Source organism: Mannheimia pernigra, from assembly GCF_013377995.1.
Taxonomy (GTDB): domain Bacteria; phylum Pseudomonadota; class Gammaproteobacteria; order Enterobacterales; family Pasteurellaceae; genus Mannheimia; species Mannheimia pernigra.
Genome location: NZ_CP055305.1, coordinates 1 through 57,671 on the forward strand (window position 1 = coordinate 1; position 57,671 = coordinate 57,671).

59 protein-coding genes, 3 tRNA genes and 1 other RNA gene (1 of these 63 running past the window's edge) are annotated in these 57,671 nt (G+C 37.8%); 28 read left to right on the top strand and 35 right to left on the bottom strand.

Going from position 1 to position 57,671, the window contains the following annotated elements; translation table 11 throughout:
• Nucleotides 1–114: 114 nt before the first annotated feature.
• Together dnaA and dnaN are read left to right on the top strand one after the other, a co-directional pair.
• Nucleotides 115–1,464, top strand: a complete 1,350-nt coding sequence (dnaA, locus tag HV560_RS00005) for a chromosomal replication initiator protein DnaA (RefSeq protein ID WP_176810349.1) — start codon at nucleotides 115–117, stop codon at nucleotides 1,462–1,464.
• A gap of 24 nt (nucleotides 1,465–1,488) precedes the next feature.
• Entirely contained in the window at nucleotides 1,489–2,592 is a 1,104-nt protein-coding gene (gene dnaN, locus HV560_RS00010; protein ID WP_176807318.1) for a DNA polymerase III subunit beta, read from the top strand.
• A 282-nt stretch (nucleotides 2,593–2,874) separates the two neighbouring features.
• Here the strand turns inward: dnaN and HV560_RS00015 are convergent, their stop codons facing one another.
• The 15 genes from HV560_RS00015 to HV560_RS00085 all read right to left on the bottom strand — a co-directional run bounded on the left by HV560_RS00015 (nucleotide 2,875) and on the right by HV560_RS00085 (nucleotide 18,786).
• A complete protein-coding gene (locus HV560_RS00015; RefSeq protein ID WP_202880334.1) occupies nucleotides 2,875–3,834 on the bottom strand; it encodes a hypothetical protein in 960 nt (319 codons plus the stop codon).
• Between the two features lie 566 nt (nucleotides 3,835–4,400).
• Entirely contained in the window at nucleotides 4,401–5,021 is a 621-nt protein-coding gene (locus tag HV560_RS00020) for a YfgM family protein (RefSeq protein ID WP_176811873.1), read from the bottom strand.
• A gap of 8 nt (nucleotides 5,022–5,029) precedes the next feature.
• The gene (gene hisS / locus HV560_RS00025; RefSeq protein ID WP_176811874.1) at nucleotides 5,030–6,301 is read right to left on the bottom strand and encodes a histidine--tRNA ligase; all 1,272 of its coding nucleotides are present in this window, start codon (nucleotides 6,299–6,301) and stop codon (nucleotides 5,030–5,032) included.
• Between the two features lie 10 nt (nucleotides 6,302–6,311).
• Nucleotides 6,312–7,421, bottom strand: a complete 1,110-nt coding sequence (gene ispG / locus HV560_RS00030) for a flavodoxin-dependent (E)-4-hydroxy-3-methylbut-2-enyl-diphosphate synthase (RefSeq protein WP_159628463.1) — start codon at nucleotides 7,419–7,421, stop codon at nucleotides 6,312–6,314.
• A gap of 95 nt (nucleotides 7,422–7,516) precedes the next feature.
• The gene (locus HV560_RS00035) at nucleotides 7,517–8,422 is read right to left on the bottom strand and encodes a RodZ domain-containing protein (RefSeq protein ID WP_176809228.1); all 906 of its coding nucleotides are present in this window, start codon (nucleotides 8,420–8,422) and stop codon (nucleotides 7,517–7,519) included.
• 183 nt (nucleotides 8,423–8,605) lie between these two features.
• Complete coding sequence (gene argH / locus HV560_RS00040; protein WP_176811875.1) at nucleotides 8,606–9,982, bottom strand: argininosuccinate lyase; 1,377 nt, start codon at nucleotides 9,980–9,982, stop codon at nucleotides 8,606–8,608.
• A 107-nt stretch (nucleotides 9,983–10,089) separates the two neighbouring features.
• The gene (gene mnmA, locus HV560_RS00045) at nucleotides 10,090–11,253 is read right to left on the bottom strand and encodes a tRNA 2-thiouridine(34) synthase MnmA (RefSeq protein ID WP_176811876.1); all 1,164 of its coding nucleotides are present in this window, start codon (nucleotides 11,251–11,253) and stop codon (nucleotides 10,090–10,092) included.
• Between the two features lie 133 nt (nucleotides 11,254–11,386).
• The gene (gene nqrM / locus HV560_RS00050; RefSeq protein WP_176809231.1) at nucleotides 11,387–11,632 is read right to left on the bottom strand and encodes a (Na+)-NQR maturation NqrM; all 246 of its coding nucleotides are present in this window, start codon (nucleotides 11,630–11,632) and stop codon (nucleotides 11,387–11,389) included.
• A 12-nt stretch (nucleotides 11,633–11,644) separates the two neighbouring features.
• The gene (locus HV560_RS00055; protein ID WP_176809232.1) at nucleotides 11,645–12,679 is read right to left on the bottom strand and encodes an FAD:protein FMN transferase; all 1,035 of its coding nucleotides are present in this window, start codon (nucleotides 12,677–12,679) and stop codon (nucleotides 11,645–11,647) included.
• A 278-nt stretch (nucleotides 12,680–12,957) separates the two neighbouring features.
• Nucleotides 12,958–14,187, bottom strand: coding sequence for an NADH:ubiquinone reductase (Na(+)-transporting) subunit F (nqrF, locus tag HV560_RS00060; RefSeq protein WP_176807328.1), 1,230 nt, complete (start codon nucleotides 14,185–14,187; stop codon nucleotides 12,958–12,960).
• Nucleotides 14,188–14,196: 9 nt separating this feature from the next.
• The gene (gene nqrE, locus HV560_RS00065; protein WP_176807329.1) at nucleotides 14,197–14,793 is read right to left on the bottom strand and encodes an NADH:ubiquinone reductase (Na(+)-transporting) subunit E; all 597 of its coding nucleotides are present in this window, start codon (nucleotides 14,791–14,793) and stop codon (nucleotides 14,197–14,199) included.
• A gap of 1 nt (nucleotide 14,794) precedes the next feature.
• Nucleotides 14,795–15,421 carry an NADH:ubiquinone reductase (Na(+)-transporting) subunit D gene (locus HV560_RS00070; protein ID WP_159628471.1) on the bottom strand — a complete coding sequence of 209 codons (627 nt, stop codon included), beginning with the start codon at nucleotides 15,419–15,421 and terminating at the stop codon, nucleotides 14,795–14,797.
• Nucleotides 15,421–16,197, bottom strand: coding sequence for a Na(+)-translocating NADH-quinone reductase subunit C (locus tag HV560_RS00075; protein WP_176807330.1), 777 nt, complete (start codon nucleotides 16,195–16,197; stop codon nucleotides 15,421–15,423). The genes HV560_RS00070 and HV560_RS00075 overlap by 1 nt, the downstream gene beginning before the upstream one ends.
• Complete coding sequence (locus tag HV560_RS00080) at nucleotides 16,190–17,425, bottom strand: NADH:ubiquinone reductase (Na(+)-transporting) subunit B (RefSeq protein WP_159628473.1); 1,236 nt, start codon at nucleotides 17,423–17,425, stop codon at nucleotides 16,190–16,192. The genes HV560_RS00075 and HV560_RS00080 overlap by 8 nt, the downstream gene beginning before the upstream one ends.
• Before the next feature lie 2 nt (nucleotides 17,426–17,427).
• Nucleotides 17,428–18,786 (bottom strand): Na(+)-translocating NADH-quinone reductase subunit A, encoded by a 1,359-nt coding sequence (locus tag HV560_RS00085; protein WP_159628474.1) that lies wholly within the window; start codon nucleotides 18,784–18,786, stop codon nucleotides 17,428–17,430.
• A gap of 490 nt (nucleotides 18,787–19,276) precedes the next feature.
• On the opposite strand from HV560_RS00085, the gene nfuA reads away from it, so the two are divergent.
• Nucleotides 19,277–19,873 (top strand): Fe-S biogenesis protein NfuA, encoded by a 597-nt coding sequence (gene nfuA / locus HV560_RS00090; protein ID WP_176807332.1) that lies wholly within the window; start codon nucleotides 19,277–19,279, stop codon nucleotides 19,871–19,873.
• A 45-nt stretch (nucleotides 19,874–19,918) separates the two neighbouring features.
• Here nfuA and HV560_RS00095 read toward each other — a convergent pair whose 3' ends face one another.
• The 6 genes from HV560_RS00095 to HV560_RS00120 all read right to left on the bottom strand — a co-directional run bounded on the left by HV560_RS00095 (nucleotide 19,919) and on the right by HV560_RS00120 (nucleotide 26,313).
• The gene (locus tag HV560_RS00095; protein WP_176807333.1) at nucleotides 19,919–21,145 is read right to left on the bottom strand and encodes a uracil-xanthine permease family protein; all 1,227 of its coding nucleotides are present in this window, start codon (nucleotides 21,143–21,145) and stop codon (nucleotides 19,919–19,921) included.
• A 96-nt stretch (nucleotides 21,146–21,241) separates the two neighbouring features.
• On the bottom strand, nucleotides 21,242–22,879 hold the full coding sequence (locus tag HV560_RS00100) for a CTP synthase (protein ID WP_159628476.1): 1,638 nt from the start codon (nucleotides 22,877–22,879) through the stop codon (nucleotides 21,242–21,244).
• A 159-nt stretch (nucleotides 22,880–23,038) separates the two neighbouring features.
• Nucleotides 23,039–23,683 carry a hypothetical protein gene (locus HV560_RS00105; protein WP_176811877.1) on the bottom strand — a complete coding sequence of 215 codons (645 nt, stop codon included), beginning with the start codon at nucleotides 23,681–23,683 and terminating at the stop codon, nucleotides 23,039–23,041.
• Nucleotides 23,684–24,667, bottom strand: a complete 984-nt coding sequence (gene cysB / locus HV560_RS00110) for an HTH-type transcriptional regulator CysB (RefSeq protein WP_176809237.1) — start codon at nucleotides 24,665–24,667, stop codon at nucleotides 23,684–23,686.
• Nucleotides 24,664–25,347 (bottom strand): pyrimidine 5'-nucleotidase, encoded by a 684-nt coding sequence (gene yjjG, locus HV560_RS00115; RefSeq protein WP_176811878.1) that lies wholly within the window; start codon nucleotides 25,345–25,347, stop codon nucleotides 24,664–24,666. The genes cysB and yjjG overlap by 4 nt, the downstream gene beginning before the upstream one ends.
• A gap of 72 nt (nucleotides 25,348–25,419) precedes the next feature.
• Nucleotides 25,420–26,313: a transcriptional regulator GcvA gene (locus tag HV560_RS00120; RefSeq protein ID WP_159628480.1), complete on the bottom strand. Its 894-nt coding sequence runs from the start codon at nucleotides 26,311–26,313 to the stop codon at nucleotides 25,420–25,422.
• 441 nt (nucleotides 26,314–26,754) lie between these two features.
• Here HV560_RS00120 and rsgA point away from each other — a divergent pair, with 441 nt between their 5' ends.
• Genes rsgA through HV560_RS00140 form a run of 4 tightly spaced genes read left to right on the top strand, consistent with a single transcriptional unit; the run spans nucleotide 26,755 to nucleotide 29,169 of the window.
• Nucleotides 26,755–27,792 carry a small ribosomal subunit biogenesis GTPase RsgA gene (gene rsgA / locus HV560_RS00125; RefSeq protein WP_159628481.1) on the top strand — a complete coding sequence of 346 codons (1,038 nt, stop codon included), beginning with the start codon at nucleotides 26,755–26,757 and terminating at the stop codon, nucleotides 27,790–27,792.
• A 2-nt stretch (nucleotides 27,793–27,794) separates the two neighbouring features.
• The gene (rnhB, locus tag HV560_RS00130; protein WP_159628482.1) at nucleotides 27,795–28,391 is read left to right on the top strand and encodes a ribonuclease HII; all 597 of its coding nucleotides are present in this window, start codon (nucleotides 27,795–27,797) and stop codon (nucleotides 28,389–28,391) included.
• 12 nt (nucleotides 28,392–28,403) lie between these two features.
• A complete protein-coding gene (locus tag HV560_RS00135; protein WP_159628483.1) occupies nucleotides 28,404–28,763 on the top strand; it encodes an HIT domain-containing protein in 360 nt (119 codons plus the stop codon).
• Between the two features lies 1 nt (nucleotide 28,764).
• On the top strand, nucleotides 28,765–29,169 hold the full coding sequence (locus tag HV560_RS00140; protein ID WP_176811879.1) for a YcfL family putative periplasmic lipoprotein: 405 nt from the start codon (nucleotides 28,765–28,767) through the stop codon (nucleotides 29,167–29,169).
• A gap of 165 nt (nucleotides 29,170–29,334) precedes the next feature.
• Here the strand turns inward: HV560_RS00140 and HV560_RS00145 are convergent, their stop codons facing one another.
• From HV560_RS00145 to HV560_RS00160, 4 genes are all read right to left on the bottom strand, one after another.
• Entirely contained in the window at nucleotides 29,335–29,625 is a 291-nt protein-coding gene (locus tag HV560_RS00145; RefSeq protein WP_225981410.1) for an HU family DNA-binding protein, read from the bottom strand.
• 116 nt (nucleotides 29,626–29,741) lie between these two features.
• Nucleotides 29,742–30,332, bottom strand: coding sequence for a YjaG family protein (locus tag HV560_RS00150; protein WP_159628486.1), 591 nt, complete (start codon nucleotides 30,330–30,332; stop codon nucleotides 29,742–29,744).
• 113 nt (nucleotides 30,333–30,445) lie between these two features.
• The gene (hemE, locus tag HV560_RS00155) at nucleotides 30,446–31,510 is read right to left on the bottom strand and encodes a uroporphyrinogen decarboxylase (RefSeq protein WP_176811880.1); all 1,065 of its coding nucleotides are present in this window, start codon (nucleotides 31,508–31,510) and stop codon (nucleotides 30,446–30,448) included.
• 70 nt (nucleotides 31,511–31,580) lie between these two features.
• A complete protein-coding gene (locus tag HV560_RS00160; protein ID WP_159628488.1) occupies nucleotides 31,581–32,138 on the bottom strand; it encodes a UPF0149 family protein in 558 nt (185 codons plus the stop codon).
• A gap of 78 nt (nucleotides 32,139–32,216) precedes the next feature.
• Here HV560_RS00160 and HV560_RS00165 point away from each other — a divergent pair, with 78 nt between their 5' ends.
• From HV560_RS00165 to putP, 5 genes are all read left to right on the top strand, one after another.
• Nucleotides 32,217–32,510 carry a cell division protein ZapA gene (locus HV560_RS00165; protein ID WP_159628489.1) on the top strand — a complete coding sequence of 98 codons (294 nt, stop codon included), beginning with the start codon at nucleotides 32,217–32,219 and terminating at the stop codon, nucleotides 32,508–32,510.
• A gap of 99 nt (nucleotides 32,511–32,609) precedes the next feature.
• Nucleotides 32,610–32,797, top strand: a non-coding RNA gene (ssrS, locus tag HV560_RS00170) — 6S RNA.
• A 3-nt stretch (nucleotides 32,798–32,800) separates the two neighbouring features.
• Nucleotides 32,801–33,373: a 5-formyltetrahydrofolate cyclo-ligase gene (locus HV560_RS00175; RefSeq protein ID WP_176811881.1), complete on the top strand. Its 573-nt coding sequence runs from the start codon at nucleotides 32,801–32,803 to the stop codon at nucleotides 33,371–33,373.
• Nucleotides 33,370–34,155 (top strand): IclR family transcriptional regulator, encoded by a 786-nt coding sequence (locus tag HV560_RS00180; protein WP_159628491.1) that lies wholly within the window; start codon nucleotides 33,370–33,372, stop codon nucleotides 34,153–34,155. Before HV560_RS00175 ends, HV560_RS00180 begins: the two co-directional genes overlap by 4 nt.
• Nucleotides 34,156–34,251: 96 nt before the next feature.
• Nucleotides 34,252–35,766: a sodium/proline symporter PutP gene (gene putP / locus HV560_RS00185; protein WP_176807345.1), complete on the top strand. Its 1,515-nt coding sequence runs from the start codon at nucleotides 34,252–34,254 to the stop codon at nucleotides 35,764–35,766.
• Between the two features lie 76 nt (nucleotides 35,767–35,842).
• Here the strand turns inward: putP and rsmI are convergent, their stop codons facing one another.
• Entirely contained in the window at nucleotides 35,843–36,715 is an 873-nt protein-coding gene (gene rsmI / locus HV560_RS00190; protein ID WP_420371378.1) for a 16S rRNA (cytidine(1402)-2'-O)-methyltransferase, read from the bottom strand.
• Nucleotides 36,716–36,788: 73 nt separating this feature from the next.
• Between rsmI and HV560_RS00195 the strand changes: the two genes are divergently transcribed.
• Genes HV560_RS00195 through dolP form a run of 4 tightly spaced genes read left to right on the top strand, consistent with a single transcriptional unit; the run spans nucleotide 36,789 to nucleotide 40,061 of the window.
• Nucleotides 36,789–38,510, top strand: a complete 1,722-nt coding sequence (locus HV560_RS00195) for a penicillin-binding protein activator (RefSeq protein ID WP_176811882.1) — start codon at nucleotides 36,789–36,791, stop codon at nucleotides 38,508–38,510.
• Nucleotides 38,485–38,871 (top strand): YraN family protein, encoded by a 387-nt coding sequence (locus HV560_RS00200; RefSeq protein WP_176809245.1) that lies wholly within the window; start codon nucleotides 38,485–38,487, stop codon nucleotides 38,869–38,871. The genes HV560_RS00195 and HV560_RS00200 overlap by 26 nt, the downstream gene beginning before the upstream one ends.
• Nucleotides 38,872–38,876: 5 nt before the next feature.
• On the top strand, nucleotides 38,877–39,461 hold the full coding sequence (locus HV560_RS00205; protein ID WP_176811883.1) for a D-sedoheptulose-7-phosphate isomerase: 585 nt from the start codon (nucleotides 38,877–38,879) through the stop codon (nucleotides 39,459–39,461).
• Between the two features lie 9 nt (nucleotides 39,462–39,470).
• The gene (gene dolP / locus HV560_RS00210) at nucleotides 39,471–40,061 is read left to right on the top strand and encodes a division/outer membrane stress-associated lipid-binding lipoprotein (protein ID WP_176811884.1); all 591 of its coding nucleotides are present in this window, start codon (nucleotides 39,471–39,473) and stop codon (nucleotides 40,059–40,061) included.
• A 65-nt stretch (nucleotides 40,062–40,126) separates the two neighbouring features.
• On the opposite strand, the gene argE is transcribed toward dolP, so the two are convergent.
• Genes argE through rdgC form a run of 3 tightly spaced genes read right to left on the bottom strand, consistent with a single transcriptional unit; the run spans nucleotide 40,127 to nucleotide 43,017 of the window.
• Nucleotides 40,127–41,272 (bottom strand): acetylornithine deacetylase, encoded by a 1,146-nt coding sequence (argE, locus tag HV560_RS00215; protein ID WP_176811885.1) that lies wholly within the window; start codon nucleotides 41,270–41,272, stop codon nucleotides 40,127–40,129.
• A 15-nt stretch (nucleotides 41,273–41,287) separates the two neighbouring features.
• Nucleotides 41,288–42,082: a DUF998 domain-containing protein gene (locus HV560_RS00220; protein WP_176811886.1), complete on the bottom strand. Its 795-nt coding sequence runs from the start codon at nucleotides 42,080–42,082 to the stop codon at nucleotides 41,288–41,290.
• Between the two features lie 26 nt (nucleotides 42,083–42,108).
• Entirely contained in the window at nucleotides 42,109–43,017 is a 909-nt protein-coding gene (gene rdgC / locus HV560_RS00225; protein WP_176811887.1) for a recombination-associated protein RdgC, read from the bottom strand.
• Between the two features lie 73 nt (nucleotides 43,018–43,090).
• On the opposite strand from rdgC, the gene proC reads away from it, so the two are divergent.
• Nucleotides 43,091–43,909 (top strand): pyrroline-5-carboxylate reductase, encoded by an 819-nt coding sequence (gene proC, locus HV560_RS00230; RefSeq protein WP_176811888.1) that lies wholly within the window; start codon nucleotides 43,091–43,093, stop codon nucleotides 43,907–43,909.
• Nucleotides 43,906–45,063 carry a 3-phenylpropionate MFS transporter gene (locus tag HV560_RS00235; protein WP_176811889.1) on the top strand — a complete coding sequence of 386 codons (1,158 nt, stop codon included), beginning with the start codon at nucleotides 43,906–43,908 and terminating at the stop codon, nucleotides 45,061–45,063. The genes proC and HV560_RS00235 overlap by 4 nt, the downstream gene beginning before the upstream one ends.
• A gap of 53 nt (nucleotides 45,064–45,116) precedes the next feature.
• Here the strand turns inward: HV560_RS00235 and HV560_RS00240 are convergent, their stop codons facing one another.
• A complete protein-coding gene (locus HV560_RS00240) occupies nucleotides 45,117–45,329 on the bottom strand; it encodes a cold-shock protein (RefSeq protein ID WP_159628503.1) in 213 nt (70 codons plus the stop codon).
• 360 nt (nucleotides 45,330–45,689) lie between these two features.
• On the opposite strand from HV560_RS00240, the gene proQ reads away from it, so the two are divergent.
• The 5 genes from proQ (at nucleotide 45,690) to HV560_RS00265 (ending at nucleotide 51,153) form a co-directional block, all read left to right on the top strand.
• Nucleotides 45,690–46,223, top strand: a complete 534-nt coding sequence (gene proQ, locus HV560_RS00245; RefSeq protein WP_176808958.1) for an RNA chaperone ProQ — start codon at nucleotides 45,690–45,692, stop codon at nucleotides 46,221–46,223.
• Nucleotides 46,224–46,308: 85 nt separating this feature from the next.
• Nucleotides 46,309–48,318, top strand: coding sequence for a carboxy terminal-processing peptidase (prc, locus tag HV560_RS00250; protein WP_176811890.1), 2,010 nt, complete (start codon nucleotides 46,309–46,311; stop codon nucleotides 48,316–48,318).
• A 97-nt stretch (nucleotides 48,319–48,415) separates the two neighbouring features.
• Nucleotides 48,416–49,834, top strand: a complete 1,419-nt coding sequence (locus HV560_RS00255; protein WP_475440220.1) for a L,D-transpeptidase family protein — start codon at nucleotides 48,416–48,418, stop codon at nucleotides 49,832–49,834.
• A gap of 115 nt (nucleotides 49,835–49,949) precedes the next feature.
• Complete coding sequence (gene mepK / locus HV560_RS00260; protein WP_176807353.1) at nucleotides 49,950–50,504, top strand: peptidoglycan L,D-endopeptidase MepK; 555 nt, start codon at nucleotides 49,950–49,952, stop codon at nucleotides 50,502–50,504.
• A 16-nt stretch (nucleotides 50,505–50,520) separates the two neighbouring features.
• Entirely contained in the window at nucleotides 50,521–51,153 is a 633-nt protein-coding gene (locus HV560_RS00265; RefSeq protein ID WP_176811891.1) for an MBL fold metallo-hydrolase, read from the top strand.
• Between the two features lie 249 nt (nucleotides 51,154–51,402).
• Here HV560_RS00265 and HV560_RS00270 read toward each other — a convergent pair whose 3' ends face one another.
• Nucleotides 51,403–52,254, bottom strand: coding sequence for a thymidylate synthase (locus HV560_RS00270; RefSeq protein ID WP_176807355.1), 852 nt, complete (start codon nucleotides 52,252–52,254; stop codon nucleotides 51,403–51,405).
• A gap of 86 nt (nucleotides 52,255–52,340) precedes the next feature.
• On the opposite strand from HV560_RS00270, the gene HV560_RS00275 reads away from it, so the two are divergent.
• The 5 genes from HV560_RS00275 to mltF all read left to right on the top strand — a co-directional run bounded on the left by HV560_RS00275 (nucleotide 52,341) and on the right by mltF (nucleotide 54,995).
• Nucleotides 52,341–52,850 (top strand): hypothetical protein, encoded by a 510-nt coding sequence (locus tag HV560_RS00275; protein WP_159628509.1) that lies wholly within the window; start codon nucleotides 52,341–52,343, stop codon nucleotides 52,848–52,850.
• Between the two features lie 242 nt (nucleotides 52,851–53,092).
• Nucleotides 53,093–53,187: transfer RNA gene (locus HV560_RS00280), tRNA-Ser, on the top strand.
• 12 nt (nucleotides 53,188–53,199) lie between these two features.
• Nucleotides 53,200–53,276: transfer RNA gene (locus tag HV560_RS00285), tRNA-Arg, on the top strand.
• 62 nt (nucleotides 53,277–53,338) lie between these two features.
• Nucleotides 53,339–53,415: transfer RNA gene (locus HV560_RS00290), tRNA-Arg, on the top strand.
• Between the two features lie 107 nt (nucleotides 53,416–53,522).
• Nucleotides 53,523–54,995: a membrane-bound lytic murein transglycosylase MltF gene (mltF, locus tag HV560_RS00295; RefSeq protein WP_176811892.1), complete on the top strand. Its 1,473-nt coding sequence runs from the start codon at nucleotides 53,523–53,525 to the stop codon at nucleotides 54,993–54,995.
• A 624-nt stretch (nucleotides 54,996–55,619) separates the two neighbouring features.
• On the opposite strand, the gene HV560_RS10490 is transcribed toward mltF, so the two are convergent.
• The 4 genes from HV560_RS10490 to HV560_RS00310 form a co-directional block, all read right to left on the bottom strand.
• The gene (locus tag HV560_RS10490; RefSeq protein ID WP_420371380.1) at nucleotides 55,620–55,850 is read right to left on the bottom strand and encodes a transposase-like zinc-binding domain-containing protein; all 231 of its coding nucleotides are present in this window, start codon (nucleotides 55,848–55,850) and stop codon (nucleotides 55,620–55,622) included.
• Between the two features lie 217 nt (nucleotides 55,851–56,067).
• The gene (locus tag HV560_RS00300; RefSeq protein ID WP_176807357.1) at nucleotides 56,068–56,586 is read right to left on the bottom strand and encodes a porin family protein; all 519 of its coding nucleotides are present in this window, start codon (nucleotides 56,584–56,586) and stop codon (nucleotides 56,068–56,070) included.
• A gap of 19 nt (nucleotides 56,587–56,605) precedes the next feature.
• The gene (gene arcA, locus HV560_RS00305) at nucleotides 56,606–57,325 is read right to left on the bottom strand and encodes a two-component system response regulator ArcA (protein WP_159628512.1); all 720 of its coding nucleotides are present in this window, start codon (nucleotides 57,323–57,325) and stop codon (nucleotides 56,606–56,608) included.
• A gap of 133 nt (nucleotides 57,326–57,458) precedes the next feature.
• Nucleotides 57,459–57,671: the 3' end of a metallophosphoesterase family protein gene (locus HV560_RS00310; protein WP_176811893.1), read on the bottom strand. The gene runs 480 nt beyond the window's last position; the window shows 213 of its 693 coding nt (coding positions 481–693); its start codon lies off the right edge, out of view — the gene reads right to left on this strand; the stop codon is at nucleotides 57,459–57,461.

The window sequence follows — 57,671 nt, forward strand, 5'->3', positions numbered from 1 at the left end:
ATGACCGCTTGCTTACCAATTAAAATCACCTTAAAACTTACACCGAAACTATCAAAAATTTGCAAGATTTCTCCCCTTTTTTCAGGTATCATTACGCCATTCATAACAATAATTTTGGAGCAAATTGTGTCTTCCCTTTGGTCTGATTGCCTTAATCACTTACAAACGAAAGTATCGCCAACCGACTACAGCACTTGGCTACGTCCTCTACAGGCCAGTTCTGACAATGGAGAACTCACGCTTTATGCTCAAAATCAATTTGTTGAAAATTGGGTTAAAGACAAATTTTTATCCGAAATTACCGATCTTGCTCGCTTTTTAGCTAAAAATGATCATTTAGTTGTTACGCTAAAAGTGGGTATTAAGCCCACCGAGCAACCAAAGCCCCAACTTGGTACTCAAAACGCACCATCAGAATTTGCCAATACGGGCTTTAAAACAGGCTTAAATCCGCATCAAACTTTTGATAATTTTGTACAAGGCCGCTCCAACCAACTAGCGAAATTGGTGGCTCAACAAGTGGTAGATAATTTAGGTGAAAGCCATTGCAATCCACTCTCTTTCTATGCGGGCACAGGCTTAGGCAAAACCCACTTATTACACGCGATTGGTAATGAGTTAATCAAACGCAATCCAACCATTCGTGTGCTATATATCCATCTTGAGCGTTTTTATCGAGATATTATTAAAGCAATTAATAGCTCCAATAGTGATGCGGAAAAAATTAAGAAGTTCTATCGTTCACTAAATGTATTAATGATTGATGATATTCAATTCCTAGCAAATAAGCCAAAAGTTCAAGAAGAGTTTTTACATCTATTAAATGCACTATTTGAACAGAAAAAACAGATTATTCTGACTTCTGATATATTACCTAAAAATATTGATAAAATTGACACGGCGATTAAATCTCGTTTAAGTGGCGGTATTAGTGCCACGATTGAGCCACCTGAATTAGAAACCCGAGTAGCCATTCTTCGCCAAAAAGCCTTAGAACGAGGTGCAGATTTGCAAGAAGAGGCCGCTTATTTGATGGGGCAAAAACTCCGTACGAATGTGCGTGAATTAGAAGGTGCATTAAACCGTGTCATTGCGTGGCAAAAACTCACACTCCGCCCAATTACTGTTGATGCCGTACGTGAAACCTTACAAGATCTATTCGCCTCATTCGATTACTTAATTACGCTTGAAAATATTCAGCGAATTGTAGCGGAATATTATGGCATTAAAGTGGCAGATATTAAATCGAAAAGCCGTGCGAGAAGCGTTGCCCGCCCTCGCCAAATGGCGATGGCATTAGCAAAAGAGCTTACTAATCATAGCTTGCCTGAAATTGGCAGAGAATTTGGCGGACGAGATCACACAACTGTGCTACACGCCTGCAAAACGATTAATGAATTACGTGATACTGAAAGTGGCATCCAAGAAGATTATATTAATTTAACTCGTAAATTATCATCTTAAGCCGTTAAGAATAAAGGAATGATTATGCAAATTACGATTACTAGAGACCAGTTACTTAAACCTTTACAACAAGTATGCAGCGTATTGAGCAGCCGCCCAACTTTGCCAGTCATTAACAATATTTTGTTAAGAATTGAAGGCGATCGTTTATCCTTAACAGGAACAGATTTAGAAGTTGAATTGACCACCCAAGCTCAGCTACTACAAGCGGTCGATTTTGCTGGAAAATTTACCATTCCAGCAAAAAAATTCTTAGATATCAGCAAAAGTTTGCCTGATGACAGCGTGATTTCAGTTGAATTTGAAGAAGATAAAGCCCTCATCAAAGCAGGTCGTAGTAAATTTAGCCTAGCTACTTTGCCTGCCAGCGACTATCCAAATTTAATGGATTGGAGCCCTGAAGTCGATTTTTCTATTGAGCAATCTACTCTTGCACGACTTATTGATGCAACCCAATTTTCAATGGCAAACCAAGACGCCCGATATTTCTTAAACGGTATGAAGTTTGAAACCGAAGGTAACTTGTTACGCACAATAGCAACAGACGGACATCGTTTAGCTGTTTGTACTATGGTGTTAAACCAGGAGCTTTTAACCCATTCCGTTATTGTGCCACGAAAAGCCGTTCTTGAACTTTCACGTTTGGTGTCTGCAAGCAATGACGAAGTACGTTTAGAGATTGGTTCAAGCAATATTCGTATTACGATGAATGGTATCGTATTTACCTCCAAACTCATTGACGGTAGATTTCCAGACTACCGCCGAGTACTTCCTCGCAACGCAGATCGTATTTTAGAAGCTGACACTGAAACCTTAAAACGTGCTTTAATGCGTGCTGCGATTCTTTCAAACGAAAAATTTAGAGGCGTACGCTTAACGCTAAGCAACAACTTACTTAAAATTACCGCTAATAATCCAGAGCAAGAAGAAGCTGAAGAGATGATTGATGTCGCCTACGACAGCCCAGAAATGGAAGTCGGCTTTAATGTAAGCTATGTGTTAGACGTGCTAAACACTTTAAAATGCCAACGAGTACGCTTCAGCCTAGTTGATTCTAGCTCAAGCTGCTTAATTGAAGATTGTGATAACCCCTCTGCAGAATATGTAATTATGCCGATGCGTCTATAATCCTAGATGCTCTAAATAATAAGCCCCTATTTGATCTGCCCCCAAAAGTTAACACTGATTAAGGTGCAGATTTTTTATGCCTAAATACAACTAATCTTTCAAACAGCAAATCAATGTTATCTCCAAAACAGTAAATCGGATCATTAACACTATAACAATCAGCTGCTAGCGAAAACAAAAAGGACTAAGCCCGTGCAATACAGAACTTAGTCCTTAAATTAAAATAGCCTAAATTTTAGATTTAGATCAAAGCGTATAGCTTTTCGATACTACGCGTATTGATTAGTGAGCCAAAGGGCGAGCTAAACGATAGTTCGCAGCAGCTTTTTTCGCACCAAGCACACAAGCTACAAAGGTTAATAGTGTGCTAATTAACCAAAATAGACCCGAATATAGTGCAGCTTTACGAGCAGCTTCTTCAGCAGTAGCTAAAGCTTGTTCTGCTTTAGCTTTAGCATCAGCAACAGCTTGCTCAATTTTAGCTTTATATTCTTGATAAGCAGAAACTGCTTCATTGCGAATTTGCTGAGCTTCAGCTTCGCTTAAACCTTCATTTTTTAACTGAACGATGATTTTATCACCTGTTAACGCATTCTCAATTTCAGCAGCACGTTTTTTAGCATAATCATCTAGATTTTTCCAAGTCTCAATGCTGGTAAAGTCCATATTTTTGATTTCATTTTTAGTGGTATTAACCATTTTTTCTACCACATTAGCAGACGCACTGATTTGCTCTTTAGAGAATGTATCGTTGTTTTTAGCAACCCATTGTTCAATATCTTCACGACTGATGTTGCCAGTAACTTGTTGATAAAGCTCTTGTGCTTTATTGGCAATGATATTAATCACATTACCTGATTCTCCAGCAGATGCCTCTTCTAGTTCTTCAGAAATAATAGAACCGATAGAACTTGAACTGATAACACTCGTAGTTACACTAGCTGTCGAATTGATCGCAGAACCTGCAGTACGAGCAACGTTACCTAGCCCGTTCATAGTTGAAAAAGTAGTGATAACGATGATAGTAGCGGCAGTCAAGATACCCGTTAAGACAGCATCTTTTGGTAAGATGTCAGTGCCATCACCAAATAAAGCTTCAGGTGCTGATGCCTTAACAGCAAAATAGCCTGCAACAAAAGCACTGATTAAAGCTGTGATAACAGCATAAACGCCTGCAGCAATGCCAGCACCGCTTAAATCCAATGACAAGAATGAACCGACAACTAACGCTAAAGCAAACATAACCATGCTAACAACTAAGCCCATAACAAGCCCAGCCAAAATGCCGCGCCACGAAGGTCGTCTAGCTGACGTATATGAATGTTGCATATTTTCTCCTAATAACCAATAAATAAAATAATATGAAATAGGGATTACTTATTTATCCAAAAAGCAACCTTATTAATTTACTTAGGCTAACTAAATGAGCTAGCCATTTGATAAACGTTATCTTAATTCAATACATTTACCAAATAAAAAGCGATTGATTGAATTTAAATTTTAAAATTGATTGAAATAAATTTTCAATTAAAAATACTTCAAGCAAAATAAACCATCAAAATAAATTACTATCAATAGAAAAAAGAGAATACTCTCCTTTTCACTTTACGCTTCTATTATAATCAAATTTATTTTTTGATAGTAGTTTTTTTAATAAGTTTTTACTACTTTTGTAACAATTATTACAATATTCTAGGTTTCTAATCATCCACTATGGCAAGAAATTTGTTTTTCTATGAAAAAATTAACCCTCAACATCAAAAATATAAAAGCCTGATTGACTTTCTATTTTCAATCAGGCTTTATTTTTATAAATTATTCAAACGCACATCAATTAAAGTTTGCTCTTGAGGAGCCGCATTTAATCTAGCTTGTTCGTAAGCCATTTTAGCGGCAGGCTTATCACCTTTTGCAACAAGAATATCGCCAATTAGGATTTGCTTACGTAACTCCCACGCTTTATCTTGAATCTGAGTAAGACCTGCAAGTGCTTCATCGTAAGATTTTAATTGGTAATCCACTTGTGCTAAACGAAAACGAGCCAACGTTTTCAATGTAGAATCAGATTGAGTTAAAGCGGATTGTAACGCTACTTTAGCTGCAAAAAAATCGCCTTTTTCGACCGCTTGTTTTGCTCGCTCAAATTGTGCAAAAGTCGCATAGCTTGAATCTTGATTATCCGCAATAAACTTTTCTACAAGCGGTTGATTTTTATTTGGATTTTGCAAATAGCTCTCCATCACACGCTGATATGATGCGGAAGTCTTTTGTGCCGTTTCAAGCTGATGGTTTTTCCAAAAATTCCACCCCAAACTGGCTGCACAAACTAAAATAATTGCGACTAAAATAGGGGTACCATTTTCCTTAAACCAATTTTTGGCATCTTCAAACTGCTGTTCTTCGGTTTTATTTAAATATTCGTTACTCATTTTTTCTCCTAAAATCGTTTATTAAGTTCAGCAATTAGTTCTGATTGTGCAATCGTGATCTGCTCAGAACCTGAACGTAGGTCTTTGATAACCACTTTTTTTTCTGCCACTTCACTTTCGCCAATTACTAATGCAATCTTTGCTTCCATTTTATCTGCACGTTTAAATTGTTTTTGGAATTTTCCACCTGAACAGTGGCTCATTACACGCAGTTGCGGTATTTCAGTACGAATTTGTTCTGCAATTTCGAAGGCATTTACGGTTGAGCCTTCGCCCGAGAAAACAAGATAAACATCAACTGCTTTGGGTAAATCAATCTCTTTGTTCACTTCTTGCACAAGCAATACTAAACGCTCTAACCCCATTGCAAAACCAACACCTTGTGTTGCGTGTCCGCCAAGCTGCTCAACTAAACCATCATAACGCCCACCACCGCAAACAGTACCTTGTGAACCTAAAGCGGAAGTAACCCATTCAAATACAGTTTTGTTGTAATAATCTAACCCACGTACTAATTTGGGGTTGACTTCGTAACAAATGCCCATTGCATCAAGTAAACCACATAATTGAGCAAAATGCTCACGGCTCTCATCATCTAAATAATCAAGCAATTTTGGTGCCTCATTTAGCACTGCTTGTAATGTTTCATTTTTTGTATCGAGAATACGCAGTGGGTTTTTTACTAAACGCTCTTTCTCTTCCTCACTCATTAAAGCGGTGTGATTTTCCAAAAATTTTACCAATGCCGACCGATAATTTGCTCGAGCCTCTAATGAACCAATGGAATTAAGTTGAAGCGAAACGTGTTGCTCAATGCCCAAAGCTTTCCAAAGGCGAGCAGTTAAAAGAATTAATTCTGCATCAATTTCGGGATTAGGAATACCGAAAACCTCAACACCCGCTTGATGAAATTGGCGATAACGTCCTTTTTGTGGGCGTTCATGGCGGAACATTGGTCCTATATACCACAAGCGTTGTTCGTTATTATAAATCCAGCCACGCTCAATTGCTGCACGCACACAACCTGCTGTGCCTTCGGGGCGAAGGGTTAATTGCTCATCATTATCCCAGAATGTGTACATTTCTTTAGATACCACATCGGTGACTTCGCCAATCGCACGAGCAAATAACGGCGTACTTTCAACAATTGGCATACGCACTTCTGAATAGCCGTAACAGGCTAATACGTGACGTACTTTTTCTTCAACCCATTGCCATAATGGAGACTCAGTAGGTGAACAATCGTTCATTCCACGAATTGCTTGTATTGTTTTTGCCACAGTTTTATTCCTATTTATTTACAATATCTATACGGTTGTTCTGTTGTGCCACTCTAGCACGGATTTTAGCTTCTAGTTGGTCAATTAATTTTGCATTATCAAAACGCTCTTTTTGACGCACGCCATCTAAATAAAAACCACTCATTTTATTACTGCCCGTTACGCCTAAATCAGAGATCAGTGCTTCACCTGGACCATTGACCACACAACCGATAATAGAAACATCCATCGGGGTGATAATATCTTCTAAACGCTGCTCTAGCTCGTTTACTGTTGCAATCACATCAATTTCTTGGCGTGAGCAAGTTGGGCAAGCAATAAAGTTAATGCCACGTGAGCGGATACGCAGAGATTTTAAAATATCAAAACCCACTTTAATTTCTTCTACTGGATCGGCAGCCAGAGAAATACGTAAAGTATCACCAATACCTTCCGCTAATAACAAGCCTAGCCCAACCGCAGATTTTACAGATCCCGCTCTTGCCCCACCTGCTTCCGTGATCCCTAAATGTAGCGGCTGATCTATTTGTTTTGCAAGCAGTCGATAAGATTCAACCGCTAAGAACACATCTGAAGCTTTCACACTTACTTTAAATTGATCAAAATTGAGACGATCAAGATGATCCACGTGACGTAATGCTGACTCCAACAACGCTTGTGGCGTAGGTTCGCCATACTTCTCTTGCAAATCACGCTCAAGTGATCCTGCATTAACGCCAATGCGGATTGGAATATTTTTATCTCTTGCACAATCAACTACCGCACGAATACGCTCTTCATTACCAATATTACCCGGATTAATACGCAGGCAATCTACGCCGTATTCCGCCACTTTTAACGCAATACGATAATCAAAATGAATATCCGCAACCAACGGCACATTCACTTGCTGTTTAATCACTTTAAATGCTTCCGCAGAATCCATTGTTGGTACAGAAACACGCACAATGTCTGCCCCAACACGTTCTAACGCTTTAATTTGAGCTACTGTTGCCTCCACATCTGTGGTGCGTGTATTGGTCATTGATTGTACAGAAATCGGGGCATCTCCCCCTACTGGCACATTACCGACATAGATTTTTTTCGATACCCGACGTTTAATTGGTGATTGATGTATCATATTCTTTCTAGTAGTTAAAAGTTGTAGAACAGAAAACACTCGTAGAAAATAACGACGAAACGGTTATATTTACGTGCGTTTTATTCTTAAGAAGATTATTGCAACGGCAAACGGATACGAGCAACACGTCCATCAATTTTTAACGGTACTTCCTCTCCTTTGTAGTAAATTTTTACGTTTGCTGGCGCGCCGATGGTTAAGCGGTATTGCTCATTTTCATTAAAGGTTAATACTTCGCCATTACTGTAAAGCTTCTCCGCTAAACGTTTATTTTTAGCATTTCTTACCGTAACCCAACTTTGTGAGCCAGTAATTTCAATGCGTAATTCATCATTGCCTACCACTACTGGTGGCTCTGCTACGTCAACATCTATTATCGTTTCTGCTTTTTGCAAAACATTCGCAGGTTCAGTCGTTATTTCTGTTTCAGTTTTTGGTTGCTCCGCAGTTTGTTCTTGTGCAGGTAACAATTCTTCAGACTGAACTGGTTGTTCAATAACTAACGCATTAGATTCCTCTGGTAAATCGTTCGTAATTTGAGCAATAGGTGCTGAATTAACTAGCTGCTCACGATTTTCCTGATCTTTTTGATAACCTTGCCACCACCATAAAAGTGTCATACCTAACGCAGCTAAAAGCACTAATATGGTTAAATATTTTAATGCTTTACCCTGCGAATTAGACGATGATCGTACAGGAGCAACTTTTGTAACCTCTTTCGGAATAGTTACCTCACCATAATTGACAGAAGAAACCAATGATTCGGGCAACCGTAAAAATTTCACATAATTACGTACATAACCACGCACAAAGGTTGGAGCAACATTTTTTAAAATAAAAATATCATTTTCAATAGAATCAATATGTGATTTTTTTAGATTTGTTTTTTGAGCTACTTCTACAATTGAAAGATTTAATGCCTCACGAGCTGCTCTTAATTTCTGCCCTAAAGTGAGAGCTGAATTAGGCTGCTCCTGAATAGGATTCACTGATTCGGTCATATAACACTCTTGAAATAAAATAGTGGAAATAAAATTCAAAAATTACTCGAAAGTTTAAAGAGGTAATGCCCATTTTGCAATCGTAACGAGCAAAAATCTTAAAAATTTAGCAAACAAGCGGCCATATTTAAAAAATTTTTTGCAAATTTCATTAAAAATATGACCGCTTGTATCTCGGAAAATTTAAGAAGCTAAAGAGGCTTTTGCTGCCGCAATTGCTTCTGCAATACGCTGTGGATTTACTCCACCTTTAGCACAACGTTTTTCTAAGCAGGATTCTAATGACAGAATAGGATAAACATCATCGCTAATTGTGTGGTGGAATTGTTGGAATTCTCTAATGCTTAATGCCTCAAGTGGCTCTTTTTTGCTGATGGCATAAACCACGGCTTCCCCCACAATATGATGTGCTTCACGAAATGGCACCCCCTTCACCACAAGGTAATCGGCTAATTCAGTTGCATTTGCATAGCCTTGCTGTGCGGCTTCACGAGTACGTTCCGTATTCACTTGAATATCAACCAACACTAATTCTGCAATTTCCAAACAAGCTTGCCAAGTTTCAAGGGCATCAAAAATACCTTCTTTGTCTTCTTGCATATCTTTGTTATAAGCAAGCGGTAAACCTTTTAAAGTGGTTAAAAGCCCTGTTAATGCCCCAAATACACGCCCTGATTTACCACGAATTAGCTCGCAAGCATCTGGGTTTTTCTTCTGTGGCATAAGTGATGAGCCTGAAGTGACGCGATCAGACATTTCAAGAAAGCCCGATTCGCCGCTATTGAAAATAATCAAATCTTCGGCAAAACGTGATAAATGCACCATACTGATGGCAGCAGTTGAAAGTAATTCCAAAATATGATCGCGGTCTGACACGCTATCTAAACTGTTACGCGTCGCTTCTTCAAAGCCCAAATCACGGGCAAGGAGATCACGATCAATACCATAAGCAGTTCCCGCTAATGCACCCGAACCAAGTGGGCAAGTGCTCATACGTTTATTCGCATCATTTAAACGGCTGAAATCACGCTCAAGCATTTCATAATATGCCATACACCAATGGGCAAAAGTAACAGGCTGTGCACGTTGCAAGTGCGTGTAGCCAGGCATTACCGAATTTTGATTCTCTTCCGCCACGGAAACTAAACGTTCTTGCAACGCACGAATACGCTCTTGCAACGCCGTTGCTTGTACTTTGCACCACATTTTAATGTCTAACGCAACTTGGTCATTACGGCTACGCCCAGTGTGCAATTTTTTACCTAAATCACCTACTTTCTCAATTAACTTAGATTCAACCCAGCTGTGGATATCTTCTGCATCATCTTTTAAGATGATGGTTAAATTAGCCTCCACCTCCGCACGCACTTCTTTCAATGCTGCAATCAGCTGTTCTAACTCTGCTTCCGTTAAAATACCGACTGATGTAATCGCTTTTGCCCAACCTATTGACCCTTCAATATCTTGAATGACTAAGCGATAATCAAAACGTAATGAGTCATTAAAATATTTAAATTTTGCATCTGCTTGTTGTGTAAAACGTCCACCCCAAAGAGCCATAATTCTATTCCTTTTATATTATCAAAATGAAAAGGTGCTTTATCGCCTTCCTTTTTTGCTTGTGCTATTTTGCATAAATATGCAAAATATTTCAATATTTATTAAAATTATTTTAGCTGTGCTTCAATAATTCCACCGCCTAGGCAAACTTCACCTAAATAAAACACGGCTGATTGACCTGGCGTCACTGCAATTTGCGGCTCATCAAATACCACGCGAATAGTTTCATCATCAATTACTTGAATTTCACAGGCAATATCTGCCTGACGATAACGAGTTTTCACAGTACAACGTAAATTTTCACGCAGTGGTTGCATATCTACCCAGGTGAGTTGTTTTGCAATTAAGCCAGTTGAAAGTAGTGCTGAATTATCGTGCCCTTGAGCCACCACCAGAACATTATTGATGAGATCTTTCTCCACCACATAAAACGGATCTTCACTCAAGCCTTTTACACCACCAATCCCTAAACCTTTACGCTGACCGAGCGTGTGGTACATTAAACCATCGTGGCGACCAACCACTTTCCCCTCCACCGTGCGAATTTCGCCAGGTTGAGCTGGCAGGTAGCGTGCTAAGAAATCTTTAAATTTACGCTCACCGATAAAACAAATTCCAGTCGAATCTTTTTTCTTCGCCGTTGCCAAACCCAAATCTTCAGCAATCGCCCGCACAATCGGCTTTTCAATTTCGCCGACAGGGAATAAACTCTGCCCAACTTGCTTTTTATTGATAGCGTATAAAAAATAGCTCTGATCTTTATTTTCATCTAAACCACGCAGTAATTTTGCGTTTTGATCGTCCTCACTACGGCGAACGTAATGCCCTGTAGCGATATAGTTTGCACCAAGATCTTCTGCCGCATATTCCAAAAATGCTTTGAATTTGATCTCTTTGTTACACAAGATATCAGGATTTGGCGTACGTCCTGCTTTATATTCTGCTAAGAAATATTCAAATACGTTGTCCCAATATTCCGCTGCAAAATTGATTTTATGCAATTTTATTCCCAGCTTACCAGCCACAGCTTGAGCATCCGCTAAATCAGCGGCTGCAGTGCAGTAATCTGTGTCATCATCTTCTTCCCAATTTTTCATAAACAAGCCCTCAACGATATAGCCTTGTTGTTGAAGAATAAAAGCAGAAACAGAGGAATCTACCCCACCTGACATACCAATAATCACTTTTTTCTTAGCATTTTCAGCAAGCTGTTCTGGCGTTAGTTTAGGGAAATGGATATCATACGTTTTTGAGGTTAATTGAGTTGTCATAAGTCTCCCGTAACTTCGGTTAAGGCGAAGCACATTGGTTTGTTATAAAAGCAGCAAGCGGTGAAATTTGCAAAAAATTTTGCAAATCGTACCGCTTATACATAGATAATAAAATTTAGAGTGTAAAGATAAATTACTTCACTTCGTAAAATTGTGGTTCTTTATTAAAATGTGCTACTTCTTCAGGATCTGCCGTGCCGTCTGCGATTTTCGATTTTAAGTTATCACAGGGCTCTTCACAGTCGCACATTTTTTTCATACCTAAAGCGGTAATGCCACCACAACTGCCTTTGATGGTTTTACCTTTCACAATAAAGCCAATTGACATTGCAAAAATCACTGCAATAAAAAAACCAAAGGTTAATAATACTGTTTCCATTTTACACTCCAACTATTGTAATTGAATCAATTTTTTAAATTCGCTCGACATTTGCGACTCAAACTTGTCACCATTTTTAATAATTAAAAATATCGCTAACTTTTCACGCTCTGCCAGTGCCAAGGCTTTTTCTGCGCCTAGTACAAATAAGCCCGTTGATAATCCGTCTGCTGTCATCGTTGTTGGGGCAAGGACGGTAATTGAAGCTAAATTGTGGCTCACCGGGCTTAATTTTTGTGGGTCAATAATATGTGAAAGACGGTTGCCGTTTTCATCTTCAAAATAATTACGGTAATTGCCCGATGTTGCCATACCTAAATTATGTAAAGGCACTGTAATTTGTGCAGATTGAGATTGCTCCATTATAGGCTGTTCAATCGCAATTCGCCAATCTAATCCTTTTAAATTTTTACCTTTACCACGCAGCTCACCACCGATTTCTACTAAGTAGTTGCTCACACCTGCATTTTCAAGATATTCCGCTAGCTTATCTACGCCAAAACCTTTCGCAATAGAAGATAAATCTAAATAAAGATTAGGCACCGTTTTAGTCAGCGTTGGCTTATCACCCATTTTTAGGTTGATTTTATCAATGCCAACATAGCTAGACAATTCTTTAATTTTCTCGTCAGAAGGCACTATGTTTAAACGCTTATCGGGTCCAAATCCCCATAAATTTACTAGTGGCCCAACCGTAATATCTAGTGCCCCTTCTGTCATTTTATTTAAACGAATAGCCTCTTCCACTACTTTTGCAAAATCTTGCGAAATTTCAACCGCTTGGTTCGCTTCTTTGAGTTGATTAAATTGGCTAATTTCAGAATCTGGTTGGTAAGTGGACATTTGGTTGTTCACTTCAACTAATAAACCATCTAACTCATTTTTTACTTTTTCAGGATTAGCTAAGTTCTTCACTTCGCCATTATCAATATATTTGACTGTGTAAGTCGTTCCCATTGTTTTGCCTTGCAAGACGATTTGCTCTGGGGCTTTTCCGCAAGCGGTTAAAATAAAAAGAGTAGTACATAGAAGAAATAATTTTTTCATGAGGATTAATAGGCTTAAGAATTTGGCAGAATTATAGCATATTCTATACTTAAATTAGCACGGTATATCTCTGTAAAATCAATTATTTAAATTTTTTACGACAAAAATAAACTGTTTTTCAATACGACTAATGGTTCTCTCAGTGAAATAAAAGGCTTTTTGAAGAGCTGAGATATCGAACTTTTTATTTTTCTACCCTATATTGAAATAGCAAGCGGTTGATTTTACAAAAAACTCTGCAAAATCAACCGCTTGTTGTTTATTGAAACGAAGGGCTATTAGCCGCCGAAATCATCTAACAAGATGTTTTCATCTTCAACACCTAAGCTTTTCAGCATACCGATTACGGCGGCATTCATCACCGGTGGACCACACATATAGTATTCACAGTCTTCAGGTGCTTCGTGATTTTTCAGGTAATTTTCATAAAGCACATTGTGAATGAAGCCACGGAAGTAGTCTTCACGGTCACCTGGTAGTGGATCAGAAAGTGCTACATACCATTTGAAGTTATCGTTTTCTGCTTGAAGCATATCGAAGTCTTCGGTATAGAACATTTCACGCTCTGAACGAGCACCGTACCAGAAGGTCATCTTACGTTTAGATTTTAAGCGTTTTAATTGGTCAAAAATATGCGAACGCATTGGTGCCATACCTGCGCCACCACCAATAAATACCATTTCTGCATCAGTATCTTTGGCGAAGAATTCACCAAATGGACCAGAAATTGTTACTTTGTCGCCCGCTTTTAATGACCAAATGTATGAAGACATTTGTCCTGGAGGAGCATCAGGCTGTTTTGGTGGAGGTGTCGCAATACGCACATTTAGCATAATAATACCTTTCTCCTCTGGGTATGAAGCCATTGAGTAAGCACGGATAATATGCTCATCCACTTTTGAGACATAACGCCATAAGTTAAATTTATCCCAGTCTTCGTGGTATTCTTTTGGAATATCGAAGTCTTTATAATTAACGGTATGTGGCTCTGCTTCAATTTGGATATAACCACCAGCACGGAATGGCACCTCTTCACCCTCAGGAATTTGAAGTTTAAGCTCTTTGATGAAAGTTGCTTTGTTATCATTAGAAATAACAGTACACTCCCATTTTTTCACGCCAAAAATTTCTTCTGGAAGTTCAACATCCATTGAAGATTTCACGTTTACTTGGCATGCTAAACGCCAGCCTTCTTTCGCTTCTTTCTTCGAAATGTGTGATAACTCAGTTGGGAGAATTTCACCGCCGCCTGATTTCACTTGCACTTTACATTGCCCACAAGAGCCACCACCACCACAAGCTGAGGAAACAAAAATCCCTTTGCTCGCTAAAGCACCGAGTAATTTTCCGCCAGCTGGAAGAGTGATGTCTTTTTCTGGATCATTGTTGATCGAAATTGTGATATCGCCAGAATCTACTAATTTAGATTTAGCTAAAAGGATAATCACCGCAAGCACTAATACCAGAGCAGTAAATGCGATAATACCGAAAATAAAATTACTATCCACGATATGCTCCTATAATTGAATGCCTGAAAACGACATAAAGCCTAATGCCATTAAACCTGCTGAGATAAAAGTAATCCCTAAGCCACGAAGACCTGCTGGAATATCTGAATATTTCATTTTTTCAGTTAAACCTGCAAGTGCAACGATTGCTAACATCCAACCTAGACCTGCACCAATCCCGTAAACTACAGATTCGCCCAAATTGTACTCACGTTGTACCATAAATGATACACCACCAAAGATTGCACAGTTTACCGCAATAAGGGGAAGGAAAATACCAAGTGCAGAGTAAAGTGCAGGGAAGTATTTATCTAATACCATTTCTAAAATTTGAACAATCGCAGCAATAATACCGATAAACGTAATAAAGTTAAGGAAAGTGAGATCTACACCTTCAACTAATGCACCTTCTTTTAAAATATGCTCATAAACCAATTGGTTTGCTGGCACAGAAATAGCTAGTACAACAGTAACTGCAATACCTAAACCAAAAGCTGTTGAAACTTTTTTAGATACTGCAAGAAATGTACACATACCTAAGAAGAATGCAAGTGCCATATTCTCAACGAAAATGGACTTCACTAATAAACTAAGATAATGTTCCATCTTATTTCTCCACTTGCTCTGGTTTCCACGTTCTTAATCCCCAAATAATAAAACCGATGATAAAGAACGCACTTGGTGCTAATAAGAATAAACCATTTGCTTGGTACCAGCCGCCATCTTGCACCGTTTGGAAAATAGTTACACCAAACAATTTACCAGAGCCAATTAATTCACGGAAGAAACCTACAACAATTAACATTGCACCATAACCTAAACCATTACCGATGCCATCAACAAAACTTTCCATAGGGGAAGATTTCATTGCAAATGCTTCTGCACGTCCCATTACGATACAGTTAGTAATAATAAGCCCTACAAATACTGAGAGCTGTTTAGACAAACCGTAAGCATAAGCACGTAAGATTTGATCGACTACAATTACCAATGAAGCAATAATGGCCATTTGAACAATAATACGAATGCTATTTGGAATATAGTTACGGATTAATGCAATAAAGAAACTTGAGAAAGCTGTTACAAAACTGACAGCAATCGCCATTACAAAGGCTGTTTCTAATTTTGTTGTTACCGCTAAAGCAGAACAGATACCTAAGATCTGTAATGCAATCGGGTTACTATTGACTATTGGATTCAATAATAACGATTTGAGATTACTTTTCTCAGCCATTAGTTAGCCCTCGCTTTTAATTTTGCTAAATAAGGTCCAAAAGCATTTTCTCCGAACCAATATTTAAAAGTACCATCAACACCTTTTGATGTTAGTGTTGCACCAGATAGTCCATCAATACCGTGATCTTTATTAGCTGAAGCACCTTTAGCCACAATAATTGCAGATTGACCTTGCTCATTTTGTAATTTTTTACCAACAAAGTTTTGTTGCCAACGAGGATTTTCAATCTCTCCACCTAATCCTGGTGTTTCACCATGATCGTAGAAAGTAATCCCTTTAATTGTATTAGCATCTGGTTCAACAGAAACAAAACCATACATCACAGACCATAAACCTGTACCGTAAATTGGCAGTACAATTTGGTTTACTTTATTCTCACTATCCTTAACTAAATACACTTCCGCATATTTTGCACGAGTACGAATGCCAGCTTTATCTTGCTCTGGCTGAATTTTCACACTTTGTTCAGGATCTTTAGCGGCTGCTTTAGCATCAAAGTTAGTTACGCCTTCTACATATTCGCCTGTCTGTAAATCAACAATTTTAGCTTCAATATTTTTTGCATAAATATCTTTAATTTCGCTTGATTTAGTATCTTGTGGTAATAGACCAGCAACACTTAAGATATTTTTTTGTTTATCAAGGGCTTTTTGTTCTTCTTGAGTAGGCTTTAACAATACAGCAGAACCAGCCACAATTAAAGCACAAACTAAACTAAGCAGAACAACAACGGTAATGGTTCCGCCAACGCTATCTTTGTTAAATTTAGCCATTGTTTGATACCCTCGCTAATCTACGTTTGATATTCCCTCTAACTACTAAGTAGTCAAAGATTGGGGCAAATAAGTTAGCAAATAAAATTGCCAACATCATACCTTCTGGATATGCTGGGTTTACCACACGAATTAATACACACATAAAGCCAATTAAAAGGCCGTATGCCCATTTACCTTTATTAGTAAAAGATGCAGATACTGGGTCGGTTGCCATAAAGAACATACCTAATGCAAAGCCACCTAACACTAAATGCCAGTGCCAAGGCATTGAAAATAATGGGTTAGTGTCAGAGCCAATAACATTAAATAATGTTGATGTTGCAGCCATACCAATCATAACACCAGCAATGATTCGCCAAGAAGCAATACGAGCAAAGACAATAATTGCAGCACCAATAATAAGCATTAATGTAGAAGTTTCACCTATAGAACCTGGAATATTACCTAAAAATGCATCCATCCAAGTAATAGTTTCGCCTGTTGCAATATGTTGTAATGCACCTTGACCACCAACTGCCCATTGAGAAAGTGCAGTTGCACCAGAGAAGCCGTCAGCAGCAACCCATACCGCATCACCAGAAATTTGTGCTGGATAAGCAAAGAATAGGAATGCACGACCTGCAAGTGCTGGGTTCATAAAGTTTTTACCTACACCACCAAATACCTCTTTCGCCACTACAACACCAAAGGTGGTTGCGAGAGCTGCTTGCCAAAGCGGTAGTGTTGGTGGAACAATTAATGCTAATAAGATTGAGGTTACGAAGAAACCTTCGTTGATCTCATGCTTACGCACCATTGCAAATATAACTTCCCAAAAACCACCCACTGCAAATACCGTTAAATAAATGGGTAGAAAATAAGTTGCACCTAAGACCATTTTAGTTCCCCAACCTGCATCGGTTACAGAACCTAAGCTGTTTGCAAAACTATAGTGCCAGTCATTTGCAATTAAATCACTTAATGTACCTAAATTTAATGCTGCCAAAATACCTTGGTGCCCTACATTGTACATCCCGTAGAACATCGCTGGGAATAATGCTAACCATACAATTAACATCATACGCTTAGAGTCAATTGCATCACGCACATGAGCATCTTTACGAGTCACTGTACCTGGGGTATAGAAAATCGTATAGGCAGCTTCAAACAGTGTGTACCACCTTTCATACTTTCCCCCTTTATGGAAAGCGGGTTCCATTTTTTCAAAAAGATTTTTCAAACCCATTTTTAACCATCCTTCTCGATCTTATCTAACGCTTCACGTAACAATGGTCCCCAGTTGTTTTTACCAGAGCACACAAAAGTACACAACGCTAAATCTTCTTCATCTAACTCTAAACAGCCCAAAGCTTGAGCAGAATCTGTATCCCCAGCTGCTAAATCACGCAGTAATAATGTTGGAATAATATCCAATGGCATTACTCGCTCATAAGCACCTGTTGGCACCATCGCACGCTCACTACCATGCACAGCAGTTGTAAAGTTAAATAATTTTTTAGCAAAATGCCCAACTGTTGTACGTGTAATAGAGTACTTATCTGCATAAGGTGCGATCATACCGAAAAATGCTTTTTCACGCCCTTCTAACAACGCAGAAACTTGTAATGCATAACGACCTAAATAATCGTGAGGACCAACTGCCGTAGTTCCACACAATACTGAGCCTGAAATCACACGGTTTTCACCCGCTTTTAATTCATTTGAGGTAAGTTGAGAAAGGTTTGCACCTAAACGCGTACGAACCAAACGAGGACTTTTCACTTGTGGACCAGCGAGTGCTACAACACGATCAGTAAATAATTCACCTGTAGTAAATAATTTACCTATTGCAATCACATCTTGATAATTTAAATACCAAACCTGCTTATTCATTCCTACAGAATCAATAAAGTGAATATGCGTACCCGCAAGGCCTGCTGGGTGTGGACCTTTAAAACGGTTTATTTGCACATTACTAATTTGACGACTTTGTACTGCACTTAAAATATGAGAGTTCTCACTACCACAAAGATGAATCGTTTTTTGATCCTCAAATAAACGACTTAATACCGTTAAGCCATCAAAGAACGCTTGCTGGTGCTCAGCAATAACCACTTCAGGATTTGCAGCAAGTGGATTTGTATCCATTGCATTCACAAAAATTGATGAAGGATTTGCCTCTAATGCAGGCACTTTACTGAATGGGCGAGTACGGAAAGCCGTCCATAAGCCTGATTCAACTAAGTTTTGTTTCACTTGCTCTGAAGTTAATGAAGCTAATTGATCAGCACCATAACAAGCAAAGGTAATTTGCTCATCACCCTCAACCTTAATTACTACTGATTGAAGAATTCGTCTTTCGCCACGATTAATTGCCGTAACAGAACCGCTTGCAGGTGCAGTAAAAACAACACCAGGATTCTTTTTATCCTCAAAAAGAACCTGACCTTTCTTCACTACATCACCTTCACGCACCTTCATTGAAGGACGCATACCTATATATTCTTCACCAAGCATAGCAACTTCAGTAACGGTATTACCGTTATGGATTACTTGCTCAGGCTCTCCTGAAATTGGAAGATCTAAGCCTTGTTTGATTGTAATCATATTGTTTGCACTACTTTTTCTTTTGGGTTAAAAATATGATTGCGAATAACGCAATCGCTTCTATTGAGCCGCAGCCAAAACTTGATAAACGAATTCCCCCACTTATCAAAAGGCTACATTAAGTTCTCAAATCTGTTCTATACCTTTATTATTTTTTAACAAAAGATTAACTAAAAATATAATCGTCTATTCTACCTAAAAATTCCCCCTTATGGCTAGAAAAACCCCCTCTTTTTTACTTTTCCTCTTCCAAAATTTGAAGTAAATCAATATTTTTACTCCGTAAAATTAAATAGTACCTATGAATGGGTATAAATATTTTAGGCAAGCGGTCAAATTTTCTTGTTGATTTGCGATTATCCCATCAAGTTATAATCAGCCTATCTTATCTCAAAAACAAGCGGCGATTTTTAGCTAGGCAATTTTCAAATTCAGGCGTAGAATAGTTGATGATTTTTATAGAATATTTTTTATTACAGGACAAGATAAAATGGAAGAGAAAACGATTCATATTTCAATTTCAGATGCCGCACAGGCCCATTTTTCAAGGCTTTTAGAGCAACAAGAAGAAGGCACAAACATCCGTATTTTTGTCGTCAATCCAGGCACGCCTGGCGCAGAATGTGGGGTGTCTTATTGTCCGCCGAATGCAGTAGAAGAAACGGATACAGAATTTACATTTAATAATTTCTCCGCTTTTGTCGATGATATGAGTTTACTGTTTTTAGACGAAGCAGAAATTGATTATGTCACGGATCCAATGGGTTCACAACTCACCCTAAAAGCACCTAATGCAAAAATGCGTAAAGTGGCTGATGATGCCCCTTTTATTGAGCGTTTAGATTATGTGATTCAGACCCAAGTCAATCCGCAGCTAGCCAGCCATGGTGGTAAAGTAACCCTTATTGAAATCACTGAAGATAAATACGCAGTGCTTCAATTTGGCGGTGGTTGTAATGGTTGCTCAATGGTTGATGTAACCTTAAAAGAAGGAATTGAAAAACAACTTTTAATGCAATTCCCAGATGAATTGGCCGGGGTAAGAGATATTACCGAACATCAACACGGCGAACACTCTTACTATTAAGAGTAAAAAAGGATAAATCGCATTGATTTATCCTTTTGCTTTTGATTAATTTTCTAATTCTGTTTTCTCTTTTGGCAACACTAAATTCATAATAATTGCCGCTATCGCACACAGGCTAATTCCCTTCAATGAAAATTCGCCCACGTTGATAAACATTCCACCAATACCAAACGTCATCACAACAGACACAATACACAAGTTACGTGCTTGCCCCATATCAACTTTCGCACGAATCAGTGTACTCATACCAACAGCCGCAATTGATCCGAACACCAACATCATAATACCGCCCATTACTACGCCTGGAATAGTTTGTAGAAATGCCCCCACTTTTCCGCAAAATGAAATCGCAATTGCCCAACAAGCGGCCCACGTCATTACACGTGGATTGAAATTTTTAGTAAGCATTACTGCCCCTGTTACTTCTGCATAGGTTGTATTTGGCGGACCACCTAAAAATGCAGCCGTTGAAGTTGCAATACCATCACCTAATAAAGTACGGTGCAAACCTGGTTTATTCATAAAATCTTTACCTGTTACTGAACTGATCGCCATAATACCACCAACGTGTTCAACCGCTGGTGCTAATGCAATCGGTAATAAGTATAAAATCGCTTCTAATTTAAACTCAGGTGTCGTAATTGTTGGCAGGCTAAACCATTCTGCTTCAATCACTTTAGTAAAATCAATTATGCCATAGATAAGTGAAAGCAGATAGCCTACTAAAATCCCAAACATAATCGGCACCAATTTCATCATTCCTTTAGCAAACACTGCAACAATTAATGTTGCCACTAAAGTTGCCATCGAAATAATTAATGCGATATTTGGATCAATCTGCGTACCTTTTGCTAATGCCATATCGACTGCAACAGGTGCAAGCCCTAATCCAATGATGATAATGACTGGTCCAACAACCACTGGTGGAAATAATTTCTCAAGAATTTTCGTCCCTTTTAGCTTAACTAGCGTACTTAACAGGAAATAAACTAAGCCAGTGAAAACTAAGCCTCCCATCGTAACAGGAATGCCCCATTGTTGAACTCCGTATTGGATAGGTGCAATAAAAGCAAATGAAGAAGCGAGAAAAATAGGCACTTGCCCTTTAGTGCAAAGTTGGAAAAGAAGAGTACCTATCCCTGCGGTTAGCAAAGCGGTATTGGGATCTAAACCAGTAATTAACGGCATAAGAACTAAAGCACCAAATGCCACGAATAGCATTTGTAAGCCCACGAACGCTTGTTTAGGCGTACTATTAATTTGATTAGTCATTTTGTTTCAACTCTCTGTTTGAATTAACGAATGATAGATAGTCACAAGCGGTCAATTTCGCAAAAAATTAGCAAATTTAACCGCTTGTCAGCTGGATTAAGCCTTACGGCTTTCTTGATGTTCTTTGGCTGCTTTTACAAAACCAGCAAATAACGGGTGACCGTCACGCGGGGTTGATGTAAATTCAGGGTGGAACTGTGCTGCCACAAACCAACGGTGATTTGGTAGTTCAATAATTTCTACTAATTTGCGATCGGCTGATAGACCTGTTACTTTTAGCCCCGCCGCCTCAATTTGAGGCAATAATTTATTATTCACTTCATAACGATGACGATGGCGTTCTTCAATCGTTTCTGCAGCATATAATTCACGCACTTTTGAACCTTCAATTAAGTGGCATTGTTGTGCACCTAAACGCATTGTCCCCCCCAAGTCCGACTCATCAGAACGAGTTTCAACATTACCTTCTGCATCCTGCCATTCGGTAATTAAACCAATCACTGGCTGAGGACAGTTTTTATCAAACTCAGAAGAATTTGCTTCAGTTAAACCGGCTACATTACGAGCGTATTCAATTAAGGCAATTTGCATACCTAAACAGATGCCGAAGTAAGGAATATTATTTTCACGAGCATATTGTGCCGTACGGATTTTACCTTCGACACCACGATAGCCAAAACCACCTGGAACTAAAATACCATCTAAGCCAGCTAATAGTTCCGTGCCTTTGGTTTCAATATCTTGCGAATCAATATATTTGATATTCACCGTTAAACGATGGGTTAAGCCTGCGTGTTTTAACGCTTCATTCACCGATTTATACGCATCTGGCAATTCCACATATTTACCTACCATACCAATAGTTACCTCGCCTGTCGGGTTCGCTTGGCGGTATAGTACTTGCTCCCACTCTGAAAGATCCGCCTCTTGGCAGTTTAAGCGAAAACGCTCACATACAAATGAATCTAAACCTTGCGATTTCAATAATTCAGGAATACGGTAAATGGAATCCACATCTTTTAATGAAACGACCGCACGCTCTGGCACGTTACAGAATAAGGCAATTTTTTTCTTCTCGTTTTCAGGGATCGAACGATCTGAACGACAAATCAGCACATCTGGCTGAATACCAATTGAAAGCAACTCTTTCACTGAATGCTGAGTTGGCTTCGTTTTCACCTCGCCTGCAGTTGGAATATAAGGCACAAGAGTGAGGTGCATAAATAATGCTTTTTCACGACCGATATCGACCGCTAATTGGCGTAATGCTTCTAAAAATGGGAGGGATTCAATATCACCTACTGTGCCGCCAACCTCAACAATCGCCACATCACGACCTTTTCCACCTTCAAGTACACGTGCTTTAATTTCATTTGTAATATGAGGAATAACTTGAATTGTTGCCCCTAAATAGTCGCCGCGACGTTCTTTACGCAATACTTCAGAGTAGATTTTACCGCTGGTGAAATTATTCGCTTTGCTCATTTTTGAACGAATAAAACGCTCATAGTGACCTAAGTCTAAGTCGGTTTCCGCCCCATCTTCTGTGACAAACACTTCTCCGTGTTGAATCGGGCTCATTGTACCTGGATCGACATTAATATAAGGGTCTAATTTCATAATAGTGACATTTAAACCACGAGCTTCAAGAATAGACGCAAGCGAGGCAGCTGCAATACCTTTACCTAAAGAAGATACAACACCGCCCGTTACGAAAATATAATTCGTTGTCATTTTATTGCCTTTACTGATTAATTGGATTGGAAATAGGATTACATTCTCTCAAAGAGAACTATCAGGACGGGAGCATAGTCTACAGCAAGTTAGAAAAAATTGCTATCCTAAAAACGAACAAGCGGTTGCAAAATATTTACATTTTACAACCGCTTGTATTTATTTAACAAATCTGTCGAAAGTGAGCTCGTAATTATCGCCATCTCGGCTGTAGGCGATGTAGCGAGGGAATTTTTCGCCTTCAAATTTTTTTATCGTGATGTCTTTATTATCACTGGTTCGGAATTTATAGGTGATTTCTTGATAAGCCTTACCGCTAACTTTCACCTCTTTTTGTGATTTGAGTAGCTTCACATTCAGTGTTGGATACAACTTCTTACCATTCGTAGTTTGGAAACTTTCTGGTAATTTATCGTAATAACTTAGCTGGAATGCCGTAGTAAATAAATCATAAGTCGGCATAGTTAACGCTTCTTCTTTTAATGGCTCTTTTACTTTTCCGTATGTGACCGTTTTGGAATCAATCTCAGCCATTGCATAGGTTTTACCATTCCGTGTATCTCGATAACTTAACATATTAAATTGCCCATTTTTCTCTGTTCCTTTAGCAAGGAATACAATTTTATATAACGGCACATTAATTCTTGCTTGAATATCATATTTTCCTGCCTCGTTATTAAATTGAATATAGGCTGGCATTAAGTAATTTGAGCTGTATTTAATATGATAACTCTCTGCATAAGCGGTCGAAATTACCCCTAAAATCGCAAGAATCGCGGTTGTTAGTTTCTGCCAAATCTTCATCTATTTCTCCTCTAAAGATACTGTTTCAAACAATCTTGAGATTGCGTTGTTATCTCGTAATTGTTCAGCTTTCTCCACTTGCACTCGTGTTAAATGTGGCGAAAAATAATTAATAAAATCATACATATAGTTACGAAGAAAAGCTCCCCGTTTAAATGCAATTTGGGTCATACTTGATTGGAATAAATGGCTGGCATTGATTGCAACTAAATCTTTATCCGCTTCAGTGTGTGCCATTGATGCCATAATTCCAACCCCTAAACCTAAACGAACATAGGTTTTGATTACATCTGCATCGGTTGCAGTAAATACAATATTCGGCAATATACCTTCTTTATTGAATGCTTGATCTAAATCTGATTGCCCTGTAAAACCAAATGTATAGGTGATCAAATCATATTTACCTAGCTCTTCGACAGTTAAATTTTTACTTTGGTTCACAAAAGCTGCTAATGGATGGTTTCGCTTGACAATCACTGAACGGTTCCACCAATAACAAGGGAGTAAGATTGCTTCCTCAAACAAATATTGTGCTTCGGTGGTTATGGCTAAATCCACTTCTCCTGCCATTAAAGCATCATAAATTTGGCTTGGAGAACCTTGATGCAAATGTAAACTCACCTCTGGATAGCGAGCTTTAAATTTTTCAATCACATCAGGCAACATATAGCGAGCTTGGGTATTCGTTGTTGCAATACGTAGCACCCCCTTATTGGGAAGTGTTTGCTCCTGTGCTACAGATTTAATATTTTGTGCTTTAACTAATAATTCACGGGCAATTGCCACTATTTTCTCGCCTGTAGGCGTTAATCCTTTAACGTGCTTACCGTTACGTTCAAAAATATTAATCCCCAGCTCACTTTCTAATAAACGGACCTGTTTACTAATACCTGGTTGCGAAGTATAAAGCACCTCCGCTGCCTCAGTAATATTCAAGTTTTGATTGACTATTTCCACAATGTAACGTAGCTGTTGTAGTTTCATTCTTGTGTTCCTTCTACAATCTCAATAATTTGACTGATTGTGTTAATGGCATAAGTTGGCTTAATATCAGTATCATTTTCCAAATTAAATGTATTGAGCCAGCAAGTATCGATACCTGCATTGTTCCCACCTAAAATATCAGAGGAAAGAGTATCGCCCACCATCAGCACTTTGCTGCGATCAAACTCGCCCATTAAGGCAAAAGCATAATCAAAAATTTGACGATCTGGCTTAGCAAAACCAATCTTCTCAGAAATCACCACAATATCAAAAAAATGTGAAGTCTGAGTATTATCCAAACGCTTTTGCTGTAATGCGGTAAAACCGTTGGTGATAATCCCCATTTTTACTTTACCAAATAAAGCATTCAATGTGTCAATAACACCGTCTAATGGTTGGCTAACTAATGCCATTTCCGCCATTAATTCTTGATTGAGCCTTAATGGATCAACTCCTGTTTGTTCTGATAATTTCGCAAAACGGCGTCTTTGAATATCTTGTGCTGTGATTTCATTATTTTGATAAGCAATCCAAAGCGGTTTATTGATTGCTTGAAATTCTTGATAAGACTGCTCGCTAAAATCAATCTGATAGCGAGCTAACATTTTTTTCAAGCCTAAATAAGAATTAAATGAAAACAAGGTTTCATCCGCATCAAACAATACCCATTGGTATTTCATAATTTTCCTTTTTAAACAACCAGTGCAAGCGGTCACATTTTAATAATTTTTTGTAAAAAAAGATTGTAGATATTAAGCACTGCACTCTGCCATTTTTTGTTGTATCCATTCAACGAAACATTTCACTTTTTCTACCTGTGCTGATTGAGGTGAATAAACAACATAGAATGATTTTTCATCAAAAAGTGACGTCGGGAAAGGCTCAATTAATGTGCCTTTTTCAATTTCGTGCTGTGCTAAAATTTTATTCGCAATTGCCACGCCCTGCTGGTGCATTGCCGCTTGCAACACCATAAAGGTATGACTAAAAATAGCGCCCGTTTCTGCCTCAACTTTATCTGCGATATTAAGATGTTCAATCATTCTTTTCCACTTATTATAAGTAGAAGAATGTAGCAAATGCTTATTAATTAAATCTTCTGCTGAGTGAATACGATTTTGCGACAAATACTCTGGCGATGCCAAAATCACAATGCGAGATTCAGTTAAGCGGATAGACTCCAAATCCTGCCAATCACCTTTACCATAATAAATCGCTACATCGGTTTCTTTACCCAATAATCCTTCATCTTGATCCACACCTTTAATACGCACTTCAATCTCAGGATATTTTTTATTGAAATCCGCTAGGCGTGGTACTAGCCAATGCATACCAAAAGTTTGAGGTACGCTAATAGTTAGAATTTGGCGTCTACTCTGTTGGCGAACTTTATCGGTTGCTAACCCAATTTGTTCCAATAAAGGCTGCACCTCGTAGAAATATTGAGCACCTAACTCAGTTAATTCTAATAAACGGTTACGGCGATGAAATAGCGAAACACCTAAAAAGTCTTCCAATAACTTAATTTGATGGCTAACAGCGGCTTGGGTTACAAAAAGATCTTCTGCCGCTTTAGTAAAATTCAAATGGCGAGCAGCAGATTCAAATGCTTTTAACGCATTTAATGGTGGGAGTTTTTTGTTCATAGTACTCAAATATAATTAACTACCTAATCAAAATAAAAGTAAGCCCATTATTTTTTCTGATAGTTAAAATAAAAAAAATTCGGTTGATGGCTAAAAGTAGAAACAATAGAATACTATTCATACTTATTGGATAGTCTTAGAATTTATTCTATATCTAAATTTTAAGTATGATGTTGTGTTTGCATATTGGTCTAGGAAACTAGACTAGAGTAACGACGTTACTCGTTTCACTTCCTGTATATTTTGAACCATATTGGTTTATAACCGCCTAATTATTAGGGCGGTTTTTTTATTTATAAATCTCATTAAAACGAGAGAGTATTCTATATTATTCATTATATTTATTCTAGCTTTATACTCTTTTATTCTTTCACTTTATCTGTTATAAAAATAGGTTTTATAGTATTCTAACACTATAGTTTTTAATAACAGAGCATTCCTTTGAGTAAACTGAGATTAACCCAGAATCAACAACGTAGAATTAAATCTAATCATCATAAACGCATCAATAAAAAAGAAATTGAATGGCAAGATGAAATGTTAGGCGAAATGCAACAAGGCATTGTTGTGACTCGCCACGTAAAACACGCTGACGTCGAGACCCAAGAGGGTGATATTTTTCGTTGTAATATCCGCCGTACATTAAAAAATGTGGTAGTAGGTGATCGTGTCTCTTGGCGTAAAGGCAGCGAGCAACTACAAGGCATTAGTGGTGTAATTGAAGCTGTTTTTCCACGTAAAAATGAGCTTACTCGCCCAGACTATTACGATGGCATAAAAATAATGGCATCAAATATCGATCAGATCATTATTGTTTCAGCGGTTGTACCTACACTTTCATTGAACATTATTGATCGTTATTTAGTGATTTGTGAAACTGCCAATATTCCAGCACTTATTGTGCTTAATAAAATTGACTTACTTGATGAAACTGAACGAAAAGCGGTTCAAGAGCAGTTAAAAATTTACGAAAACATTGGCTATGAAAACCTTTGTTTATCCGCCGACACCGGCGAAAATATGCACGCTTTACATCAATATCTTGCGAAAGGCACATCGATTTTTGTTGGGCAATCGGGCGTAGGAAAATCAAGTCTAATCAACCAACTTTTACCAGAGGTGAATGCACTAACAGGTTCTGTAAGCGATAATTCAGGCTTGGGGCAACACACGACCACCGCTTCACGTTTGTATCACTTACCACAAGGCGGTCAATTAATTGATTCGCCAGGTATTCGTGAGTTTGGGCTATGGCATTTAGAGCCAGAGCAAATTACCTTAGGCTACCGTGAATTTCAATCCATATTAGGCACTTGCAAATTTCGTGATTGTAAACACAAAACCGATCCAGGCTGTGAATTAAGACAAGCGGTCGAAAATGGTCAAATTTCTGCAATTCGATTTGAAAATTATCATCGCTTAATTGAAAGTCTTTCAGAAACTAAAAGCCAACGCCATTTTAGAAAAGAAGAAGTATAATAATGAATGAATTTGTATATCCTAATGCAAAGTTAATTGCAGGCGTTGATGAAGTTGGGCGTGGGCCTTTAGTTGGCGCGGTTGTTACTGCGGCAGTTATTTTAGATCCAAATAATCCAATTAAAGGATTAATGGATTCCAAAAAGCTATCAGAAAAGAAACGTTTAGCATTAGCTGAAGAAATTAAAACAAAAGCACTGAGTTGGTCTCTTGGTCGAGCGGAACCTGCTGAAATTGATGAATTAAATATTCTCCACGCAACTATGCTAGCAATGCAAAGAGCTGTTAATGGTTTACATATTCAGCCTGATTTTATCTTAGTTGATGGCAATCGACCACCCCAATTTTTAGTGCCAACGCAAGCGGTAGTGAAAGGGGATAGTTTAGTCGCTGAAATTAGTGCAGCCTCAATTATTGCTAAAGTTGCACGAGATAGTGAAATGAACGAATTAGACAAGCAATTTCCACAATACGGTTTTGCAAAGCATAAAGGCTACCCAACTAAGTTGCATTTTGAAAAATTAATCGAATTTGGCGCAACGCCTTATCATCGTAAGAGTTTTGCCCCTGTAAAAAAAGTATTAGGTTTAATTGGCTAGAAGGAAAATTTTATGACGACAGAGTACCAAGAAACTATTTTTACTAAAATTATCAATAAAGAAATTCCTGCAAATATTGTCTATCAAGATGATCTTGTAACGGCATTTCGAGATATTTCTCCACAAGCACCAACTCACATTCTCATTATTCCGAATAAATTCATTCCCACGGTTAATCACGTAACTGGCGAAGATGAATTGGCATTAGGACGCTTATTTACGGTTGCAGCGAAATTAGCAAAAGAAGAAGGAATTGCAGAAGAGGGTTACCGTTTAATTATGAATTGCAATAAAAACGCAGGGCAAGAAGTATTCCATATTCATATGCACTTACTTGGTGGGCAAAAACTAGGTCCATTAGTGGCAAAATAATATGCGTTTATCCTATTTTAGTTTTACAATTTTTTCACTTTTTTTGACCGCTTGTACCAGTAAACCAGTGAGCTATTTACCGACAAGTTCAAAACCTATTGTGAATATTGAAGCCGACATTGCAGGAAAAATCAAGCTTGATACTAACGGAAAAACTTTTAGTACTACTAACTTGACCAATTTTCCACTTAATGTGATTTATAAACTCTTTTGGTATGATAAAGATGGTGTTACTCAATCACCCGATGGCATCTCAGCACACTCTGGTTGGCAACATTTATGGCTACAACCTAAACAAAAGCAAACAGTGGTATTCATCAAACCAACAGCAGAGAGCCAACATTATCGCCTTTATTTACGGAGTTTACACAAGCAGAGTGAAAAACATCTGAGCTCAAAAAATTAGACTTTTAATTCAATTCAAGGCTGCGTTCTGTACTCTACAGGGCTCAGTCTTTTGTATTTCAAACTAGGATCATTATTTTAGCCATAAAAAATCTGCACCTCAAATGGTTTCTAATCCATTTGAGGTGCAGATCATATTTATCTAGGCTTTTTGTTGCTAAAAGATTTATTTTACTAAGTCTTTTAATGCTTTACCTGAAACAAATGCAGGTACTTTAGCCGCTGCAATTTTAATTTCTTCACCTGTTTTTGGGTTACGACCAGTACGTGCTTTACGCTCATTTACTTTAAAAGTACCGAAGCCGATTAATTGAACAGGGTTACCTGCTTTTAAGCTTGCAGAGATTGCATCAAGAGTGGCTTCTAATGCTGCTTTAGCTTCTTTCTTAGTTAAATTTGCATCTGCTGCGATAGCATCGATTAACTCAGTTTTGTTCATAGTTTTATCCTCTAAGATAGTGTTTTGAATAAATGACGTAAAACGCCTGAAAAGTTATTGAAACCTTGCCATAGCTTAATTCAAAGTTCAGATTTGTCAAAGTATTATTATACAAGATTCTATAAATATTGATGTCATTGATTGATATTTAACCCGATATTACTAATGCCACTACGTCTAATTTCATCTTTCAACTCAAAAATGAGATCAAGATCACGGTTTTCACAGTCATTGAGTAACCGATAGATTTGCCATTGCACATCTAGCTCTTCTTGAATGTCCTCTGAATTTTTCAATTCTTGCTCGCTGAGTTCTTTGTCTTGTTGCATTTCTAAGTAGCTTGCAACTGTTCCTAATGAAATTTGGCTAATGCGAATAGCTTGTTCTAAAGTGGCGCCAGCAATAATACTATGCAGCAATTCAGAAAGAGCTTCACAGGCTTCTTGAGCAGGTAAAACACCAAAAAATGCATATTCATTCACATCGGGAATGATTTCTTCTAATTTCTCTAATTGGTTATCGAAATTAATTTTCGCCCCTTTTACCGTTAAAAACTCCCAAACTAAGTTTAAAATATTTTGGAATACTTTAGCTTTTTCTGGTTGCTCGGTCATCTCACAGAAAAGCTGGTAATTTGGGAACATTCTTTCGCACAAACAAGCCATAAAGGTGATATTTTGCCAAGGCTCAAAGCGTTCCATACGTTTATGAATTGGGTTTCGCATTTTACTTTCTCTTTTATTTAGCGCTTTCGATTGTCAGTGAGGGAAACAAATTTGCAAAGTTTTGTAAAAAAATAACCGCTTGTTCCTTTCCCACAAAGAGAGCGGATTATACATTATAGGTGATACTGTTTTGAGTAATGATGAATCGCATCAACAAATACTTTTGGGCTTTCTACTGGCACATCTAAGTGAATGCCGTGCCCTAAATTAAACACATGCCCACTGCCGCTACCAAAACCAGCAAGAATATGCTTCACTTCTTGTTCAATACGTTCGGGCCTTGCGTAAAGCACGCTAGGGTCCATATTACCTTGCAGTGCCACTTTATTGCCGACACGCTGGCGAGCATCAGCAATATCTACTGTCCAGTCTAAGCCGATGGCATCACAGCCTGTTTCTGCAATCGATTCTAACCATAAGCCACCGCCTTTAGTAAAGAGGGTAACAGGCACTTTTCGTCCTTCATTTTCACGGATTAAACCCTCAACAATTTTATGCATATAATGTAAAGAGAATTCTGGGTAGTCGTTATGTGCTAACACGCCGCCCCAAGTGTCGAATACCATTACCGATTGTGCGCCCGCTTTGATTTGTGCATTTAAATATAAAATTACGCTATCTGCTAATTTATCGAGTAATTTGTGTAGAAGTGTTGGGTCAGCGTAAAGCATTTTTTTGATTTTGGTAAATGCTTTGCTTGAGCCACCTTCAACCATATAAGTTGCTAATGTCCAAGGGCTACCAGAAAAACCGATTAACGGCACGTCGCCTTTTAATTCACGGCGAATAGTGCGTACGGCATTCATAACATATTGCAACTCACCTTCAGGATCAGGAATTGGAAGGTTGTTTACATCAGATAATGTTTGGATAGGACGAGCAAACTTCGGGCCTTCGCCTGCACCAAAACTTAAACCCAAGCCCATTGCATCGGGAATAGTCAGAATGTCAGAGAATAGAATAGCGGCATCTAATTCATAGCGACGTAGCGGTTGTAAAGTCACTTCACAGGCTAAATCTGCATTGCGACAGAGCGACATAAAATCGCCCGCTATGGCACGAGTTGCTTTATATTCAGGTAGGTAACGCCCTGCCTGACGCATCATCCATACGGGGGTCATATCCACAGGCTCACGTAAAAGGGCTTTTAAATAGCGGTCGTTTTTAAGTTCAGACATCATTTTTTCCTTTCATTTTTCTGTAAGGGCGAAATACATTTGCAAAGTTTTGGTAAAATTTAACCGCTTGTTAATGTAATTGAGGCTTTGGTTCTGCTTTAGCGATACCCAAAGCAAAATGACTATGTAAAAATAGTGCTAAAACACGCAAATATTCTAACACTTCTTCGCCTGCTTCAAGCAGCTCCTCATTGTTATCCTCATCATTGTAACCTAATTTTGCAATTTCATCTAAATCATCAATCGCCTCACCGACTTCATCTGTTTCTTGTTGGAGTTTGGGTTGAGCTACGCCTAAGCCAAGTAAGAAGCTGTTTGCCCATTGGTAGATGCCATCTGCAAGGGCAAAACCATCTTCTTCATTTTCAGGTAGCCACAGACTAAATAGCGTATTGGTTTCCAAAAAACTTTCGGTGAGCTGTTGATAAAACTCGGTAAGTTTTGTTAGCGGTTCAACTGAAAAAGCGTGCCCGTCATGAGTAAATTGATAGGTTAAGGTTTTCCAAGAGTCATCTTGAATTCCACCTGCAATTAATCCGCATAAGAAACCATGAAACTCTGCTGGTGTATCTTCAATCTGTAATTGAGTGATTAATTGTTTAAATTCTTGAGGGGTTTTTATAGCCATAATTGCATTATTTGTGATTTTACTAAAGAGTGGCATAATATAGCAAAAATTTTGCGATTAAGTGAGGATTTCATATTTATGTCGGTAAATAATATTGAGCTACAGATTTTTGGACAGGTTTTACGCTTGCAATGCCCTGTTGACCAACAAGAAAATTTACTGGCTTCAGCAGAGCGTTTAGAAGCGCGTGTGGCAATATTGAAAGAGCAATCTGGCATTATTCAGCTTGAAAAAGTATTAGCCATCGTCGCCCTGAATTTGAATTACGAATTAGAGCAGGCTCAGCGTCAAAATGCAGAAAATAAAAATGTATTAGTTGCTTGTATTGAGCAACTCGATCACTCTCTGAGTAAATTACAATCTAATAGTTGATTTTTAACCTATTCGATTAGGAATAGTGCTAAAGATTGAGCATTTGCAATTTTATTTTACTAAATACTAGGAAAAATCATTAAATTCCGTTACTATAAATCTTGCCTGGGGTGTGCGTTATTGGTTACGTCCCTGAGCCGATAATTTGAAACTTTGAGTTGGATATTTATTGCTGGTGAGCAAGCTTACCTTGAATCAAGAGTAAGAAGCCTAAAAGCAGTTACATTTGACTCCCTTGAACCAACTGGTTCAAGGACCATTACTAGTAGCGGCATCTCGGGTACTTATATATGAATAGTTCTACTGCTCTTCGTAATCAACTAAGGCATCTTATGCGGGTTAAACGCTCCAGTTTAACCAAACTACAACAGGCACAAGCTGCTCAATCACTTATCCCACAAGCGATTTCTTTAATTGAATCTTACCAAGTATCACATATTGCATTTTATTTACCTTTTGATGGCGAAATCTCCCCGTTACCTTTAATGAATTATTTGCTTGAACAAGGCAAAAAAATCTATTTGCCTATTCTTCACCCTTTTACAAGCGGTCAATTATTGTTTTTAAATTACGATTGCAAAACTTCCTTAAAATTTAACCGCTTGAGAATTCAAGAGCCTGTGTTGGATGTGAGAAAAATCATTCCTCTACAAGAATTAGAAATGATTTTTACGCCATTAGTTGCGTGTGATAAAGCAGGGAATCGTTTAGGTATGGGCGGCGGTTTTTATGATCGAACGCTTGCTCAAGCACCTCATATTATCCGTGTTGGATTGGCTCACGAGTGCCAGCAAGTAGAACAATTGCCGATAGCGCATTGGGATATGCCGTTACATCATATTATTTTGGGAGCATCCAGATGATTGAAAAAAAAGAGAAGGAATCCACAGGAAACCAAAGTTTAATTCGAGGTTTAACTCTTTTAGAGTTATTAGCACAATTTCCTAACGGCTGCCCATTAGCCCACTTAGCTGAGCTTTCAGGCTTAAATAAAAGTACGGTGCATCGTTTATTACAAGGCTTGTTGCAAGAAGGGTATGTTCGTCCAGCACCAACTTCAGGCAGTTATCGTCTCACGACAAAATGCTTGGCTATTGGGCAGAGAGCGTTAAGTTCAATTAACATTCTACATATTGCCGCCCCGCATTTAGAAGCGTTGAATTTAAAATTGGGGGAAACAGTTAATTTTGCGATGCGAGAGAAAGATCACGCTATTTTAATCAATAAATTGGAAGCGACGACAGGCTTAATGCGTACGAGGGCTTATATCGGGCAACAGTTACAATTATATTGTTCTGGTATGGGAAAGCTTTTCTTAGCTTATAATTCGGTTGATTATATACCACAATATTGGCAAGCAAAATCCTCCATTATTCAACCACTGACCATTAATACAATAACCACGATTGAAGGGATGAAAAAAGAGCTGGAAACGATTCGTGAACGTGGTTTTGCAATGGATGACGAAGAAAACGAATTAGGTGTTTCTTGCATTGCTTGCCCGATTTTCGATCATCAACAGCACGTACATTATGCGGTGTCGGTTTCACTTTCCACTGCCCGTTTAAATCAGTTAGGGAGAGAAAATTTACTGCCTGCAATTCAAGAAACGGCAGAAAAAATTTCTGCAGAGTTAGGTGGATAGTAATTTTATATTGCTATTTTGATTATTTTAGGTAATCTTGCAGCTATTACAAAATGTGGTTTTTTATGAAATAAAAATGTTGAGGATTTATTAATAATGTTTGGTTTTGACCCAACAACAATAACGTTTGTTGTTTATATTTTAGGTATGATTGCAATAGGTTTTATTGCTTATCGTGTTACAAATAATCTTTCAGATTATATTTTAGGTGGTCGCCGTTTAGGGAGCTTTGTAACGGCCTTATCAGCAGGTGCATCAGATATGTCGGGATGGCTACTGATGGGATTACCTGGTGCGGTTTACGCAGGCGGTTTGATCGAAGGTTGGATTGCGGTTGGTTTAACGATTGGGGCTTATTTGAACTGGAAATTAGTGGCTGGCAGATTGCGTTCTCATACCGAGCATAGTGGTGATGCGTTAACGTTGCCTGAATATTTCCATAATCGATTTGGCGATAAAACCCGTTTAATTAAGATTTTATCAGCGGTCATTTTTTTACTTTTTTTTGCAATTTATTGTGCATCAGGTGTTGTAGCTGGCGCTAGAGTATTTGAAAATCTATTTGGATTACCGTATCACCAAGCGATTTGGTATGGTGCAGTAGCCACTATTCTCTATACCTTTATTGGCGGTTTCTTAGCCGTAAGCTGGACAGACACCATTCAAGCTTCATTAATGCTTTTTGCTTTAATTCTAACCCCTCTTTTCGTAATGTATAACTTAGGTGGTTTTGATGAAATGCAAGCCTTAATCGATCGTGCAGGCGAAATGGCACAAAAAGATTACAATGATATGTTTACTGGCACGAGCGTATTAGCCGTTATTAGTCTAATGGCGTGGGGGCTAGGCTATTTTGGACAACCGCACATTGTAGTACGTTTTATGGCAGCTGAAAGTGTAAAATCGCTAGAGAATGCACGCCGTATTAGTATGACGTGGATGGTAATTTGCTTAGTAGGTGCAATTGGGATTGGTTATTTCGGTATGGCGTATTTCTTTGGCCACCCTACTCAAGCAGCTAACGTGAACCAAAACCCAGAACAAATTTTTATTGAATTAGCAAAACTGTTGTTTAATCCTTGGGTCGCAGGTATTTTATTGTCGGCCATTCTTGCTGCAGTAATGAGTACGCTTTCTGCTCAATTATTGATTTGCTCTAGTGCAATTACTGAAGATTTGTACAAAGGTATTTTACGTCCTAAGGCATCAGATAAAGAATTAGTTTGGTTAAGCCGCTTAATGGTGCTCGCCGTGGCTGTGCTTGCCATTTATATTGCCCAAGATCCTGATAGTAAAGTATTTGGTTTAGTTAGCAATGCGTGGGCTGGTTTTGGTTCTGCATTTGGGCCTGTCGTTCTTCTTTCGCTCTTCTGGAAACGTATGAACGGCTTTGGAGCAATTGCTGGAATGCTAACAGGAGCGTTAATTGTTCACTTCTGGGCAGATATTACGCTTAAATTAGCATTACCTGAAATTTATTCTATGATTCCAGGCTTTATTACTGCCACAGTGATGATTATTGTGGTATCGCTCATCACACCAGCACCAAGCAGAGAAATACAAGAAACGTTTGAACGTGCCAATAACGCGTATTTAGATGAGATAAAATGATATAAAAAAGTGGCTTAAGGTATATGCTTTAAGCCACTTTTTTGCAAAAAATCCTTAAAAACTCACCGCTTGTATGCTATTGAAAATGTGCCAAGCCATATTGATATAACGCATTTTTCTTATATCCAAAGGTTTCTGCCACAATGCTTGCCGCTTTTTTCAATGGAAGAGTTTGACAAAGTAGTTCAAGTAATTTGATTGCTTGTTTGGAAAACTCTTCCGCCACGTGGTGTGACTTTCCTTCAACAATGAGCACAATCTCACCTTTAATACGGTTACTCTCTTCATTTAGCCATTCAATTAAGTTACCTAATTGATCGCTGTAAATGGTTTCCCAAGTTTTGGTGATTTCACGCGCCATCACGATATAGCGTTCTTCACCAAAGATTTTTTGCATATCCGCAAGGGTATCTAAAATGCGATGCGTGGATTCATAGAAAATTAGCGTACGAGACTCATTTTCTAATTCAGTTAATTTATCGCAACGGGCTTTTGTTTTGGCGGGCAAGAATCCTTCAAAACAAAAACGGTCCGAAGCAACGCCAGAAGCACATAAAGCAGTAATAGCGGCACAAGCACCAGGAATGGGTACCACTTTCACACCCGCTTGACGGCATTGACGGACGAGGTGAAAACCTGGATCACTAATAAGCGGTGTGCCAGCATCTGAAATTAATGCAATATTTTCTCCTTTTGCTAATTTTTCGACTAAAACGACCGCTTTTTGCTGCTCATTATGGTCGTGTAAGGCAAAAAATGGCTTTTTAATACCGTAATGGCTAAGCAATAAACCACTATGACGAGTGTCTTCAGCAGCAATTAGATCAACAGAGGAAAACGTGTCTAATGCTCGTTGAGTAATATCGCCTAAGTTGCCGATTGGCGTTGCCACAATGTATAAAATACCGTAGCTTGGAGAGATTTCAGATGAATTTTGTCTGTTTTTCATTTGCTTTTAGCTCATTTGATAAGTAAGATTTCACATTAAATTTAGCACATTATATTCTATCGAGGAAAATACAATGGCAACTATTTTAAATCAAACAATGAAAAAGGCATTTTTGCCAACGGTGATCGCATTATTTATTTCTGCTTGTACATCACTAAACCCTATTACTGAGTCCATCAAAGATGAAGCTTATTCAAGCTCAGAATTCTATCTTAATAAGGCAGAGCAAGCCAAAGAGAAAGAAGATAAAATCTCTTATCAACTTTTGGCTGTGCGTAAATTAATTGATGAAAACAAAGAATATGAAGCACAAAATACCTTTAGTGAGATTATGGCATCAGAAATGAACGAGGTGCAAAAGTTAGAATATGCGTTAGTGTATGCACAACTTGCCGCTTTACAAGGTAAAAATGAGATGGCAGTGAATCAATTAAGAGATATTCCGCAAAGTCTGTTAAGTTCTGCACAACGTGTACGCTATATTCAAACTCAAGCTCGTATTGCGGCAAATAAGAATGATGCGATTGGGGTTGTGCGTGCGAGATCGCAATTAAATGATTATTTCCGAATGAATCGTGAACGTCAGGAAAATAACGATATTATTTGGAGAGTCCTGCGTGATGCTAATCGTGGTATGTTAGAGAAAGCGGTTGCTGAAGCAGGTGAAATTGAGTTTGCAGGTTGGTTGGCGTTAATTAACATCTATAACCAAAATATGACAACACCAACACAAATACCACAGGCATTTAATAACTGGAAAAATCAATATCCAAGTCATAGTGCCGTTACGCTTATGCCAACAGAATTACAAGGTGTGAGTAATTTTCAGCAAACCCAATTAAATGGTGTTGCACTATTATTACCGTTAAGTGGTGATGCTCAGATTTTAGGTGATATTATTAAACGTGGTTTTGATGATGCCAAAGCAGGCGATTCCACAGCAGTACAGACTTTTGATACCAGCACTTCAGACGTAAATTCATTAATTGCTCGAGCAAAACAGCAAGGGGCAAACATTATTGTTGGACCGCTATTAAAATCTCGCGTAGATGAGATGCTATTAAGCCATGAAATTCAACATATTAATGTATTAGCGCTTAATTCGACTGAAAACGCACGCAATATGGCACAGGTTTGCTATTATGGTTTATCTCCTGAATCTGAAGCTCAAGCAGGTGCAGAGAAAATGTATAATGATGGTCATAGTATTGCTGTAGTTGCTGCTCCACAAGATGATTTTGGACACCGTTCAGCAGAAGCCTTCGCTAAACGCTGGCGTCAACTAACAAATACAGATGCAGATGTGCGTTATTACAATCAGCCACTTGATTCTGTTGCTACCATTCAAAATACAGGAGTAACGAAAGCTGGATTGTATATTTTAGGTAATGCAGGACAAGTAGTAGAAATTAAGCAAGGCATTGATAACTCTAATTTGAAAGATCGCCTAGCAATGTATACTTCATCTCGCAGTAATTCTCCAAATAATGGTATTGATTTCTATACCATAATGGAAGGGGTAAAATTCAGCGAAGTGCCTTTATTAGCGGATACATCTTCTAGTAAATTCCAAAAAGCGGAAAATTTAGCGAATAGTGATTTCTCAATGATGCGTTTATATGCAATGGGTGCAGATGCGTGGTTACTCGCAACTAAATTCAATGAATTACGCCATATTCCAGGTTATAAAATCTCAGGCTTAACAGGTGAATTAAAAGCAGGGCAAAATTGTAATATTGAACGTAGTTTATCTTGGATGCAATATCAAAATGGGGCTATTCAACAAGCTTATTAATCAAAAAGAGGCGAGTAAACGGCAGCAAGGTGCGATTTATGAACAAAAAGCCCGTGTTTTTTTAGAGGAAAAAGGATTTCGTTTTGTTGCTGCCAACCAATATTTTAGAGGCGGAGAGCTTGATCTGATTATGCAAGATGGAGAAACTACCGTTTTTGTGGAAGTTCGTCAGCGTAAAAATAATCGTTTTGGCTCAGCAGTTGAAAGCATTGATTACCGAAAACAACAAAAATGGCAAAATGCGGCAAATATGTGGTTGCTCAAACAAAATAAAAGTTTAGAGACTGCAAATTGTCGCTTTGATGTTGTTGTATTTGAAGGCAATCAGCCTCCAATATGGATCCCTAACTTTCTAGGTTAGATAAGATGTTAAATAAAATACAAGATAGATTTAGCGAAAGTATTCAAACCCAAATTTCTGCAGCAGAGTTATTGCCGACTAAATTAAGTGAAGCGGCAAACCGCATTGTAGCGTGTTTATTACGTGGGGATAAAGTGATTGTATGTGGACACGGGCGTTCTTATGGTAATGCGGCGTTATTAGTTAGCCACTTACTTCATCGATATGAATTAGCAAGACCCAGTTTTTCTGCCATACAATTGCAACTCAACGGTATATTAGCTGGCGTTTTTTCTCAAGATAATGAGCTAGATTCCGTATATAAAAAACAATTACAAGCAGTTGCTAAAGCGGGCGATTTATTCATTGTATTTTCACCTATTGGCAATGAAGAAAGTATATTGCAAGCGATTCATACAGCTAAAAATCACCATTTAGATTTAGATATTATCGCATTAACTGGCAGCAGTAATGATCACACTCTCGGATTATTAGATGAAAGTGATATTGAAATTTCAGCCCCCTCAACTAATGAATTAAGAGTCATTGAAAGCCATCACTTTTATACGAATTTATTATGTGAACTTATCGATCATTTACTTTTCTCTTAGGGAGAGATTATGAATAATTTAGTGAAAAAATGTCTTAAAGTAAGTTTGTTCATCTCAGGCTTTATTGCTTTACAAGGTTGTATTGCGACGGCGGTAGTCACATCAGCTGCGATGGCAACTAAAGTAGCCACCGATCCCCGTTCAACGGGTACACAGGTTGATGATGAAATTTTAGAAGAGAAAGTCGCTTACAACATCAATAAAGATGGGCAGATTAAAGAAGAGGCTCGTATTAATGTAGTCGCTTATAACGGCAAAGTGTTATTAATTGGTCAAGCTCCAAGTATGGACGTGGTTGAAAATGCGAAAAACCTTGCAGCAGGTGCTGACGGCGTAACTGAAGTTTATAATGAAATTAGACAAGGCGAAAAAATCGGTTTTGCTCAAATTACACAAGATAGCTGGATAACCACCCAAGTAAAATCTAAACTTTTAGTGAATGGCAAAGTGAAAGCAACGGAAGTAAAAGTCGTTACTGAAAATGGCGAGGTCTTTTTAATGGGCAAAGTTAGCCAAAGCCAAGCGGATGAAGCAGCCGAAATCGCACGTAATATAAGTGGAGTAACAAAAGTAGTTAAAGTATTTAGTTATGCACAATAGCAAAAAATACGGCAAATTTAACCGCTTGTAAAATAGTGTTCAAAATTTGGACCCTATTTTTATCTTTATCGACAGAAGTGATAAATCAACTTTGTTAATAACTCTTTTGTCGGTTCAATATATTTCATTTCTAAAAATTCATCAGGCTGGTGAGCTTGCTCAATTGAGCCTGGTCCTAGCACGAGTGTAGGGCAGAGTTGCTGAATAAATGGGGCTTCGGTGCAGTAATTTACCGCATCACATTTTTCACCTAATAATTTTTCTACCACTTGTACGATTTGGGCGGAGTGTTCGCATTCATAGCCGGGAATGCCGTCGTGTATCGGGCGGATTTCGATTAAATCACCATATTGTTCAATCATTGGTTTTAAATATTCATCAACCATTGCATATAAATCTGCTATAGCCATATTGGGTAATGGTCGCATATCAAACTGTAATTCACAGCAAGCACAAATGCGGTTGATGGCATCACCACCACGAATGTTACCGAAGTTCATTGTCGGGTGAGTGACTTGGAAGAGCGGATTATGATATTTTTCTTTCAGGTCATCACGCATTTTCATCAAGTAGCCGATAGATTCGTGCATCAACTCAATGGCATTAATCCCTTTGCTTGGGTCACTTGAATGTCCGCTTCTTCCTGTAATTCTAACAGATTCGCCTAAATGTCCTTTGTGAGCACGAATTGGCTTAAGTGAGGTTGGTTCACCAATAATGGCACAGTCGGGGCGAATATGAGTATGTTGAGCAAAAGTTTTTGCTCCAAGCATTGTGGTTTCTTCATCTGCTGTGGCTAAAATACGGATTGGCTTTTTGATTTGACTTAGGTCAATTTGGCTTACCACTTCTACTACAAAGGCGAAAAAGCCTTTCATATCTGTAGTGCCTAATCCATAGAGTTTGCCCTCTTTTTCGGTAAGTTTGAATGGATGAAACGTCCATTTTCCATCGTCAAATGGCACGGTATCAGTGTGTCCTGCCAGTAATAATCCGCCTTCGCCCTCGCCATAGGTTGCAAGTAAATTGTATTTATTACGGCTGCCTTCTACAGCTAAAATATCCGTTTTAAATCCAAGATCTGCAAGCCAATTGGCAAGTAATTCAATTAAAGCACGGTTAGATAAATCATTTTCTGCGACTAAACTTGAGATGGTTGGGAGCTCAATTAGCTGTGCGTAGCGGTTAATAAAAGGAATCTTGTGTTTCATCGTCTATCCTGCGGTTTATCCTATAGGGCGAGTTAATGATGGGATATTTCTTAATCGTTTAATAATGGCAAATCCTGCTAAAATTTCCCATATCATAATGGTGTAAATTCCCATACGTTCAATTAATGGACTAAAAATGGTTGGTAAGAACATCGTGACTAAAATACAACTCACCCCAATCATACCTGCGGCAATACTAAAGTGTTTAAAAAAACGTATAGTTGGGTGGTGAATATCTAGCCCTACCATAATCAGAGTTAAGTTACCAATTAAAAAGGTAATGCTTGCGCCTAAATTGTAAATGCCAAATTCACCACGAGAATTTGGCTGAATACCAGACACTAAAGAACAACCAATTGCAAAAAAGAGGGCTAAAATTAAGCCAATAACTCGCCGTTTATTATCAGCAATATGTGTAATGCCGATTGCATAAATAAAGAAAAAAACGACCGCTTGCACCATAAAAATAATACGCATTACCAGCGAAAGTGGCGAGAGTTCGCTAAGTTTATCATCAATCATTGTGCTAACAGGCACGAGTAATTCTAAGGTGCTGTGATGGAAATAAGCGGTGAGAGATCGTTCACTAAATAAAAGAGTGAAATGCTCTGCTATCAAATAAAATAGTCCGCTAAAGCTAGAAACAATAGCTGTGATAAAAATTAAACACTCATAGCTTTTGCGAAAGCAAGGGTGCATTAGCAGAGGGTAAAACTTCACACCAAACGAACCGCTTGTAAAATAGTTTTCCACGGCGTCTAAAGCAAAGAGCAATTTTTGAACGATATTTTTAATCCACTTTATTGTCATAATTACCTTTTGATTAATTCTTTTTCCTAAATTCTTGATTTAATACCGCCAAACTCCTCAATCAATTTAGCTATAAAGAGCTTTAATTCTTCCGTCATCAATAAGAAATCCGCATCAAATCGTTGAGCGACATCCTCTTTGAGAATATCATCATTTTTCTCACGCACTTCATCGGCAAATTTTAGGCGAGATAGCACGCCATCTTCATTGAGAACACAAGAGAGATGCGTTTCCCACTCAATTGCAATTTTTGTGATAAATTTGCCCGCTTGTAGGTGCTGAGCAATTTCTTCAGTCTCCAAATCTTGGCGTTTACAGCGAATAATACTATCGGTATCAAAAGATTTTAGCTCTGCTTCTTCCAATAAATTCAACCAACTTGGCGTATGCCCTTTCGCGATCCAGTTTGTCATCACTTCTGCAGGCGGCAGTGTGAACGAAATGGGCACAACAGGCAACGAGCCAAGTGTTTTCCGCAACAAAGCAAGCGTTTCTTCCGCTCGTTTGCTGGAGGCAGTGTCAATATAAATCAGCTGGCTATCTAAATCTAACCAAATTGCGGTGAATTGATGTTTGCTAAATGCACGAGGCAAAAGATTAGCAACAACTTGGTCTTTCACGGCTTGCTTTTCGGTCTTTTTAAGCTGACGAGCCTCTTTTTCTTCTAATTCGGTAATGCGTTGCTCGGTTTCTACTTTCACCACATTAGCTGGCAGTAATTTATCTTCTTTGTGTGAAATGAGCAAAAATTGGTTGCCTTGTGAAAAATAGAGTAAATCAGCATCTTTTAGTGGGCTAGACCAACCGAATTTACTCATATCATACTGAGTACAAGGGGTGAATTTCGTTTCTTGCAGTAAATTATCAAGTTTTTTGCCCTCCAGCGAAAGCTCACTTGTTAATTTATAAACCATCACATTTTTAAACCAAACCATTTTGCATATCCTTTAAAGGTGTATAATAAAATATTTTAACAGAGCTAGCTTCAACACAATAGAGAATTTGCAAATGAAGAGTAAAAAACTTGCCTTTATCGGCACGGGCAATATGGCATTTGCCATTATTCAAGGTTTATTAAAAAGCAATTACCCTGCCTCTCAAATTATTGCGTGCAATAAAAGCAATTTAGCTCGCCGAGAAGCACTACAAGCGGTCGGAATTGCGACAAATTTTGCAAATCGGGAGGCGGTTGAGCAAGCGGAAGTTATTGTGTTAGCAGTTAAACCTCAAATGATGGCAGAGGTTTGTGCAGAATTTGCCGACCTCGATTCTTCAGACAAATGGGTCATTTCTGTTGCTGCGGGCATTTCGGTAACACGCTTGGAAACATTATTACCGAATGCTAAAAACATCATTCGTACTATGCCCAATACGCCATCGCTGATTGGTGAAGGAATGACAGGGCTATTTGCAAAAAAATCGGTCAATTCGACCGCTTGTCAATTTGCTGAAGAACTGATGTCTGCGGTGGGCAAATGCTATTGGGTGGATACGGAAGACAAAATCAATCATATTATTGCCATTACAGGCTCAAGCCCCGCCTATTTCTTCCGCTTTATGGAAGCAATGCAACAAAGTGCAATCCAAATGGGCTTTTCTGAGCAAGATGCAAGGCTACTTGTTCAATCTGCGGCATTAGGTGCGGCAAAATTAGTTGCATCAAACCCAGCAACGCCGATTTCCACCTTACGAGAAAATGTCACCTCCAAAGGTGGCACAACAGCAAAAGCATTGGACGTTTTTGAACAGCAAAATTTAGCTAAAACCGTAGAGAACGCAATGTGGGCGGCAATTCACCGTGCTGAAGAAATGGAGAAATCGTTGTGATAGTGGTTTCGCCTTTTAAATGGACAGCATTTAACTATTTTGGCTTTTTTTGTGCTTACGGAGTGATATTGCCTTTTTTACCTGTTTGGTTAAAACATTATGGATTCTCCACTGAAATTATTGGATTATTGGCTGCAGTGGGCTATTTATTTCGTTTTGGCGGTAGTATGCTTGCTTCACAACGAGTGAAAACGGTGAGCCAGCTCATTCCAACCGCCCGAGCCTTAACGTGGCTGAATGTAGTGGCAGCAATTGCGTTAGCATTTTCAGGCAGTTCGATTTGGCTTGTTTTTCCTGTTTTAATGCTATTTCAAATGTTTAATTCAGGGGCAATGCCGCTTGCAGACAGCATTGCCTCTCTTTGGCAGCGACAAGTTGGGCTAGATTATGGCAAAGCACGGCTTTTCGGTTCAATCGCTTTTGTGGTTGGCTCCCTTTCAGGTGGCTATTTCATTGGGCAGTTAGGCGAAGATGTTGTAGTTTGGGTGATTGTTGGGTTTTTGATATTTTTCGGTGTCGGGCAACTAGCCAAACCGACCCTAGGCTTTGAAGAACAAAATGTAGCAAGTAGTGGCTCAAATGTGACTTACGCTGAATTATTAAAAGAGTCTGCTACCTTACGAATGCTAATTGCAGTATCGTTAATAGGCGCTTCCCACGCAGCTTATTACACTTACAGCACCATTCATTGGTCAGATGCTGGCATTTCGACAGAAATGACAAGCCTATTTTGGGGATTGGCAGTAGTCGCGGAAATACTCTTCTTTTTAGTGTCTAAACGGCTGTTTAAATCTTGGAAAATCAGTCATTTAATGATTCTCTCTGCCGCATTTGCTTTCATTCGTTGGGGAATTATGGGGAGTACAACAGAGATTGCTTTGATAATTTTTGCTCAATTTTTACACTCAGTTACTTTTGGTGCCTCTCATATTGCAATGATTCGTTATATTTCGATGCAATCTGCAGACAGGATTACAAAGTTACAAGGATTGTATTTTGGTTTAGCGAGTTGTGCTGTTATGGCAGTATTTACATTTGTATCGGGTATGATCTACGAATATTCTCCAAGTTTAACTTTCTGGATAATGGCCGCTTTTGTTCTGCCAGCGATATTTATTGTACCGAAGAAATTTGAAGTGCAAATTTTGAAATAAATATAAAAAATGCCGACATTATGTCGGCATTCTCGAAATTGTTTAATGTTTAATTAAATTTTTTTCACGTTTACGGCTGATGCACCACGTTCTGAATCTTGAATTTCAAATTGAACTTTTGCACCATCTTCTAATGTACGGTACCCATTGTTTGTTTCAATTGCAGAGAAGTGAACGAACACATCTTTACCACCTTGATCAGGGGTGATGAAACCAAAACCTTTAGTTGAGTTGAACCATTTCACTGTGCCGGTAACTGCTGACATAACATTTTCCTTATAAAAATAAAAAGTAATAAAAATAGATAGCTAAACGGGATATTACAACAGACGCATCTATCAATCACTTGCCCAATTTTTATTGGGGGAAATAATAAAAAGATTCAACTATTTAACTCTAACGCACGAACAGCTTTCGCTATTAGACCACTTATTCGTTTTTGAAGCAAATTATTTTTATACTTTTATGAAAATTCACCTGAAAAAGAGTCTATCGTTTTTATGATAGGAATGTACAATTTATATAGACGAAGCTTTATAAATAAAATATAGTATTGAGTCGGAGATTTTAATCTTACTTAACAAATTCTCGAATTTTATTTATTAATGGAACTTATTATGTCAGTTATGTCGGAACAACAAGTAGAGCAAACAATAGAACAAACTAACAATAAAACAAATCCAAGCACAAAGGAAGTGATTGCGTATTTAGCGGAAAAATTTCCGCTTTGCTTCACTGTTGAAGGAGAAGTGAAACCCTTAAAAGTAGGGCTTTTCCAAGATTTGGCAGAAGCATTAAAAGATGATGAAAAAGTCAGTAAAACCTTGTTGCGTCAAGCATTACGTAACTACACAAATTCTTGGCGCTATTTGGCGGCAAGTCAAGCAAATGTCGCTCGTGTTGGTTTGCAAGGTGAAGAAGTAGGTTGTGTTACAAAAGAAGAAGCTATTCATGCGTCAGAAACCTTAGCTGAAGCGAAAGCAGCTGTGGCAGAGCGTAAATTACAAGAACGTAAAGCACAGCGTAAAGAATTCTTTAAACAAAAAGCACGTGAAGAAAATGCTAAAAAGCGTGCAGAATCTAAAGTGAAAAAAGTACATTTACCAAAAGCGTCAGAGGAAAAATTAGCGGCTTTAGCAAGTAAATTTGGTCGTCAATAGTTTTCTATCTGGTTTACAGTTACAAGCGGTCAAATTAACGTAGATTTTTACACATTTATGACCGCTTGAATATTTGGAAAAGAAGATGAAATTAATAAAATTCAACAATATATTTGCGATAACTTTAGGTTTATTGCTAAGCAATGCTTTTGCGGTTCAACCCGATATAAAAGAGAGTGGAATTACTATTCCCAAACCCAGCGAGCAGCACAGCTTATCTACCAAGAGAGTAACGGCTCGCTTAACGCAATCTCACTATCATAAATTCCAATTAAATGATGCTTTTGCACACAAGATTTTCAATCGTTATATTGATTGGCTTGATCCGTCTCACAATACTTTCCTACAATCTGAAATTGATGAAATGCGTAGCAAATATGCCTCATTATTAGATGATGAATTATATGCAGGAAAGTTAGATTCTGCATTTGCGATATATGAGTTGATGTCCAAACGCCGTTACGAGCGTTATAGTTATGCCTTATCTTTATTGGATAAAGAACCCGATTTAAAAAGCGATGATAACATTGAGATAGATCGCGAAGATGCTGCATTTCCAACAAATATAGAAGAAGCAAATACACTTTGGAAGCAACGTGTTAAAAACGATATTATTAATTTGTATTTAAAAGATAAAAAATGGCCTGAAATTAAGAAAACCTTAACTAAGCGTTATAATTTTGCAATTAAGCGTTTAACACAAGTAAAAGCAGATGATATTTTACAAACTTACTTAAATTCATTTTCTCGTGAAATCGACCCACATACGAGTTATTTATCGCCTCGTGCAGCAAAAGCCTTCCAAGAAAGTATGAACCTTTCATTAGAAGGGATTGGAGCAACGCTTACACAAGAAGATGATGTAACCAGTATAAAATCCCTGGTGCCAGGTGCACCTGCTGCTAAAAGTAAGAAACTAGTAGTGGGCGATAAGATTGTGGGAGTAGGCCAAGGTGAGAAAGGTGAAATCGAAGATGTTATCGGATGGCGTTTAGATGATGTCGTTGATAAGATTAAAGGTAAAAAAGGCACAAAAGTACGCCTAGAAATTGAACCAGAAAAAGGTGGAAAAACCAAAATAATCACGATTGTGCGTGATAAAGTGCGGATTGAAGATAGTGCAGCTAAATTAACAGTTGAGAAAGTTGATGGAAAAAATGTCGGCGTAATTAAGATCCCAACATTCTATATTGGTTTAACCGAAGATGTGCGTAAATTACTTACGCAAATGAGTAAGAAAAATGTTGAAGGATTGATCATTGATTTGCGTGAAAATGGTGGAGGTTCATTAACTGAAGTGATTGAATTAACGGGGCTGTTTATTAAAGGCGGACCTGTTGTTCAAGTCCAAGATGCGTTTAATCGTATCAAAATATACGAAGATCCAGAATCTAAAATCATTTACGACGGCAAAGTTATGGTAATGATTAATCGCCACAGTGCTTCTGCCTCTGAAATTTTTGCTGCTGCAATGCAAGATTATAATCGTGCGATTATTGTTGGTCAGCAAACCTTTGGTAAAGGGACTGTACAACAAAGCCGTTCATTGAATTTTGTGTATGATTTAGATAAAGAACCTTTAGGTTTTATTCAATACACCATTCAAAAATTTTATCGTATTGATGGCGGTAGTACACAGCTAAAAGGGGTAGAGCCAGACATTAAATTTTATGAAATTATTAATGCGGAAAAAACAGGGGAAAGTTTTGAAGATAATGCACTACCTTGGGATAAAGTGCCTGCGGCTCATTATCAAGAGGCTGATAATGCACGAAATGCAGTGTCAGTATTAAAAACAAAGCACGAAGAACGTATTGAGAAGCACCCCGAGTTTATTGTATTAAATGAGAATATTGCAATTCGCAAAGAACGTGATAATCGTAAATTTTTGTCATTAAACTTGGCAGAGCGTTTAAAAGAAGGTAAAGCAGATGATGCTAAACGTTTAAAAGACATTAATGCACGTTTTGCCCGAGAAGGTAAAAAATTATTGAAAAATATTGATGATTTACCAAAAGATTATGAAGCACCTGATTTTTTCTTGAAAGAAGGCTTACAAATGATAGTCGATTGGTCACAAATTGATAAAAAATGATAAATCTGTAATATACACATCAAATATTACCGCTTAGGCGACTAAGCGATCTATTTTTTGAGTAAATTTGCAAATAATGGATTAAGAGGAAGAGTGGGTGAGAATCTTTAAATTATTAATTATGATGATGGCTTTTTCAGGCGTTGCAGTAGCTGAAAAGACAACAGTTATTCATATTTCAGCTGTATCTGTTGTGCAAGATACCATTTTGCCTCAATTAAGTTTAGCAGCTCAGCAGGCTCGTGCAGCAGAATTAATAAAACAAGCAGAGGCTAGAGTGATGCAAGAGATTGGTCATAATGCCTTATTACTAAGCCAAGCCACGATGAAAGTGTATTTAGATAATGAGTTTGCCACAATGTGGCATGATAAGGTAGCAGAAAAAGCCTTTTTAAAGGAATATGCTCTATTTGCTGCAAGTGGCGTGTCGTCTAAATCTGCAAAAGCATTACAACAAATCTTAAACCAGCCAGAAGGTTTAGCAAAAGACATTTTATTGACCGATGGTTTTTTAGATTACTTGTATTACAACAAAAATGTCTTTAAATACGCGAATAATTGGTTATATAACTTAGGAAGTTATACACCTAAAGCCCCTTCTTCAGAGCAAATTACGCAATGGACAAATGCAGTAAAAATGGGAGTTGCAGGTGAATTTGTGACTAATCTTGTGCCCCAAAATCACTTATATCGAGATACAGCACAAAGAGTATTAGCAACCGCAGGAGAGGCGGTTAACAACGCTTTCTATAAGCTGGCATTAAATGTTCAACGTTTACGCATTATTCCAAGTTTTGATAATGGTATTTTTGTTAATATTCCGAGTTACCAATTATATTATTTCCGTGATGGCGTGTTATCCCTACAATCGAAAGTTATTGTTGGGCGAGTAGATCGTAAAACACCTGTAATGTATAGCAAATTAAGTAATGTAGTGGTCAATCCTCCTTGGAATGTGCCATCAGGTATTTTAGCTAAGGATATCATCCCTAAATTAGCTCGAGATCCTGCTTATGCCGAGCGAGCAAGTTTTGAGATTCTTGATAGCAGTGGAAATCAGATTGATCCTCACAGTGTAAACTGGTCAGAGTATGTAAATGCTAAAAATGTCCCATATCGCATTCGCCAGAAAGCAGGCGATGATAGTGCATTAGGTCGCTATAAATTTAATATGCCGACAACTGATGCCATTTTCTTACACGATACGCCAAACAGAGGTTTATTTGGTAGAAAACATCGCACTTTAAGTTCAGGTTGTGTACGAGTGGAAAAAGCCGACGAATTAGCTACTATTTTACTTCAAGAAGCAGGTTGGGGATTAGATAAAAAGAACAGAGTGCTAGGTAGTAAAAAAACAACGTCGGCACAAATTTATTCGGATAATCCCGTTTACTTATATTATGTAACGGCTTGGGTTGAAAACGGTAAAGTTCATACTCTATCAGATATTTATAATTTTGATGTAAATATTCCACAATTTTCAATTAGTTGGGAAAAACTAAAAAGTTTGATCTAAATTAAATAATATTATGAAATTCCAAGAAGATCTCAGATCTTCTTGGAACTTTATTTGAATTCAGGAGACTGATTTAACCTAAGCTTTAAATTATTCACTAACCTATGAGGGAAAAATGGAACAAATTGATATTCAACGCCGTAAGTGGTTATCACTCGGCGGACTTGTGTTAGGGGCTAGCCTTCTGCCAAGTCAAGTAATAGCTGCACTTTCTACCTCAGCTCCTGTTGCGTTGCGTTTTCGTAACATTAATACAGGCGATACTTACACAGCAAAATTTGGTGTAGGTGGTTTAAACAAAAAAGATCTTGGGCAATTAAATTATTTAATGAGAGATCGACACATCAATCAAGTGAAAGCAATTGATCCGAAACTATTCGTCAAACTGAACCAATTACAACGCCGTTTGGGTTTCCAGAATGCAGAGATTTTAGTATTAAGCGGTTATCGCTCTCCTCAAACTAATGCAAAAATGCGTAGCAGAAGTCGTGGTGTTGCAAGCAACAGCTACCATATTCTTGGTAAAGCGGTTGATTTTAGAGTTTCTGGCGTTCCTTTAGCTAAAGTAAAGCAGGTGGCTGAAAGCCTAAATAATGGCGGAGTAGGCTACTATCCGCGTAGTAATTTTATTCATGTTGATACAGGTCCTGTTCGTACTTGGAGAGGCTAACAAGCGGGCATATTTTATGTTTAATTTGCAAATTATTCCTGTCAGCCCATTTCAACAAAACTGTACTGTGATTTGGGATGAAAATAAAAACGCTGCCATTATTGATGCAGGAGATGATGCAAATCGCATCATCGAATTTGTACAATCTCAACACTTAAAAGTACAGAAATTGCTAATTACACACGCCCATTTAGATCATATTATGAGTGTTGAGGCACTCAGAGATCATTTTAAAGTTGAGGTATTTGGTTCTCATATCGCAGACAAGCCATTATTTGAACGCTTGCCAGAAATGTGCCAACAATTTGGCTTACCACCGGTAAGGGGATTTTATCCAGACCATTGGTTAGAAGAAAATGATGTAATTGAAGTTGGTGCATTAAAATATACAATTCGCCATTTGCCAGGACACGCGCCAGGTCATATTGGTTTTTTTGATTTTGAGAATAAAATTACTTTTAGTGGCGATGTATTATTCCAAAATAGTATAGGAAGAACCGACCTCTATATGGGCAATCACCATCAACTTTTAGAAACTATTCGTACTAAAATGTTTGATTTAGAGGATGATTTCATTGTTATTCCTGGACATGGTTCACATACTACTATCGGGCAAGAGAAACAAAATAATCCATTTTTGAAGTCATAAAGAAAAAGCAGAATTTTATCTTCAACAGTAAAAGTAACACTTCCTGAATTCAAATTATTTACAAGCGGTCAAAAATGCCTAATTTTCTGCAAAATTGGCTTGCCTTCTGTTTAATATTGCGAATTCAGGCATTATTATGCGAATAGTTCCAAGCCTAATTCATTAACATATTCAATGGAAATTAAAAGGACTGACAGAATGCAGCCCTAGAATCAAATGAGCCCAACTTTTGGAGTCAGATTATTTTTATTAGACCGAGAATGGATATTGAATAGGCGGATGATATTCATAACCTTCCACTTTAAAATCATCTAGAGTTACCCAAGTTTCTAAATCTTTTAATGATTTAATATCAGGATTAATGATTAATTTCGGAGCATTTAACGCTTCACGTTTTAACTGCACATCACGCATCAATTCAAGTTGATCTTCATAAATATGAGCGTTCACAATTTTATGGAAAGCCTGCCCAGGTTTATGCCCCGTAATTTGTGCCATTAAAGCTAGAAAAGTGTAACACTGAATCATATTCCAATTTAAACCTAATGGCACATCTGCAGAGCGTTGGGTGCTATTTAGATAAAGCTTACCATCTAGTAATGAGAAATGATGGCTATATAAACAAGGACGTAAACAACCCATATGAAACACACCCGGGTGGTAGAATGTATAAATTTCACCGCGATTATCAACCCCTTTTTTTAAATCACTAACAATTTGATGCAGTAAATCAACTGCTCCACCATCAGGTTTCGGAAAATTACGCCCAACCGCACCATAAACTAAACCCATATCATCTTCACCCTTACGGTAAGGATTAGATAACCAAGCGGCATTCTCGTTAGCATTTGCATCCCATGATTTAGTCCCCAAACTACGAAAATCAGCAGCATTGTCGTAGCCTCGAATATAGCCTAATAGTTCAGCTATAGCCGATTTCCAGTAGCTTCTTCTGGTAGTAACTAAAGGGAATTCACCGTTTTCAACATCATAGGTTAAATCAGCATTAATGACTGTAAGGCAACGCTTAGCTGTACGCTCATTCGATACCCATTTCCCTTCATTTACAATCCGATTACACAAATCTAAATACTGCTTCATAGTTACCTCATAAAATTTTTAAGTAATTTTGCCATTTCTTCGGTAAAATAGCTAAAACTTTATGACAAACACAATAGGGGTTATAGATGAAAAAAACAATTAAGTCTATTTTAATGATGACTACAATAGCATTTTTAGTCGCTTGCTCATCAAATAAAAATGGTTGGAAGCTCTTAAATTATTCAGCAGTAGATCAAAAATCTTATGCAATTGCTTACAGCACAACCGCACAAACTTATCAAGACCGAGTAAATGAAAGTTATGATATCAACGCCTTTATGAATGGCGTAAATGATTGGTACACAAAAAAAATCACCTTACCGGTTGAACAAATTCGCGCAATGACAATAAACAGAATGTTAGATCATAATGTTTACGCTTATTATAGCGGTGTGCTTTATGCGGCAGATTTACAAGCTAACTTTAATCATTTATCGCCAACTTGCTGGAACTTATTACAACCAACGAGTATGTCGCAAGGCATTCGTGATGCTATGCTAGATTTACAAAAAAATAAAGTACGTAGCGATAACTATATTAAAAATGGCGTTGAGCAAATTTTACAGCATTGTGTAAACAACCTTGCAAAAGATTAAAAAAGAGAAATATCAACGTAATAAAACGAAAATAGCATTTAAATTTACAAGCGGTAACATTTTTAAAAAAATTTACCGCTTTTTTATAAGCCTATGAAATGCTTAATATTTATTCGTAAAAATTAAAAAATCGTCGTTTTGCTTATAACATAATCAAACACGCTGGAATTTAACATTTTCCAGAAAAAGAATTTGACATCTTTTTAAATTCTAGTAATATGTCGCCCACAGACACAGTGAGTGGTGAGATGGCCGAGCAGGCTGAAGGCGCTCCCCTGCTAAGGGAGTATAGGGTTAAAAAGCTCTATCGAGGGTTCGAATCCCTCTCTCACCGCCATTTCTTTATCACGCACCCGTAGCTCAGCTGGATAGAGTACTCGGCTACGAACCGAGCGGTCAGAGGTTCGAATCCTCTCGGGTGCGCCATTTTATTTACTCTAAAAATAAAATGGTCGCTGATAAACTAAATTTTCATAATTTTTAAATACGCACCCGTAGCTCAGCTGGATAGAGTACTCGGCTACGAACCGAGCGGTCAGAGGTTCGAATCCTCTCGGGTGCGCCATTCACTCAATATTTCATTTCTTTCTTTTCACTACTAAAATTAAACTATTATTCCATTAAGCTATAATTTCGGCTAGACTTAACATTTAGTTGAATGAGGATTTTAAATTGAAAGGATTAATTGCTCGCCTTTTTATCGCAATGACCCTACTACTTTGGGCTTGGGATATGATTTTCCCTTGGCAAAAGATTATTCATTCAGAAGCCAATCACTATACTCAAATTCAGCAGAGTAAAAATCTAAAAGTAGGAATGATTAATCACCCCATTTCGTATTTTGTCGGCCCTGAAGGCAAGAGCGGGATAGAGTATGATTTAGCCACTGCATTTGCACAATATCTAAACGTCAATCTTGAAGTGAAAAACTATGATAGCAGCGAAAAGTTATTTGAGGCTTTAAAAAATAATGATATCGACATTGCCGCTGCAGGTTTACTTTATCACCCAGAATTAAATGAAACGTTTCAAATAGGCCCATCTTATTATTCAGCATCTTGGCAAGTCGTTTATAAAAAAGGGACAACTAGACCATATCGACTTTCTGACTTACAAGAATATGTAATTATTCCAAACGGCTCAGCAGTAATTCCTATACTCAATCAACTTAAACAAGACAACCCCCAGCTAAAATGGAAAATTTCAGATAAATTTACCCAAGAAGAATTATTATTAAAGGTAGCACAAGGAGACATTCCGCATACTATTGCAATGTCGGTAGATGTTTCTTCCGCTCAGCATATCAACCCTAATCTTGCTGTAGGCTTTGATTTAACCGATGAAAATCCTGTTTTATGGTATTTAGCTAATAGCTCTTATAGTGAGCTACAGTCCGCTTTACTAGGCTTTATGTCTGATTCAGTAGAAACAGGATTAATTTCTCGTATAGAAGAAAAATATTTTAACCATTTAGCCAAGTTTGATTATGTCGATATCCAAAGCTACTTAAAAGCAATTCAAACTATATTGCCTAAATATGAGCCCCTTTTCCGTGCACATAAAGGAGATTTAGACTGGCAAATGTTAGCTGCAATTGCCTATCAGGAATCTCACTGGGATCCAGATGCAACTTCTCCAACTGGTGTTCGTGGTATTATGATGCTAACTAAAGACACTGCTGATAGAATGAAAATTTCAGATAGAACCAACCCTGCACAGAGCATAAAAGCAGGTTCTGAATATTTACATATGTTAATGAGGCAAATGCCAGAAACTATCCCACAAGAAGATAGGATTTGGTATAGCTTAGCTGCTTATAATATGGGACTAGGGCATCTATTAGATATCCGCAGATTAACTAAACAACTAGGCGGCGATCCAGACAATTGGTTAGATGTGAAAAAAAATCTGCCACTACTTGCAGAAAAGCGTTATTATACAAGCCTGAAATATGGGTACGCTAGAGGCTATGAAGCACTACAATATGTTGAAAATATACGCCGTTATTATGGCAGTATTATTAATTATCAACGAGTTGAGGAGCGAAGAATACTAGAAGAAACAAGAAGTTTATCTGATAATAAATCAATACAGGAGGATACTTCTCATGAGAAGATTGAAGAAAAAGAAAACTCTACCGACTAGGAAGTTACGCCTACGCCAAATCAAACAAATTAAAGACAGAAAAAGGCTAGTTTCTTCACGTAGAAGATCATTTATGCAAATGCAACAAGAAGCATAATTTATTTTCTTTTGGGTGGTAACTTAAAATGGACAAAAGTGTGGGTTTTACCCACTCTTTTGTTTAGAAAATCCTTTATAAACAATACCTTATGCTTCCTGCTTAAGCCGTTATGGACCCGCAGTTTTTCTTTTCATTGTTTAAATAGATTTTCAATCCGATTTGTTGTCTTTTCTATCCCTAATTCCTCATATTTTTCTTACGCAAAAAGATAATCCATATAGCGTTTTAAACTTGCATAAGCACTTCGTAGATTACGGTGTTTATAAGGAAAATAGCCTTTCTCATTCGGTATCTCTGAACGCTCTTCTAAAAAGACTTTGTGCTTCTCATACCAATTAAATGAACATAAAATTCATTTTTTGCGCTATTTTTCAGTGTCTTGACGATATGTTTTAACGCTTTCCCTGCTTCTGACTTATGCTTCTTTCTCAATACCCTCATGACAATCGCAACCATATGAAATTGGCACATTTGGGTAGGTATATCGAATAAATCTTTTCGTCCATCGCAGGTAATTGATTGAATTATATAACCTTTGGGGCTTTATCAAGGTATCGTTGAATAGGGCTGATTGAGCATTGATAACTTTCAGCAAGCTCTTTTAGTGTCTGTTTTCTAATGGAATAATCATCCCAAATTTTGCTTGGATTAAGTAATTTTTTGTGCGAAAAAGTCTTGTTGCAAGATGTGCATTTATAGCGTCGCTTACTGTCTTTTTTACCGTGCTTTTGGATTGTATCTTGTTGGCAAAAAATACATTTTTTATGTTCATAATTTAAAAAAGTGGGTTAAAGCCTTGTAATATATGACTTTAACCCACTTTTTACTAACACTTTTGTCTATTATGCCTGTATTTCGCAGGGCTTGGTCTTTAAAAAATCTGCACCCTCTTAATAAGTTATTTTGAGGATGCAGAAGATTCTACAAGCGGTTATATTTTCGAATAATTTTACACATTATTCATTATATTGCTTAGAAACGATAAGTTGCATTTGCTGTGAAAGCATTGCCTTTTAATTTAGTGTTGCTACGTCTTAGGTTATCACGGGTGTATTCTGCACCAAGTTCAATATCGCTTGATACCGCATATTTTGCCCCTACACCAACGCCAAAACCACGATAGGTTTTGTTTCCTGCTTTAGTAGAGCTCGCGTCAACTTTAACATAAGGAAGTAATGCGGAAGTAATGCGATAGCCTTGTTGATAAGCAACGGTATATTTATTTTGTTGTTTGACATCCTGAGAAACTTTAGTGCTACCGAGTTTCATTTTACCTTGCACAACACCTACTAAGTTATTGCCTTGATCAATACCGTAATCTACCACGAGCACTGGACCTGTTGAATCTTTACCTTTGATTCCATCTACTTTATATTTTGTGGTAGTTACATCAATACCTACACCAACACCAGTAAATGTATTGCCGACGGGGGCTGCAGAGAGATGAGCAGAGAATAAGCAAGCAAGTGCTGCAACAGTTAATTTTTTCATATATGACTCCTCTTTTTTATTAAGATTCGATATTACCACAAAAACGATAACCTTCACCGTGAATCGTGACGATAATTTCTGGGGTGTTAGGGTGATCTTCAAAATGTTTGCGAATGCGACGAATGGTCACATCAACAGTTCTATCGTGAGGTTTTAATTCACGTCCAGCCATTTTTTTGAGTAAATCTTCACGAGTTTGGATTTTACCTGGATTTTCGCAGAAATGTAATAAGGCTCTAAATTCGCTACGAGGTAGCTTCATTATTTCACCCTCTGGAGTAATAAGGCTATGGCTGTGAATGTCTAATGTCCAGCCGTTAAAGCGATAACTTTCAATCTCAGATTGTGCTTTGGCACCATTATCTTTTTCGCACATTGTGCGTTGGAGCAAATTTCTGGCACGAATAGTTAATTCTCTAGGGTTGAATGGCTTCGTAATATAGTCATCAGCTCCAATTTCTAAACCCAAAATCTTATCAATTTCGTTATCACGACCAGTCAAAAACATTAAAGGAAGTTTGCGTTTCTCGCGAATCTCACGCGCTAAAATCAGTCCATTTTTGCCGGGTAAGTTAATATCCATTAATACAAGATTGATTTCTTGCGTATTGAGTACAGCGTGCATTTCTTCGCCATTAGAAGCTTGAAATACTTGATATCCTTCACCTTCAAAAATGCTTTTGAGCATATTCCGTGTGACTAATTCATCCTCAACAATTAAGATTTGTGGGATTTTCATTGTTTTAACCTCTAATCTAATTTATAAATTCTGTTATATAACTTTTATATTACAAATTGCTGAAATTCTACTTATAAATTTTTATATGGAAAGTGTAAAAATGACAATTTGTTTAATTCAATCAAATTTTGAGTTATTTCTCTCTATCATCAACACCGAGTATCAAATAATTTCCGTTGATGTCTGCAAGGCTACGAAAACCAATATTGTAAATATCGCATCCATACTTGACATTCAGATTGTCATAGTGAAAATTATCATGGTGATGTCCGTGAAAAATCTTAGTTGCCCCTAACTTTCTAGCTAGCTGGTTAATCACTGAAAAGCCTTGTGGATGAGGTTTTGG

Coding starts and splice junctions, on each gene's coding strand:
- HV560_RS00135 (WP_159628483.1), top strand. CDS start 28,404: ATGACGACAGAGTACCAAGAAACTATTTTTACTAAAATTATCAATAAA.
- mepK (WP_176807353.1), top strand. CDS start 49,950: ATGGAACAAATTGATATTCAACGCCGTAAGTGGTTATCACTCGGCGGA.
- HV560_RS00020 (WP_176811873.1), bottom strand. CDS start 5,021: ATGAGTAACGAATATTTAAATAAAACCGAAGAACAGCAGTTTGAAGAT.
- HV560_RS00175 (WP_176811881.1), top strand. CDS start 32,801: ATGAATAGTTCTACTGCTCTTCGTAATCAACTAAGGCATCTTATGCGG.
- HV560_RS00275 (WP_159628509.1), top strand. CDS start 52,341: ATGAAAAAAACAATTAAGTCTATTTTAATGATGACTACAATAGCATTT.
- putP (WP_176807345.1), top strand. CDS start 34,252: ATGTTTGGTTTTGACCCAACAACAATAACGTTTGTTGTTTATATTTTA.
- dolP (WP_176811884.1), top strand. CDS start 39,471: ATGAATAATTTAGTGAAAAAATGTCTTAAAGTAAGTTTGTTCATCTCA.
- HV560_RS00055 (WP_176809232.1), bottom strand. CDS start 12,679: ATGAAAAAATTATTTCTTCTATGTACTACTCTTTTTATTTTAACCGCT.
- HV560_RS00100 (WP_159628476.1), bottom strand. CDS start 22,879: ATGACAACGAATTATATTTTCGTAACGGGCGGTGTTGTATCTTCTTTA.
- HV560_RS00300 (WP_176807357.1), bottom strand. CDS start 56,586: ATGAAAAAATTAACTGTTGCAGCACTTGCTTGCTTATTCTCTGCTCAT.
- HV560_RS00195 (WP_176811882.1), top strand. CDS start 36,789: ATGGCAACTATTTTAAATCAAACAATGAAAAAGGCATTTTTGCCAACG.
- nqrE (WP_176807329.1), bottom strand. CDS start 14,793: ATGGAACATTATCTTAGTTTATTAGTGAAGTCCATTTTCGTTGAGAAT.
- argE (WP_176811885.1), bottom strand. CDS start 41,272: ATGAAACACAAGATTCCTTTTATTAACCGCTACGCACAGCTAATTGAG.
- proQ (WP_176808958.1), top strand. CDS start 45,690: ATGTCGGAACAACAAGTAGAGCAAACAATAGAACAAACTAACAATAAA.
- HV560_RS00015 (WP_202880334.1), bottom strand. CDS start 3,834: ATGTTTGCTTTAGCGTTAGTTGTCGGTTCATTCTTGTCATTGGATTTA.
- mnmA (WP_176811876.1), bottom strand. CDS start 11,253: ATGACAACTCAATTAACCTCAAAAACGTATGATATCCATTTCCCTAAA.
- yjjG (WP_176811878.1), bottom strand. CDS start 25,347: ATGAAATACCAATGGGTATTGTTTGATGCGGATGAAACCTTGTTTTCA.
- dnaN (WP_176807318.1), top strand. CDS start 1,489: ATGCAAATTACGATTACTAGAGACCAGTTACTTAAACCTTTACAACAA.
- cysB (WP_176809237.1), bottom strand. CDS start 24,667: ATGAAACTACAACAGCTACGTTACATTGTGGAAATAGTCAATCAAAAC.
- HV560_RS00205 (WP_176811883.1), top strand. CDS start 38,877: ATGTTAAATAAAATACAAGATAGATTTAGCGAAAGTATTCAAACCCAA.
- hemE (WP_176811880.1), bottom strand. CDS start 31,510: ATGTCTGAACTTAAAAACGACCGCTATTTAAAAGCCCTTTTACGTGAG.
- HV560_RS00075 (WP_176807330.1), bottom strand. CDS start 16,197: ATGGCTAAATTTAACAAAGATAGCGTTGGCGGAACCATTACCGTTGTT.
- nfuA (WP_176807332.1), top strand. CDS start 19,277: ATGGAAGAGAAAACGATTCATATTTCAATTTCAGATGCCGCACAGGCC.
- HV560_RS00160 (WP_159628488.1), bottom strand. CDS start 32,138: ATGGCTATAAAAACCCCTCAAGAATTTAAACAATTAATCACTCAATTA.
- ispG (WP_159628463.1), bottom strand. CDS start 7,421: ATGATACATCAATCACCAATTAAACGTCGGGTATCGAAAAAAATCTAT.
- HV560_RS00180 (WP_159628491.1), top strand. CDS start 33,370: ATGATTGAAAAAAAAGAGAAGGAATCCACAGGAAACCAAAGTTTAATT.
- HV560_RS00240 (WP_159628503.1), bottom strand. CDS start 45,329: ATGTCAGCAGTTACCGGCACAGTGAAATGGTTCAACTCAACTAAAGGT.
- rdgC (WP_176811887.1), bottom strand. CDS start 43,017: ATGGTTTGGTTTAAAAATGTGATGGTTTATAAATTAACAAGTGAGCTT.
- nqrM (WP_176809231.1), bottom strand. CDS start 11,632: ATGGAAACAGTATTATTAACCTTTGGTTTTTTTATTGCAGTGATTTTT.
- HV560_RS00105 (WP_176811877.1), bottom strand. CDS start 23,683: ATGAAGATTTGGCAGAAACTAACAACCGCGATTCTTGCGATTTTAGGG.
- HV560_RS00080 (WP_159628473.1), bottom strand. CDS start 17,425: ATGGGTTTGAAAAATCTTTTTGAAAAAATGGAACCCGCTTTCCATAAA.
- HV560_RS00070 (WP_159628471.1), bottom strand. CDS start 15,421: ATGGCTGAGAAAAGTAATCTCAAATCGTTATTATTGAATCCAATAGTC.
- rnhB (WP_159628482.1), top strand. CDS start 27,795: ATGAATGAATTTGTATATCCTAATGCAAAGTTAATTGCAGGCGTTGAT.
- proC (WP_176811888.1), top strand. CDS start 43,091: ATGAAGAGTAAAAAACTTGCCTTTATCGGCACGGGCAATATGGCATTT.
- prc (WP_176811890.1), top strand. CDS start 46,309: ATGAAATTAATAAAATTCAACAATATATTTGCGATAACTTTAGGTTTA.
- HV560_RS00220 (WP_176811886.1), bottom strand. CDS start 42,082: ATGACAATAAAGTGGATTAAAAATATCGTTCAAAAATTGCTCTTTGCT.
- HV560_RS00265 (WP_176811891.1), top strand. CDS start 50,521: ATGTTTAATTTGCAAATTATTCCTGTCAGCCCATTTCAACAAAACTGT.
- HV560_RS00200 (WP_176809245.1), top strand. CDS start 38,485: ATGGGGCTATTCAACAAGCTTATTAATCAAAAAGAGGCGAGTAAACGG.
- HV560_RS00035 (WP_176809228.1), bottom strand. CDS start 8,422: ATGACCGAATCAGTGAATCCTATTCAGGAGCAGCCTAATTCAGCTCTC.
- HV560_RS00095 (WP_176807333.1), bottom strand. CDS start 21,145: ATGACTAATCAAATTAATAGTACGCCTAAACAAGCGTTCGTGGGCTTA.
- HV560_RS00085 (WP_159628474.1), bottom strand. CDS start 18,786: ATGATTACAATCAAACAAGGCTTAGATCTTCCAATTTCAGGAGAGCCT.
- HV560_RS00150 (WP_159628486.1), bottom strand. CDS start 30,332: ATGCGAAACCCAATTCATAAACGTATGGAACGCTTTGAGCCTTGGCAA.
- HV560_RS00140 (WP_176811879.1), top strand. CDS start 28,765: ATGCGTTTATCCTATTTTAGTTTTACAATTTTTTCACTTTTTTTGACC.
- HV560_RS00120 (WP_159628480.1), bottom strand. CDS start 26,313: ATGAACAAAAAACTCCCACCATTAAATGCGTTAAAAGCATTTGAATCT.
- arcA (WP_159628512.1), bottom strand. CDS start 57,325: ATGAAAATCCCACAAATCTTAATTGTTGAGGATGAATTAGTCACACGG.
- argH (WP_176811875.1), bottom strand. CDS start 9,982: ATGGCTCTTTGGGGTGGACGTTTTACACAACAAGCAGATGCAAAATTT.
- HV560_RS00270 (WP_176807355.1), bottom strand. CDS start 52,254: ATGAAGCAGTATTTAGATTTGTGTAATCGGATTGTAAATGAAGGGAAA.
- rsmI (WP_420371378.1), bottom strand. CDS start 36,715: ATGAAAAACAGACAAAATTCATCTGAAATCTCTCCAAGCTACGGTATT.
- HV560_RS00165 (WP_159628489.1), top strand. CDS start 32,217: ATGTCGGTAAATAATATTGAGCTACAGATTTTTGGACAGGTTTTACGC.